This is a genomic window from Ammonicoccus luteus, assembly GCF_050880385.1.
Classification (GTDB): Bacteria; Actinomycetota; Actinomycetes; order Propionibacteriales; family Propionibacteriaceae; genus Enemella.
Map to the genome: position 1 here is coordinate 115344 of NZ_JBNZCI010000004.1, position 55781 is coordinate 171124.

Annotated in this window: 54 protein-coding genes and 1 tRNA gene (2 of these 55 cut by a window edge); 29 read left to right on the top strand and 26 right to left on the bottom strand. The window is 67.6% G+C overall.

Features of this window, described 5'->3' with window-relative positions; genetic code table 11:
• Positions 1-439 carry the 5' portion of a flavin reductase family protein gene (locus ACQ260_RS10570; protein ID WP_432559393.1) on the bottom strand. 173 nt of this gene lie to the left of the window's left edge, so the window shows 439 of its 612 coding nt (coding positions 1-439); the start codon lies at positions 437-439; its stop codon lies off the left edge, out of view.
• A 125-nt stretch (positions 440-564) separates the two neighbouring features.
• On the opposite strand from ACQ260_RS10570, the gene ACQ260_RS10575 reads away from it, so the two are divergent.
• Together ACQ260_RS10575 and ACQ260_RS10580 are read left to right on the top strand one after the other, a co-directional pair.
• Positions 565-1020 carry an OsmC family protein gene (locus tag ACQ260_RS10575; RefSeq protein ID WP_432559394.1) on the top strand — a complete coding sequence of 152 codons (456 nt, stop codon included), beginning with the start codon at positions 565-567 and terminating at the stop codon, positions 1018-1020.
• 29 nt (positions 1021-1049) lie between these two features.
• The gene (locus ACQ260_RS10580; protein WP_432559395.1) at positions 1050-1880 is read left to right on the top strand and encodes an alpha/beta fold hydrolase; all 831 of its coding nucleotides are present in this window, start codon (positions 1050-1052) and stop codon (positions 1878-1880) included.
• Between the two features lie 111 nt (positions 1881-1991).
• Here the strand turns inward: ACQ260_RS10580 and ACQ260_RS10585 are convergent, their stop codons facing one another.
• The 4 genes from ACQ260_RS10585 to trxB all read right to left on the bottom strand — a co-directional run bounded on the left by ACQ260_RS10585 (position 1992) and on the right by trxB (position 5852).
• On the bottom strand, positions 1992-3689 hold the full coding sequence (locus ACQ260_RS10585; RefSeq protein WP_432559396.1) for a hypothetical protein: 1698 nt from the start codon (positions 3687-3689) through the stop codon (positions 1992-1994).
• A 94-nt stretch (positions 3690-3783) separates the two neighbouring features.
• Positions 3784-4428, bottom strand: a complete 645-nt coding sequence (locus tag ACQ260_RS10590) for a hypothetical protein (RefSeq protein ID WP_432559397.1) — start codon at positions 4426-4428, stop codon at positions 3784-3786.
• Between the two features lie 45 nt (positions 4429-4473).
• Complete coding sequence (gene trxA, locus ACQ260_RS10595; protein WP_432559398.1) at positions 4474-4794, bottom strand: thioredoxin; 321 nt, start codon at positions 4792-4794, stop codon at positions 4474-4476.
• Between the two features lie 107 nt (positions 4795-4901).
• A complete protein-coding gene (gene trxB / locus ACQ260_RS10600; RefSeq protein ID WP_432559399.1) occupies positions 4902-5852 on the bottom strand; it encodes a thioredoxin-disulfide reductase in 951 nt (316 codons plus the stop codon).
• A gap of 118 nt (positions 5853-5970) precedes the next feature.
• Between trxB and ACQ260_RS10605 the strand changes: the two genes are divergently transcribed.
• The 7 genes from ACQ260_RS10605 to ACQ260_RS10635 all read left to right on the top strand — a co-directional run bounded on the left by ACQ260_RS10605 (position 5971) and on the right by ACQ260_RS10635 (position 16074).
• Positions 5971-7755: an outer membrane protein assembly factor BamB family protein gene (locus tag ACQ260_RS10605; protein WP_432559400.1), complete on the top strand. Its 1785-nt coding sequence runs from the start codon at positions 5971-5973 to the stop codon at positions 7753-7755.
• Positions 7752-9626 carry an amino acid adenylation domain-containing protein gene (locus tag ACQ260_RS10610; RefSeq protein ID WP_432559401.1) on the top strand — a complete coding sequence of 625 codons (1875 nt, stop codon included), beginning with the start codon at positions 7752-7754 and terminating at the stop codon, positions 9624-9626. Before ACQ260_RS10605 ends, ACQ260_RS10610 begins: the two co-directional genes overlap by 4 nt.
• Before the next feature lie 80 nt (positions 9627-9706).
• Positions 9707-11329: a carboxyl transferase domain-containing protein gene (locus ACQ260_RS10615; RefSeq protein WP_432559402.1), complete on the top strand. Its 1623-nt coding sequence runs from the start codon at positions 9707-9709 to the stop codon at positions 11327-11329.
• Positions 11330-11335: 6 nt separating this feature from the next.
• Positions 11336-13459 (top strand): acetyl/propionyl/methylcrotonyl-CoA carboxylase subunit alpha, encoded by a 2124-nt coding sequence (locus tag ACQ260_RS10620; RefSeq protein WP_432559403.1) that lies wholly within the window; start codon positions 11336-11338, stop codon positions 13457-13459.
• Positions 13452-14606, top strand: coding sequence for an acyl-CoA dehydrogenase family protein (locus tag ACQ260_RS10625; RefSeq protein WP_432559404.1), 1155 nt, complete (start codon positions 13452-13454; stop codon positions 14604-14606). Before ACQ260_RS10620 ends, ACQ260_RS10625 begins: the two co-directional genes overlap by 8 nt.
• Before the next feature lie 10 nt (positions 14607-14616).
• Positions 14617-15195: a MaoC family dehydratase gene (locus tag ACQ260_RS10630; protein ID WP_432559405.1), complete on the top strand. Its 579-nt coding sequence runs from the start codon at positions 14617-14619 to the stop codon at positions 15193-15195.
• A 33-nt stretch (positions 15196-15228) separates the two neighbouring features.
• Positions 15229-16074: an HpcH/HpaI aldolase/citrate lyase family protein gene (locus ACQ260_RS10635; RefSeq protein WP_432559406.1), complete on the top strand. Its 846-nt coding sequence runs from the start codon at positions 15229-15231 to the stop codon at positions 16072-16074.
• Positions 16075-16224: 150 nt separating this feature from the next.
• Here ACQ260_RS10635 and ACQ260_RS10640 read toward each other — a convergent pair whose 3' ends face one another.
• Complete coding sequence (locus ACQ260_RS10640; protein ID WP_432559407.1) at positions 16225-16692, bottom strand: hypothetical protein; 468 nt, start codon at positions 16690-16692, stop codon at positions 16225-16227.
• Between the two features lie 106 nt (positions 16693-16798).
• On the opposite strand from ACQ260_RS10640, the gene ACQ260_RS10645 reads away from it, so the two are divergent.
• Entirely contained in the window at positions 16799-16987 is a 189-nt protein-coding gene (locus tag ACQ260_RS10645; RefSeq protein ID WP_432559408.1) for a hypothetical protein, read from the top strand.
• On the top strand, positions 16984-19890 hold the full coding sequence (locus tag ACQ260_RS10650) for a helix-turn-helix transcriptional regulator (RefSeq protein ID WP_432559409.1): 2907 nt from the start codon (positions 16984-16986) through the stop codon (positions 19888-19890). Before ACQ260_RS10645 ends, ACQ260_RS10650 begins: the two co-directional genes overlap by 4 nt.
• On the opposite strand, the gene ACQ260_RS10655 is transcribed toward ACQ260_RS10650, so the two are convergent.
• A complete protein-coding gene (locus tag ACQ260_RS10655) occupies positions 19887-20213 on the bottom strand; it encodes an ArsR/SmtB family transcription factor (RefSeq protein WP_432559410.1) in 327 nt (108 codons plus the stop codon). The genes ACQ260_RS10650 and ACQ260_RS10655 overlap by 4 nt on opposite strands.
• Positions 20214-20322: 109 nt before the next feature.
• Between ACQ260_RS10655 and arsB the strand changes: the two genes are divergently transcribed.
• From arsB to ACQ260_RS10670, 3 genes are read left to right on the top strand one after another with little or no spacing between them, the layout of a single operon-like run.
• Positions 20323-21408, top strand: a complete 1086-nt coding sequence (arsB, locus tag ACQ260_RS10660) for an ACR3 family arsenite efflux transporter (protein WP_432559411.1) — start codon at positions 20323-20325, stop codon at positions 21406-21408.
• A 38-nt stretch (positions 21409-21446) separates the two neighbouring features.
• Positions 21447-22109 carry an arsenate-mycothiol transferase ArsC gene (locus ACQ260_RS10665; RefSeq protein WP_432559412.1) on the top strand — a complete coding sequence of 221 codons (663 nt, stop codon included), beginning with the start codon at positions 21447-21449 and terminating at the stop codon, positions 22107-22109.
• Complete coding sequence (locus ACQ260_RS10670) at positions 22106-22519, top strand: arsenate reductase ArsC (protein WP_432559413.1); 414 nt, start codon at positions 22106-22108, stop codon at positions 22517-22519. Before ACQ260_RS10665 ends, ACQ260_RS10670 begins: the two co-directional genes overlap by 4 nt.
• A 13-nt stretch (positions 22520-22532) precedes the next feature.
• On the opposite strand, the gene ACQ260_RS10675 is transcribed toward ACQ260_RS10670, so the two are convergent.
• The 3 genes from ACQ260_RS10675 to ACQ260_RS10685 form a co-directional block, all read right to left on the bottom strand.
• Positions 22533-23216, bottom strand: a complete 684-nt coding sequence (locus tag ACQ260_RS10675; protein WP_432559414.1) for a DUF1707 SHOCT-like domain-containing protein — start codon at positions 23214-23216, stop codon at positions 22533-22535.
• 25 nt (positions 23217-23241) lie between these two features.
• Positions 23242-23625: a phage holin family protein gene (locus tag ACQ260_RS10680; RefSeq protein WP_432559415.1), complete on the bottom strand. Its 384-nt coding sequence runs from the start codon at positions 23623-23625 to the stop codon at positions 23242-23244.
• Positions 23626-23697: 72 nt separating this feature from the next.
• Positions 23698-24735, bottom strand: coding sequence for an LLM class flavin-dependent oxidoreductase (locus tag ACQ260_RS10685; protein WP_432559416.1), 1038 nt, complete (start codon positions 24733-24735; stop codon positions 23698-23700).
• Positions 24736-24810: 75 nt separating this feature from the next.
• On the opposite strand from ACQ260_RS10685, the gene ppc reads away from it, so the two are divergent.
• Entirely contained in the window at positions 24811-27576 is a 2766-nt protein-coding gene (gene ppc, locus ACQ260_RS10690) for a phosphoenolpyruvate carboxylase (RefSeq protein ID WP_432559417.1), read from the top strand.
• 10 nt (positions 27577-27586) lie between these two features.
• Here the strand turns inward: ppc and ACQ260_RS10695 are convergent, their stop codons facing one another.
• The gene (locus tag ACQ260_RS10695; RefSeq protein WP_432559418.1) at positions 27587-28144 is read right to left on the bottom strand and encodes an NUDIX hydrolase; all 558 of its coding nucleotides are present in this window, start codon (positions 28142-28144) and stop codon (positions 27587-27589) included.
• 56 nt (positions 28145-28200) lie between these two features.
• On the bottom strand, positions 28201-29178 hold the full coding sequence (locus ACQ260_RS10700; protein WP_432559419.1) for a pirin family protein: 978 nt from the start codon (positions 29176-29178) through the stop codon (positions 28201-28203).
• A 160-nt stretch (positions 29179-29338) separates the two neighbouring features.
• On the opposite strand from ACQ260_RS10700, the gene ACQ260_RS10705 reads away from it, so the two are divergent.
• The 6 genes from ACQ260_RS10705 to ACQ260_RS10730 all read left to right on the top strand — a co-directional run bounded on the left by ACQ260_RS10705 (position 29339) and on the right by ACQ260_RS10730 (position 33862).
• Positions 29339-30250: a pirin family protein gene (locus ACQ260_RS10705; protein WP_432559420.1), complete on the top strand. Its 912-nt coding sequence runs from the start codon at positions 29339-29341 to the stop codon at positions 30248-30250.
• Between the two features lie 103 nt (positions 30251-30353).
• A complete protein-coding gene (locus ACQ260_RS10710) occupies positions 30354-31427 on the top strand; it encodes a sigma-70 family RNA polymerase sigma factor (RefSeq protein ID WP_432559421.1) in 1074 nt (357 codons plus the stop codon).
• A complete protein-coding gene (locus tag ACQ260_RS10715; RefSeq protein WP_432559422.1) occupies positions 31424-32317 on the top strand; it encodes an STAS domain-containing protein in 894 nt (297 codons plus the stop codon). Before ACQ260_RS10710 ends, ACQ260_RS10715 begins: the two co-directional genes overlap by 4 nt.
• The gene (locus ACQ260_RS10720; protein WP_432559423.1) at positions 32314-32742 is read left to right on the top strand and encodes an STAS domain-containing protein; all 429 of its coding nucleotides are present in this window, start codon (positions 32314-32316) and stop codon (positions 32740-32742) included. The genes ACQ260_RS10715 and ACQ260_RS10720 overlap by 4 nt, the downstream gene beginning before the upstream one ends.
• Positions 32739-33074 carry a phosphatase RsbU N-terminal domain-containing protein gene (locus ACQ260_RS10725; RefSeq protein WP_432559424.1) on the top strand — a complete coding sequence of 112 codons (336 nt, stop codon included), beginning with the start codon at positions 32739-32741 and terminating at the stop codon, positions 33072-33074. Before ACQ260_RS10720 ends, ACQ260_RS10725 begins: the two co-directional genes overlap by 4 nt.
• A gap of 188 nt (positions 33075-33262) precedes the next feature.
• A complete protein-coding gene (locus ACQ260_RS10730) occupies positions 33263-33862 on the top strand; it encodes a hypothetical protein (protein ID WP_432559425.1) in 600 nt (199 codons plus the stop codon).
• A 170-nt stretch (positions 33863-34032) separates the two neighbouring features.
• Here the strand turns inward: ACQ260_RS10730 and ACQ260_RS10735 are convergent, their stop codons facing one another.
• Complete coding sequence (locus tag ACQ260_RS10735) at positions 34033-35217, bottom strand: acetyl-CoA C-acyltransferase family protein (protein WP_432559426.1); 1185 nt, start codon at positions 35215-35217, stop codon at positions 34033-34035.
• A 181-nt stretch (positions 35218-35398) separates the two neighbouring features.
• On the opposite strand from ACQ260_RS10735, the gene ACQ260_RS10740 reads away from it, so the two are divergent.
• The 4 genes from ACQ260_RS10740 (at position 35399) to ACQ260_RS10755 (ending at position 40055) form a co-directional block, all read left to right on the top strand.
• On the top strand, positions 35399-37072 hold the full coding sequence (locus ACQ260_RS10740) for a fumarate hydratase (protein WP_432559427.1): 1674 nt from the start codon (positions 35399-35401) through the stop codon (positions 37070-37072).
• A gap of 162 nt (positions 37073-37234) precedes the next feature.
• On the top strand, positions 37235-37885 hold the full coding sequence (locus ACQ260_RS10745) for a LuxR C-terminal-related transcriptional regulator (RefSeq protein WP_432559428.1): 651 nt from the start codon (positions 37235-37237) through the stop codon (positions 37883-37885).
• A complete protein-coding gene (locus ACQ260_RS10750) occupies positions 37882-39015 on the top strand; it encodes a sensor histidine kinase (protein ID WP_432559429.1) in 1134 nt (377 codons plus the stop codon). Before ACQ260_RS10745 ends, ACQ260_RS10750 begins: the two co-directional genes overlap by 4 nt.
• On the top strand, positions 39012-40055 hold the full coding sequence (locus ACQ260_RS10755; protein ID WP_432559430.1) for a hypothetical protein: 1044 nt from the start codon (positions 39012-39014) through the stop codon (positions 40053-40055). The genes ACQ260_RS10750 and ACQ260_RS10755 overlap by 4 nt, the downstream gene beginning before the upstream one ends.
• A 103-nt stretch (positions 40056-40158) precedes the next feature.
• Here the strand turns inward: ACQ260_RS10755 and ACQ260_RS10760 are convergent, their stop codons facing one another.
• Genes ACQ260_RS10760 through ACQ260_RS10790 form a run of 7 tightly spaced genes read right to left on the bottom strand, consistent with a single transcriptional unit; the run spans position 40159 to position 45811 of the window.
• The gene (locus ACQ260_RS10760; protein ID WP_432559431.1) at positions 40159-41178 is read right to left on the bottom strand and encodes an amidohydrolase family protein; all 1020 of its coding nucleotides are present in this window, start codon (positions 41176-41178) and stop codon (positions 40159-40161) included.
• Complete coding sequence (locus ACQ260_RS10765) at positions 41178-42008, bottom strand: DODA-type extradiol aromatic ring-opening family dioxygenase (protein WP_432559432.1); 831 nt, start codon at positions 42006-42008, stop codon at positions 41178-41180. Before ACQ260_RS10765 ends, ACQ260_RS10760 begins: the two co-directional genes overlap by 1 nt.
• Positions 41993-42292, bottom strand: a complete 300-nt coding sequence (locus tag ACQ260_RS10770; protein ID WP_432559433.1) for a hypothetical protein — start codon at positions 42290-42292, stop codon at positions 41993-41995. The genes ACQ260_RS10765 and ACQ260_RS10770 overlap by 16 nt, the downstream gene beginning before the upstream one ends.
• A gap of 26 nt (positions 42293-42318) precedes the next feature.
• A complete protein-coding gene (locus tag ACQ260_RS10775; protein WP_432559434.1) occupies positions 42319-42897 on the bottom strand; it encodes a nucleoside/nucleotide kinase family protein in 579 nt (192 codons plus the stop codon).
• A 41-nt stretch (positions 42898-42938) separates the two neighbouring features.
• Entirely contained in the window at positions 42939-43718 is a 780-nt protein-coding gene (locus ACQ260_RS10780; protein WP_432559435.1) for an energy-coupling factor transporter transmembrane component T family protein, read from the bottom strand.
• Positions 43715-45172 (bottom strand): ABC transporter ATP-binding protein, encoded by a 1458-nt coding sequence (locus tag ACQ260_RS10785; RefSeq protein ID WP_432559436.1) that lies wholly within the window; start codon positions 45170-45172, stop codon positions 43715-43717. Before ACQ260_RS10785 ends, ACQ260_RS10780 begins: the two co-directional genes overlap by 4 nt.
• A 3-nt stretch (positions 45173-45175) precedes the next feature.
• Positions 45176-45811, bottom strand: a complete 636-nt coding sequence (locus ACQ260_RS10790; protein ID WP_432559437.1) for an ECF transporter S component — start codon at positions 45809-45811, stop codon at positions 45176-45178.
• Positions 45812-46097: 286 nt separating this feature from the next.
• Between ACQ260_RS10790 and ACQ260_RS10795 the strand changes: the two genes are divergently transcribed.
• The gene (locus ACQ260_RS10795) at positions 46098-46853 is read left to right on the top strand and encodes a maleylpyruvate isomerase family mycothiol-dependent enzyme (RefSeq protein WP_432559438.1); all 756 of its coding nucleotides are present in this window, start codon (positions 46098-46100) and stop codon (positions 46851-46853) included.
• Positions 46854-46874: 21 nt separating this feature from the next.
• Here the strand turns inward: ACQ260_RS10795 and ACQ260_RS10800 are convergent, their stop codons facing one another.
• Positions 46875-47294 carry a hypothetical protein gene (locus ACQ260_RS10800; protein ID WP_432559439.1) on the bottom strand — a complete coding sequence of 140 codons (420 nt, stop codon included), beginning with the start codon at positions 47292-47294 and terminating at the stop codon, positions 46875-46877.
• Between the two features lie 164 nt (positions 47295-47458).
• Between ACQ260_RS10800 and ACQ260_RS10805 the strand changes: the two genes are divergently transcribed.
• Positions 47459-47971: a GNAT family N-acetyltransferase gene (locus tag ACQ260_RS10805; protein ID WP_432559440.1), complete on the top strand. Its 513-nt coding sequence runs from the start codon at positions 47459-47461 to the stop codon at positions 47969-47971.
• A gap of 34 nt (positions 47972-48005) precedes the next feature.
• Here the strand turns inward: ACQ260_RS10805 and ACQ260_RS10810 are convergent, their stop codons facing one another.
• The 5 genes from ACQ260_RS10810 to ACQ260_RS10830 all read right to left on the bottom strand — a co-directional run bounded on the left by ACQ260_RS10810 (position 48006) and on the right by ACQ260_RS10830 (position 52408).
• Positions 48006-48917, bottom strand: a complete 912-nt coding sequence (locus ACQ260_RS10810; protein ID WP_432559441.1) for an NAD(P)-dependent oxidoreductase — start codon at positions 48915-48917, stop codon at positions 48006-48008.
• 142 nt (positions 48918-49059) lie between these two features.
• Complete coding sequence (locus tag ACQ260_RS10815) at positions 49060-50301, bottom strand: cytochrome P450 (RefSeq protein ID WP_432559442.1); 1242 nt, start codon at positions 50299-50301, stop codon at positions 49060-49062.
• A 241-nt stretch (positions 50302-50542) separates the two neighbouring features.
• Positions 50543-50618, bottom strand: a tRNA-Ala gene (locus ACQ260_RS10820).
• 129 nt (positions 50619-50747) lie between these two features.
• The gene (locus ACQ260_RS10825; protein ID WP_432559443.1) at positions 50748-51638 is read right to left on the bottom strand and encodes a DUF805 domain-containing protein; all 891 of its coding nucleotides are present in this window, start codon (positions 51636-51638) and stop codon (positions 50748-50750) included.
• A 113-nt stretch (positions 51639-51751) separates the two neighbouring features.
• Complete coding sequence (locus ACQ260_RS10830) at positions 51752-52408, bottom strand: DUF805 domain-containing protein (RefSeq protein ID WP_432559444.1); 657 nt, start codon at positions 52406-52408, stop codon at positions 51752-51754.
• Positions 52409-52669: 261 nt separating this feature from the next.
• Between ACQ260_RS10830 and ACQ260_RS10835 the strand changes: the two genes are divergently transcribed.
• On the top strand, positions 52670-54964 hold the full coding sequence (locus ACQ260_RS10835; RefSeq protein WP_432559445.1) for a transglycosylase domain-containing protein: 2295 nt from the start codon (positions 52670-52672) through the stop codon (positions 54962-54964).
• 115 nt (positions 54965-55079) lie between these two features.
• Positions 55080-55781 carry the beginning of a glycosyltransferase family 87 protein gene (locus ACQ260_RS10840; protein ID WP_432559446.1) on the top strand. 735 nt of this gene lie beyond the right edge of the window, so the window shows 702 of its 1437 coding nt (coding positions 1-702); its start codon is at positions 55080-55082; its stop codon lies off the right edge, out of view.

The following is a 55781-nucleotide window of genomic DNA, read 5'->3' on the forward strand; positions in this document are numbered from 1 at the left end:
GAACCAAGAACGAATTGCCGACTTCGACGATCCGTTCGAGCCGGCACTCCAGCGCCACCGGGGACTCCGCGACCCGGGCCGGCCGGACGAAACGCGAGGGCTCGGGGCGGATCCCCGCCTCTGCGAACTCGTCATGGCCGGGAGGGAAATTCGTCGCGGTCACATTTGCCGCACCCGCGAGGTCCTCGGTCACCAGCCCGATCACGAACTCTCCGGTCGCCCGGATATTGCGCAGTGTGTCCTTCTCGGTGACCGAGGTGAACTGCACGATCGGTGGATCGGCCGACGCAATCGTGAAGAAGGAGTGGGGTGCCAGGTTGGCGATGCCCTCGGCGGAGAGGCTGGACACCCAGGCGATCGGCCGGGGCACCACGGTTGCGGTCAGCAAGGAATAGCCCCAGCCGGCCGGCAATTCGGCGATGTCGAAACTTCGCTTCATCCCGTGATCCTAGGCGGATCACCGTCTCGGCACAGTGTTCAAAGTTCTTGACTTTCGTGGTGGGGCTTTCCCCGGAGGGTTACAGTGGCGGATAATCATCGGGAAAGCCGTCGAAGGAGCTGGCCATGACCGTGAACCCCAACTCCGTCGTCCACGTGGTCCGCACAGGACAGGGCCGATATCTCGCCATGAATCGCAATGGCATCGAGATCGAGCTGGGCCAAGGCCACGATGTGTTCTCTCCTGTCGAGTTGCTTCTTGCCGCGCTCGCTGGTTGTGCCGCGGTCGACGTGGACACCGCAACGAGCCGCCGCGCCGAGCCGGAGGTCTTCAAAGTCGGCGTGATGGCCGACAAATCCACCGAGGGTGGAAATCACTTGGAGAACGTCGAGGTCAACTTCTCGATGCGTTTCCCTGACACCGAGGAAGGACGCGAGGCCAAAGAGATGGTCGATCGAGTCCTCAAGCTGTCGCAGGAGAAGCTCTGCACGGTCTCGCGTTCGTTGGAGAATCCAACGCCGGTCGAGATGAACGTGAAGTTCTGCCAACCTTTCCGGGAGATCATCCGCGAAGCTTCGTGATCGACCGGCCGGGCTTCTAGGATCTGGCCATGAGCGAAGAGAACCCTGAAATCGGCCAGTCCGTTGATGTCGGTGGCATTGCGACCAACTATCACCGCATCGGTTCCGGCGAACCTGTCTTCCTGATCCACGGCTCGGGCCCGGGCGTGAGTGCATGGGCGAACTGGCGCTTGATTCTGCCTGAGCTGTCGGAGGAGTTCGACGTGGCGGCGCCCGACATCGTCGGGTTCGGGTTCACGGATCGCCCAGACGGTTTCGAATACAACATGGCCAACTGGCGCAAGCATCTTCTCGGTTTCGCGGACGCGATCGGCCTGGAGAAATTCTCCCTGGTCGGCAACTCGTTCGGCGGTGGTCTAGCCATCTCCATGGCAGTCAATCATCCGGAGCGTGTGGACAAGCTCATCCTCATGGGGTCGGCGGGCATCAGCTTCCCCCTCACTGATGGGCTCGACAAAGTATGGGGCTATGAGCCGTCTCTGGAGAACATGGAGGACCTCATGAAGGTCTTCGCCTGGAACCCCGAGATCGGCGCCAACAAGGACTTGGCCAAGCTCCGTTATGAGGCGTCCATCCGTCCTGGCTTCCATGAGTCGTTCTCACAGATGTTCCCCACGCCGCGGCAGAACGGAATCGAGGACTTGGCCACGCCCGAGGACCAGATCCGTCAGATCACCGCACCCACGCTCATCGTGCACGGCCGCGATGACCAGGTGATCCCGCTCGACAACGCCTACCGGTTCCACCAGCTGATCGACAACTCGCAACTGCACGTCTATGGCCAGTGCGGCCACTGGACGCAGATCGAGAAGGCAGCCGAATTCACCCGCTTGGTTGCCAGCTTCCTGCACAGCAATTGAAGCGCCCAGCGTCTGTGCCCGCCGCGGCATATGCAGAACGGCTCGCCCCGGAAGGGGCGAGCCGTTCTCTGTGCGGACCGAGTCGAGCCAGGTGACCCAACCGGTTGGGGACTACTTGGCTGTGAGGCGCGCTATCCCTCGCTGATAGTCGTTCTCTTCGCCCCAGCTCGACATGCCGAAGGCCTCGAGCGCACGGATGTCCTCGGCAGTGAACTCTGAGCCCGGGTCGAGTTGTTGCTCGAGGATGTCGGCGAAGGTCGCGATGTTGACATACATCGCCGTCTGCGCCTGTTGAGGCTCCGCCACCGCTGCCTTGAACCCAGGCTGGTCCGCCAGTTTCGACGTGGGCGCCTTGAGTTTGTCGGCATAGGCCGGGCTCAGCGAAAGATAGTTCGTGCCGTTCTCATCGAGGTGGCTGATCGGAAGGCCGACCGTGTTGAGCCGGAACTGCAGGCTGCGGAGAGCCTCCGTGTCGGTCTTGATGCGCAGGCCCACCGGCACCTGAGTCGGATCCGTCACCGCGGACGGGTCGAACCGTTCCGCCGCCACGACGAAGTCGTCACCCAGGATCGTCTCCAGATCCTGCGGCATGCGGAGTCCGGTGCCGCTGCTGAGATCGATGCCTTGGCTGTCGAGGGCGTCCTGGATGAGCGGCACATAGCTCTTGCCGCCGCCGAGACCCAACGCAGCTGCGGTGTCACCGGGCAGCTCACCCATCTGCGTGGGCGCACCCTGTGGGAGCGCCTGGTTCGCCTTGCTCACCAGGACGACCTCGGGGTTGCCTCCAGCGAAGCGGAGGGCGCCGGCCATCGATCGCGCCTGCTGCGCCGCGAACGCATCCGAGGCAGTTCCGAGGCTGCCGGCGTTGAGGTCCTGCAGCGCCTGCCCGTCGGCCCACATCATCGCGATGCCGGAGGCATCGAGCTGCGCCATGTCCTCCTTGAACTCCGCTCGATCCACCATGCTCGTGGTGTCGGCCTCGGCCAGCGCAGCCTCTGCGAGCCCCGGACCGCTGCCCACGAGCAGGAAGCCGTCGTTGAAGGCCATGCTCTCGGCGCTCAGCGCCCCGCACTCGTCGAGCTTGGTCACGGCAGCCCGCGCAGGCTCCTCCTTGTCGGCCGCCAGCACGAGCACCGATTCACCCTGCGTGCTGGCCGGCACGAACATGCCGACCTGCTTCCCGAACCAGGGATCGATGTCCTCGGCGAACGTCATGTTGCACTGCTTGTCTTCCACGAGGGCGTCGAACGCTGCCTCGCGGGGGTCGCTGCCCTCGGTGAGGGAGAAGTTGTCGCGGACGCTCGGGAACTTCAGCGCGAACCGCATGAGTTCGAGTTGCTGACCGGCACCGGGGTCGAGGTTGAGTCCAGCGATCATCGTCGCGCTTGCCGGCACCTGCTCCACCCAATCCTCACCGCCGGAGCGCAGCCCCAACGGATCGGCCACGACGACTGCGGTGCCGCCGCCGACAACCGCAAGAGCGACCCCGCCGGCGATCAGAGCCTTCGCTGCCGTGCTCAGCCCCGTCTTCTTGCCCGCGCCGGAGCCTGCAGCCGGGCCGGGTGGGGGCGCCGAGGCAACGCCGAACGGCGGCTGACCCTGTGGGTACGCCTGCGTCGCGTCCGGTCCGGGTCCTCCCTGAGGCTGCCAGTCACCCTGTGGTGGCTGGTTGGGGTTCCCCTGCGGGTGCCAGGCACCCGGTTGACTCGGGTGGCCCGACGACCAATTGCCCTGTGGCGGTCCTCCGGCAGCGGGATCGAACGGGTTGGGTCCCGGCGGGTTGACCGGGCCCTGGGGTGGCTGAGACATGCTGTTCCCTCGATAGACGGCTGGGATCGGCGGTCAGCCTAGATCCGGCCGGGGTCGCTCCGGGTTGCTGAACCGGCAGACAGCACGCCGCCCGTCAGGTCGTCTCAGCCAAGATCGCCTGGGTGACCTGCATGATCTCCTCCGGTGTTTGGTCCCGGAGCCCAATCGTCAGCACTGCGGTGCGGCCGCGGCGCACGACGCACGTGTCCAGATCGTTGCTGTCCTCCCGCCCGCACCAGCCGTTGCCGACCTGGCGCTGAGCGCGCACCCTGATGGTGTCGAACAGGGCCTTCTCGTCCTCGACCGGACGGGCGCCCACAGCGAGCACAGCGGGTTCGCCGTTGCGCAGATAGCGGGCCGAGGTGGTCTGGATGCTGCGGTCCACTCCGAAGTCAAGAGGTGCCGCGACGTCGCCGGGCTCGCGCGCGAGCTCCCCGGCGCGCAGCGGCAGAACGGGTGGCCCGGTCGGCTCCGGCTCGCTCGGGGCCTGGGGCGGAGCCACCACACCAGTCGTTCTTGTGGTGATGAACGCCACAGCACCCACGGTCACCAGGAGTGCGACGAGTGCACCGATCATGATCTTTATCGGCACGGTGGTGCGCTGCACGGGTTCGTTGACCAGACCGGGCTGATCCTCGGAGGGTTCGGTGGTTCCGGGCTCACCACCCGCCGATCCCGTAGACGAAGAACCGCTGCCGTCGCCGGGAGACCAGGGTGTCGAACCGTTCGGAGTGCTCATGACTGCCAGCCTATTGGAAGGCCCGCAGCGCGTGGCGCCTCCGACTTACAGGTGCCTCTCGATTTCCGCTGTCAGCACGGACTTCGACTTCGATCCCTGGAACGACTTGACCAGTTCACCATCCACGAAGATATGGATGGTGGGCAGCCCGTTGACGGCGTACCTCGTGGGCGTCATGTGGTTGCGGTTCGTGTCGAGCTTCACGAAGCGCATCCGATCGCCATAGGAGGCCGCGAGTTCATCGAGGATCGGTGCGAGTTGTTTGCACGGGGAGCACCAGTCCGCCCAATAATCCACCAGCACCGGCCGGCTGGATCTCAGGACCACGTCCCTGAACTCCGCATCGGTCACATCGATGACGGTCATCGCCACTCCTGTTCTCACGTCGTTGGTAGCCAGGATCTACCCCAATGTTGCCCCTACGAACAAAAAAGCACCGGCGAATCAGGAGGTCGCCGGTGCTTTTCGTTGACTCAGACCGTTGCCGAATCCTTCAGGGCGGCCAGGAAATGCTCGGCGTCCAGGGCGGCCGCACAGCCCGATCCGGCGGCCGTGATGGCCTGGCGATAAGTGTGATCGACCAAGTCTCCACAGGCGAACACGCCGGGCAGATTCGTCTTCGTGGTGCGACCCTCGACCAGCACATAGCCGTTCTCGTCGAGGTCGACCTGACCGCGAATCAATTCCGAACGGGGATCGTGGCCGATCGCGATGAACACACCCTGCACGGGCAGTTCGCGGGTCTCACCGGTGACGGTGTCGGTGAGCGTGAGGCTTTCCACCGCGTTCTCGCCCTGGATGCCGGTGACCTGGGAATTCCAGGCGAAGCTGATTTTCGGATCGTTCTCTGCGCGACGGGCCATGATCTTGGAAGCGCGCAGCTCATCCCGGCGATGGATGATGGTCACGGACTTGCCGAAGCGCGACAGGAACGTCGCTTCCTCGACCGCCGAGTCGCCGCCCCCGACAACCGCGATGTCCTTCTCCTTGAAGAAGAACCCGTCACAGGTGGCGCACCACGAGACACCCCGACCCGACAGCCGGTCCTCGTCGGGCAGCCCGAGTCGGCGATAACCGGAACCGGTCGCCAGCACGACGGCGTGGGCGCGGAAGACCTGCCCTTCCGACGTCGTGACGGTCTTGACCGCGCCGGTCAGCTCGAGCTCGACGGCGTCATCGGTGATGATCTCGGCGCCGAACCGCTCCGCCTGCGCGCGCATGTTCATCATCAGATCGGGGCCCATGATCCCGTCGGGGAAGCCGGGGTAGTTCTCCACGTCGGTCGTGTTCATCAGCGCGCCGCCGCCGTCGATGGCGCCCTCGATCACGACGGGCTTGAGCTCGGCTCGCGCGGCGTACACCGCAGCGGTCCATCCCGCCGGTCCGCTGCCGACGATGATGATGTCGCGAATCTGCTCAGTCATGCTTCTCTCTGCTTCGTTCCGGATGGCGATTGCCGTCCTCGGCTTGAACCGTTTGTCCGCGCAGACTATTCCCCCGTGCAACGGTGAACGTCCACCTTCCCGCATTAGGGTCCGGGGCATGAGCGGGCGGAGGAGGTGGGGCTGGGCACGTGGCGGGTTTCTCGCGGCGCTCCTGCTCTGGCTGTTCTTCGTCTTCGCTGTCTCCACCGCTCCGAGCGCCGCCAGGTTCACCGGCGACGAGGCGGCTTTTGTGCCGAGGGCCGGATCCGCCGCGCGTGTTCTGGTCCGGTCGGTCCCCGGTCCGGTTGGGCGTCCGGCGGCGGGTGGCGCTGAGGACGGTGCGGGGAGTACGCGGGTCCCGGCGTCCGTCGAGCACGGCCTCTTCACCGGGTTGAGCGTTGCCGCGGAGGTCCCGACGCCGATGATCGCGGCGATCCGTCCGCCCGAAGGAGTCCCCTTCGCCCAGTTGCGGTGGTGGCGGCAGACCGTCAGCCCGGACAGCGCTGACCCCGCCCAGCACCTCACCCTCAGGGCCATCACACCGGAGGGCATCTTGCTCGCCGGCCACAGCGGCCCGAACAGCATCGCCTTTCGGCCGGCCCTTCTCGAACTCCCCAGGACCGTCGCTCCGGGCATGCGGTGGTCGACGTCCGGGAGCGCGCTCGACGCCGGCGGCGCCACGGACTATCGCCACGAGGCGGAGGCCACGGCCGTCTCCGACCCGGCCCGCGCCGAGCAGGGCTGTGTCCTCGTCCACTCCACCACCACCCTGCGGGTCACTCACCACCACACCGCCACCTGGTGCCCGCGCGAGGGACTGGTGGAGGGCAGCGCGCCGATGGGCACCGAGGTGCACCCGCTCCCGAACAGCGAGTGGCCGTTCGGCCTGCGTACGCCCACCATCCCCCGCTGGCCCACCCACGGAAGCGCCACAACCCCGGAGCTCGTCCAGGGCGATCCGACGTTCGGCCACCAAGCGCCGCCCAATGATCTGCCCTCGCTGAAGACGGTGACCTCCGGCGGGACCTTGGTCGCGGTCGACCCCAACGGTGGCGGGCTGACCGGCTGGGTCGCGCGGGGCGACCAACTCGCCACGGTGTGGTGGGCGCACCCGGGCGGGGTGGTGCTCAGCCTCACCGCCCTCGACGACCGGGTGGTGGTGACGACGAGTGCGGGACTGATGGTGGCGTACGCCGAGAACGGTCGCCGGCTCTGGTCACACCACACGCCCGATCTCGCGACGGCTGGGGTAAGCGCGCTGGGGCGGGACCACCTGGTCGCCTCGACGCTCACCGGCGACCTCGTCGCCCATCGTGTCGACAACGGCGACCGCATCTGGCGATCCGCGTTCGACGGCGGCTCGGACCGGCGACCCGCCGTGCTCGGCGATCTCGTGCTGGTGACGACCAAGGACGAGACCCTCGCGGCGTTCGGGCTCGATGGGACCGAGCGCTGGCGCAGCGAGGAGCTCCTCGACACGGTCGGCGTGGCGCGCTCCGGCGGCAGTTTGCTCGTGGTCTCGGGCAGCGGCGAGGCGCTGAGGCTGGACGCGGGCACCGGGCGGGTGGTCGCCGCGAGCGTGATCGCGTTCGGCGCGGATCACCAGCGCCTGGTCGGCTCGCCGGACGGGTCGGGTGGGGCGTTGGTGGGACGGGATGGGGTACGCGTCATCGATCCCGGCACCGGACGCGAGCTCGGGTTCGTCCCGGGCGCCACGGCGGTCAGGGCCGACAGCGAGTCCTGGCGGGTGCTGACCGAGGACACATTGTTCACCCTGGACCGGCACGGAGTCGAACAGGCCAGGCTCCCCCTCACCCCGGCCGTCCCCCGCGGCCTCGCCCTCCATCCGGTCGACGGCGTTCTCTGGGTGCTCCACGCGGAGGGCGTCACGTGGATCCGGTGAGTTCGGTTCGGGCGGTGGGCCGGGTCCTGCGATTCATCGGGGCCCGGGTCCTCGGCGACCCGATCGCGGCCGGCAGTCTCCGGGAGAACCCGGCCCATCCCTGGCCGACGGGTCTGCGCCCGATCATCTTCGCGACCTGGGTGCTCTTCGTCGTGCTCGCGGGGCTGGCGGTGATGGCTGGGGCGTTGCGGCGCACCCCGATCGTCGCCGACGGCACCACGTCCCTCCCCTGGATCGCAGTGCCGGTGCTGGCCCTCGCCGTGACGACCGCGCTGGCGCTGCTGTTCACCGCGGCGCTCCACGTCTGGTGGGTCGTCCGCGTGCCCCTGCTCCTGCTCATCGCACTGACGCTCGCCGCCGCGCCCGTGGCCGACACCACGCTGCGGTTGGTCCACCAGCTCGGGGTGGTCGCGCTGCTGGTGTTCGCGATCGCCCGGTGGCGTGCCCGATTCGCGTTCTTCGAGTTCGTGGTGGCGCTCACCGTTATCGGTCATTCGCTGCTGTTGCAGTTGGCCGGTCCCTTGGTGATCGCGTACGCGGTCGAGTCCTGGCCCCTCCAGGTCCTCCTCTATTGGCTGAAGCTGCTGACCGTGCTTGCGGTCCCGGCCGCTCTGCTCGCTGCGGCCGCGATGACCGAACTGGTGGTGACGACCGGGTCGTGGACCGCGCGTGGTGTGTGGGAGGGCCTGCGGCGGCGCACCCACACAAGGTGGCCCGGACGTGCCCTGCTCGCGGTCCTCGTGGTCTGGGCGGTGAGTGCAGAGGTGTGGGCCATCGCGACGAATCCCCGACGGTCGATCAGCACCTTCCCGGTCGCCCTCCTGATTCTGGCGGTGACGGCCCTGGTGGCGCTCCTGGTGCTGCGGCAGGCCCCCCGCGGCGCCCGGCCGGCGGTGGATCCCGACGACGTCGCGGCCGCGTACTCCCCCATCTCCTGGCCGCTCGCGCTCATCCTCACCGCCTGGATGTTCCATTCCGTGCCCCTCACGCTGATCGGCAGCCTTCTCGCAATCCCGCTGGTCGACGGCGACCCGGGAAAGGTGGTCATGCTGTTCATCTATGCGGCCGCCGGCCTCGCCGTGGCCGTGCATGCGGCGCGCCGGAACCACGTCGGCCGGGCGCTCATTGCGACCGTGTTCGCGGTCGTGACGCCGGCCGCGCAGCTCCTGCTCCTCGGCGGTTGGGGCACGGCGGGCAATCAGTTGGTGGCGGTCGAGGTCGCGGCCGCGGTGCTGCTCCTCGGCTGGCTGCTGGCGCGGCGGCAGCTCACGGCGGACCGCGCGCTCGCCCTCGGCACGGTCCTGCTGTTGTCCCGGATCCACGATTTCCGCGAGGTGCTCGATGATCCCCTCAGCGCATTGCTCGCGTTGTCGGGCGCGTCCGCGGTCCTGCTGGTTGGTCTGGTGTGGCGGCAGTTGACGGAGTACGCGGCAGCGCGCGGCCATTCCCCCCGCTTCCCCAACTCGGGCCGGGTCATGCTGGCGCTGGCGAACATGACACTCGTGACGTTGTCGGTCGCGACGTTCGCGCTGTCGGCGGGGGACGCCGGCATCGTGAGCCTCGGGATCATCGAGGCCATCGGCGACTCCGAGCTCGGCGGCTCGCTGCTGCACGCGTCGATGATCGCCGGCTTGCTCCTGGCCCTACGCGGCCGTGCGGGTGGTGAGGCCGGCGTCGTCCGCGACCGGGAACTCAGTGGACACGATGTGGTCCGGCTGGGGGCGTTCCGGGCGTACGCATCTGACCCGCCCAACGGGTCAGATCGCGACGGCTCGGACTGGGTGGTCGGAGTGTCCGGAACTGACCCGCCCCATGCATCAGAGGTGGAGCGCGCAGACCCCACTCCGGAAGACCGGCCGCGACAGGGCTAAGGTCGAGGGCACAGCAGACACGACGGGGTGTCACGACTGTCACGACGCGCAGGCACAAAGGTGTGGAGGGCGGTGGTCGCGTGGACGAGGCGACCTCTCATCCTGCCCCGCCGGTGTCGGAGAGCGGTGCCCCGCACGGGTCCGGGAATCGCGCCGCGCATGAGCAATTGCTGACCGAGCTTCGCGGTCGGCTCGAGCGCGCCGCCCTCGGTGGCGGCGAGCAGGCCCGCGCTCGCCACCTCTCCCGGGGCAAGCTCCTCCCCCGGCAACGCATCGACGTCCTTCTCGATCCCGGCTCCCCCTTCCTCGAAGTCGCTCCGCTGGCCGCCGAGGATCTCTATGACGGCAAGGTCCCCGCTGCCGGCGCGATCGCGGGCATCGGGCGGGTGTCGGGCCGGGAATGCCTGATCATCGCGAACGATGCGACGGTGTCGGGCGGGACCTACTATCCGCTCACGGTCAAGAAGCACCTCCGTGGTCAGGAGATCGCAGAGGCGAACCATCTGCCCTGCATCTATCTCGTCGACTCGGGCGGCGCGATGCTGCTACAACAGGACGAGGTCTTCCCCGACCGCGACCACTTCGGTCGCATCTTCTTCAACCAGGCCCGGATGTCAGCTGCGGGGATCCCGCAGCTCGCTGCAGTGCTCGGGTCGTGCACGGCCGGCGGCGCGTACGTCCCCGCCATGTCCGACGAGGCGATCATCGTCCGTGGGCAGGGCACGATCTTCCTGGCGGGCCCACCCCTGGTGAAGGCTGCCACCGGCGAGGACGTGACCGCCGAGGAACTCGGCGGCGGCGAACTCCATGCCCGCACCTCCGGCGTCGTCGACCATCTCGCGGACGACGACTACGACGCGCTGATGAAGCTCCGCGCGATCGTCGCGACGACGCCGCCCAGGCCCGAGCCGGCCTGGGAGATCGTCGATGCCGTCGATCCGGTGCGTCCGCAGACCGATCTCTATGACATCGTCCCGGTGGACTCCCGCACCCCCTATGACATCCGCGAAGTCATCGCGACGATGGTCGACGGCGGCGAGTTCACCGAGTTCAAGGAGCAGTTCGGCACGACCCTGGTCACCGCGTTCGCCCGCCTCCATGGCCATCCGGTCGGGATCATCGCCAACAACGGGGTGCTGTTCTCCGACTCCGCGGTCAAGGGCGCGCACTTCATCGAGGTCTGCGACCGGCGCCGCATCCCCTTGGTGTTCCTGCAGAACATCACGGGGTTCATGGTCGGCCGGGACTATGAGGCCGGTGGGATCGCGAAGCACGGGGCGAAGATGGTGACGGCCGTCGCGTGTGCTCGCGTGCCCAAATTCACCGTCATCATCGGCGGCTCCTTCGGTGCCGGCAACTATTCGATGTGCGGGCGTGCGTACTCCCCCCGCTTCCTCTGGATGTGGCCCAACGCCCGCATCGCCGTGATGGGCGGCGCGCAGGCCGCGGACACGCTCGCGTCGGTTCGGGCGAATCAGGTACGCCGCAGCGGCGGCGACTGGAGCGACGACGACCAAACGGCGTTCACCGCGCCGATCAGGGCGCAGTTCGAAGCGCAGGCATCGCCGTACTATTCCACCGCCCGCCTCTGGGACGACGGCATCATCGACCCCGCCGACACCCGGATGGTCCTCGGCCTCGCCCTCTCGGTGGCGGCCCATGCGCCCCTGGATCCGGTCAACTATGGCGTGTTCCGGATGTGATGCACGATGACCACCGACCAACCGATCACCGCGGCCCCGATCCCGCCCCGCCCGATCCGCACGGTCCTCGTCGCCAACCGCGGCGAGATCGCCGCGCGCATCATCCGGTCGCTGCGCGCAGCGGGCATCAGGTCGGTCGCGGTCTATTCGGACGCCGACGTCGACGCCCGGCACGTGCGCGAGGCCGACGTCGGCGTGCGGCTCGGTGCGGCCCCCGCGGGCGACTCCTATCTCGTGATCGACCGCATTATCGAAGCGTGCCGGGAGACGGGCGCGGAGGCGGTGCACCCGGGCTATGGGTTCCTGTCGGAGAACGCCCGGTTCGCCCGTGCACTGGCCGCTGCGGGGATCGTCTTCATCGGGCCGCCGCCCGCGGCCATCGAGACCATGGGCGACAAGATCGCGGCGAAGACAGCGGTGGCGGCCCGGGGGGTGCCGACGGTGCCCGGTATCGCACGCACCGGCCTGACCGACACCGACCTCGTTGCCGCGGCCGACGAGATCGGATTCCCCGTCCTGATCAAGCCCTCGGCGGGTGGCGGTGGCAAGGGGATGCACCGCGTCGACCGTCGTGCGGACCTGGCCGGAGCGATCGACTCGGCCCGCCGGGAGGCTGCTGGTGCGTTCGGGGACGACACCCTGTTTCTGGAGCGGTTCGTCGCGAACCCCCGGCACATCGAGGTCCAGGTGCTGGCCGACCAGCACGGGACCGTGGTCCATCTCGGTGAGCGAGAGTGCTCGCTCCAGCGCCGCCACCAGAAGGTCATCGAGGAAGCCCCCAGTCCCCTGCTCGACGCCGCGACGCGGGCACTGATCGGCGAGGCGGCGTGCGACGCGGCACACTCGGTCGGATATGTCGGCGCCGGCACCGTCGAGTTCATCGTGTCCGCCGATGCGCCCGCGGACTTCTTCTTCATGGAGATGAACACCCGCCTCCAAGTCGAGCATCCCGTCACCGAACTGGTCACCGGGCTGGACCTCGTCGAACAGCAGGTGCGGATCGCCGCCGGCCATCCGCTCGCGGTCACGCAGGCCGACGTGCGGTTGGGTGGCCATGCGATCGAGGCACGGGTGTACGCAGAGGATCCCGCCCGCGACTTCCTCCCCACCGGCGGACGGGTGTTGGCGCTCGCCGAACCGACCGGTCCCGGTGTGCGGGTCGACTCGGGCCTGCGGGTGGGCATGGTGGTGGGCACCGACTACGACCCGATGCTCGCGAAGGTCATCGCGCACGGCGCCGACCGGGCCGAGGCACTCGCCCGCCTCGACGCGGCCCTTGCGCAGACCCACGTGCTGGGGGTGCGCACGAACATCGAGTTCTGCCGCTTCCTCCTGGCCCGGCCCGAGGTGCAGGCCGGTGACCTCGACACGGGGCTGCTGGACCGCGTGACTCCCGCGTACTCTCCCCGAACACCACCCCGGGGCGCACTCGTCGCCGCCGCGATGCACCGCACCGAGGAACGCTGGGCCCGCGTGCCCGTGAGCCGCCGCAGCCCCTGGGACATCCCGAACGGCTGGCGGCTGGGAGCCTGGGCGGAGGTGTGGACTCGTCTCGATCACGGGCCGGGGACGGAGGCGGTGACGGTGGGCCTGCGGGGTACGCCGCGGGACGCCGAGATCACCCTCACTGACGCGACCATCGGCTCGCTGCACGAGGCCGTGACCATTGCGCGCTTCGGCGCCCGGGTCTCGCGGGACGGTCCAGCGCTGCGCCTGACCGTCGACGGCACGCAGCAGAAGTGGCTTGTGGTGCGCGACGGCGACACCTTCTGGATCGCCGGCGACGGTGGGGCTTGGGACCTGCGGCTGCGCCCGCTGATCGATCCGGCGATCCACGACGCCGGGACCACCGACGGCGAGGTCCGCAGCCCGATGCCGGGGGCGGTGATCGCCTGCTTCGTCGCCGACGGTGCTGTGGTGGCCACCGGTGACCGGTTGCTGGCGGTGGAGGCCATGAAGATGGAGCACGCGCTCGTGGCCCCGATCGGCGGGATTGTCCGGTTGCACGTGAAACATCTCGATCAGGTGGCGGCCGACCAACTGCTCGCCGAGGTGGAGCCGGCGGCCGAGGTGGGCGCAGCGGCCGAGGTGGGCGTGGCCGAAGAGACGAAAGAGGGTGGCGATGGCTGAGTTGGAGGAGCACTACGCGGACCTGAAGAAGACCGTGGCGCAATTTGCGGACACGGTCGTCGCACCGGTCTCGGCGGAGTTGGACCGGGAGCATCGATTCCCCTATGAGATCGTCGCCCGCATGGGCGAGATGGGCCTGTTCGGGCTGCCCTTCGACGAGGAATTCGGTGGCCAGGGCGGGGACTATTTCGCGCTCGCGGTCGCGCTCGAGGAACTCGGTCGGGTCGACCAGTCGGTCGCGATCACCCTGGAGGCCGGGGTCAGCCTCGGGGCCATGCCGATCTATCGGTTCGGCACACCCGGGCAGAAGGAACGGTGGCTGCCGGACCTGGTCGCGGGCCGGAAGATCGCGGCGTTCGGGCTGACCGAGCCGGATGCCGGCTCGCAGGCTTCCCAGACCCGCACGACCGCGCGGCTGGACAACGGCGAGTGGGTCATCAACGGAGCGAAGCAGTTCATCACCAACTCGGGCACCGACATCACGAGCCTGGTGATCGTCACGGCCGTCACCGGAACGCGCGACGACGGCTCGAAGGAGATCTCCGCGATCATCGTGCCCTCGGGGACACCGGGGTTCACCGTAGAGCCCGCGTACGACAAAGTCGGCTGGCGCGCGTCGGACACCCACCCGTTGACGTTCACCGATTGCCGCGTGCCCGAGGAGAATCTGCTCGGGGACCGCGGCCGGGGCTACGCCAACTTCCTCTCCATCCTCGACGAGGGCCGCATCGCCATCTCCGCCCTCGCGACCGGTGCCGCGCAGGGCTGCGTGGACGAGTCGGTGCGCTATGCACGGGAGCGTCGGACGTTCGGCAAACCGATCGGCGCCCACCAGGCGGTCGGGTTCCGGATCGCGCGGATGGCGGCGCGGGCGTACGCGGCGCGGTGTGCCTACTACGCCGTCGCCCGGCTCATGCTCGCCGGCAAGCCGTTCAAGAAGGAGGCGGCGATCGCCAAGCTCCTGTCCTCGGAGGCCGCGATGGACAACGCGCGGGATGCGACGCAGGTGCACGGGGGCTATGGGTTCATGAACGAGTACGCGGTCGCTCGCCACTATCGCGACTCGAAGGTGCTGGAGATCGGCGAAGGGACCTCGGAGGTTCAACTGATGCTGATCGCGCGGGAGTTGGGACTGACCGATGAATAGCAGTGGGTCGATGAACATCAGGATGAATAGCGGCGGATCGACGAACGCCGGTGGAGCGCGCAGCGATCGCAAGGAGATCCTGCAGCGTGGGCTGTGGTTCGAGGAGTTCGAGGTGGGGGTGGCGTACCTTCATCGCCCCGGCCGCACCATGACCGAAGCCGACAACGTCCTGTTCACGACGCTGACGATGAACACGCAGGCGTTGCACCTCGACGCTGCGTGGGCCGCGGACCAACCGGGCTTCGGCGGGCAGCGGCTGATGAACTCGATGCACACGCTGTCAACGCTGGTCGGGCTGTCGGTCACGCAGCTCACTCAGGGCACGATCGTGGCCAACCTCGGGTTCCGGGAGGTGACGTTCCCGGCGCCGCTGTTCCATGGGGACACGTTGTACGCGGAGACTGTTTGCCTCGAGAAGCGGCCGTCGTCCAGTCGGCCGGGTGAAGGCATCGTGACCCTCGAGCACGTGGGGAAGAATCAGCACGGAGCGGTGGTCGCGCGAGCGGTGCGGACGACGTTGGTGAGAATGCGTCCGGAGTCGATCGACGACCCGGACACCAGCGGCCGACATTGGCCGCAGCACCGATGAGGAGGGGGTACCGATGAAGAAGGGTGATGAGTCATGACGTGGTATCCGCCGGGACCCGCGCTGCTGTTCTGTCCGGGTGATCGGCCCGATCGGTTCGGCAAGGCGCTCGACCGCGCTGACGCGGCGATCCTGGACCTGGAGGACGCGGTCGCGTCCGTCGACAAGGACCGGGCGCGGACGGAGGTGGCCAAGGCGGCGCTCGACCCCGATCGAACGGTGGTGCGGGTCAGTCAGACTTCGTCTCCGGGGCACGCCGAGGACCTGGCCGCGGTGCGGGCAGGCGGCTATCGCTGCGTGATGCTGTCGAAGTCCGAGTCCGGGGACCAGATCCGGCAGGTCGCGGAGGCGATCGACGGCGTCGTGCTGGCGCTGGTGGAGACACCGCTCGGCGTGGTCCGTGCCAATGACATCGCCGAGGCGGAGGGCTGCGTCGGCCTCATGTGGGGGTCGGAGGACCTCATCGCTGCGATGGGCGGGACCGCGAGCAGGTTTGCGTACCTCCATGCCGGACCCGGCCAAGTGCCCGGCGCCTATCGGGATGTCGCCCGGCACGCTCGCTCCTTGGTGGCCCTTGCGGCGGCTGCTTTCGGGCGCTGGGCAATCGACGCGGTGCGGCTGGACATCCGGGACGAGGGCGGACTGCTGGCCGAGGCGCGCGATGCGGCGGCACTCGGGTTCGCCGGCACCGCGTGCATCCATCCGACACAGGCGGCGATCATCCGACGTGCGTACGAGCCCACGGAGGAGCAGGTCGACTGGGCCCGCCGGGTCCTGGCCGCTGCCGCGGACGGCGAGCGCGTGGTCCGTGTGGACGGTCACATGATCGACGGGCCGCTGTTCCGTCAGGCCGAGGCGATCCTGCGGAGGAGCCCCGCCTGAGCACGGTCCTCTGCCCCGCGAGCGCGGGGCGGGAACCGGGTCTTCCAAGGAGGGTGGATGGGCGCTCACCTTCTGACCCGCAGGACGGGTCAAAGGGTGAGCACGCGGCGCCACCTGCCAGAAGCTCAGCCGTCTCCGTCTGCCAGAAGCTCAGCCGTGCCGGCGCGCAGTGGCCAGCAATCGGCGCAGCACCAGGCGATAGGCATGACTGGCGATCAGGGTGACGAGCGGGTCCGCCACCCGGGAGAGTCCGCGGATGGCGATGTCCTGCGACCAGCGGACGGTCGCCGCTTGCCGGTCCGCTGGCGGTCCTGCGGCCTCGACCGAAAGCTCGATCGCGCCCAGCACCCAACGGCCGGTCTTGCGGATCCGGCACACTCCGGCCCGGTCGCCGGTCGGGCGCGTGAACTCCTCGACGATCATCGAGTCGTCGATGCCGATCGGGCCGAGTGCGGTCCGGGCCACGAAGCGGGTGCCGGTCGACAGCGGTCCGGGGCCGGGCAGCACGCGCACCGTGGTGAACGGGATCGTCGCTGTGTGTGCGTCGAGATCGAGGACGCGGTCGTACGCGACCGTGGCGGCGAGCGGCGCCGTCAGGCGTACCTCAAAGTGACCCATCCGAAGGAGCCTAGACAGCTGAGGTACCTCAGCCCACCCACTCGCTCAAGCAGATAGGGAAAAAACCCAATGCGCCGACGGGGGCCTTAGCGGCACCGTAGAGGGCATGAACAACGAATATCTGCATCTGACCCTGCACCACCAGCACGTCCACGAAGCGCTGCAGCGCTCCGAACATCGCCACATCGACGAAGTCCCCGAGCCGCGTCGACGGCTGCCCGGGCTGATCCTTGATCTCGTTCGACCCCGGCAACGCCGCGTGGTGGCGGTGCGCCGTGCCACGATGGCCGCATGACGACCTCAGACCCGCGACTGGTCGGGCGTCGGGCCGAACTCGGGAGCCTGCGCCGCGCGTGGACGAGCGTGCGCGAGGAGCGGCCCGGGCTCGTGCTCGTCTCGGGCGAGGCGGGCATCGGCAAGTCGAGCCTCGTCCAGGCATTCCTCCACGGTCTCGGCACCGAAGCCGATGCACTGGTCGGCCAGTGTCTCGCCTTCGGTGCCGAGGCCGTGCCGCACGCCGCGATCAGCCAGATCCTCAAGTCCTTGGTCGCCCGTCATGGATCGGACACCGTGCGTGACTGGGCAGGGGCCGGTCACGACGCGCTCGGTGCCCTCGTGCCCGCGCTCGGCGGCGCCGGTCGGCTTGCTGAGTCCGACAGGATCCAGCTGTTCGAGGCGGTGGCGGACGTCCTGCTGGCCGCGGCTGCCCGGCGGCCACTCGTCGTCGTGGTCGAAGATCTGCACTGGGCCGACATCTCGACCGGGCACCTGTTGCGCTTCCTTGATGCGGCGCTGGGATACGCCCCGGGCGGCGCGGACGCCCACCCCCTCCTGATCATCGGCACGGTGCGTGGCGACGAGGTCAGCGGCCGGCACCCGCTGCGGCCCGTGCTCGCCGAACTGCAGCGGCGTGCCCTCGCCCGGATCGCGCTGGACCCGCTGGCGGACGACGAGGTGGCGGAGCTGGTCCGACCACTCCTCCCCGCGCCGAGCGAGGCCAGCATCACCCGAATCATCGAGCGCAGCGAGGGCATCCCCTATTTCGCGGAGGAACTCGCCCGCACGACCGGCGGCCGGGGCGTGCTCCCGGCGACCCTCCGGGAAGCCCTCCTCGTCAGGTTTCACACGCTCGCAGCGGAGACCCGGATGCTGCTGCAGACCGGGGCGGTCGCGGGCGTGGAGTTTCGTCACGACCTGTTGGCCGCCGTGATCGAGCGGTCGGAACTCGAGGTCGAGCGCGGGCTTCGGGAAGCGGTGGAACTCGGACTGGTGCACGTGGCCGGCGACCATTTTGCGTTTCGGCACGCGCTGCTGCGCGAGGTCGTCCACGATGAGCTCCTCCCCGGCGAGCACCGCAGGTTGCACAGCAAATATGCGGATCTGCTGGCGAGCCTCGGCGATGACGTCGCGGTGCTCGAGCGAATCCACCATCTCCGCGCCGCCGATCGTGAACCGGAGGCGTTCGAGCTGGCACTGCGGCGGGCCGACCACCTCGCCGACGCACACCCCGACTGTGCGGAGCTGTACGAGATCGCGCTCGAGCTCTGGGACCGCGTGCCGGCACCGGAGGAGATCATCGGCCGCAAGGACGTCGTCCTGGCGCGCGCGGCACGCGCCACCTATTGGCTGGGCGACCACGGGGCCGCCCTGAAGCTGATCGACGCGAGCCTGGCGGGGATGCCGGACACCGCGTCGACGACGGAACGGGCCGAGCGGTTGGCCCTGCGTGCGCGGGCCCTCAAGTTCGCCGGGTTCTCGGGCGCGGAGGAGACGCTGGCCGAGGCGTACGCGTTGATTTGTGACGACCCACCCACCCCTGTCTTCGCCACCGTGCTGGACCTGCAGGCCAACATGGCGATGCTGGCCGGTGATTACCACCGGAGCGCGGCGCTGTGCGACACGGCGCTGCCGATCGCCGAAGCCCTCGGGGCGGCCGGCGAGAGCACGGCCGTCCGGCTGCGCAACACGCGCGCGTGCTGTCGCTGTGTTCTGGGTGAGGAGGGCAGCGGGTTGGCCGAGCTGACCGAACTCGTGGAGGTGTGGGGCCCGACCGCTGAGCGCCGCGCTTCCGGCCACAACGGGCAGCTGCGGCACCACACGAACCTGTCGCACCATCTCAACCTCGCCGGGCATTATCGGCGTGCCGCGGATGTGGGGCTGGCCGGCATGGCGGACGCGAAGGCACTCGGCATGGAGCGCTATGTCGGGGCGATGCTCGCCGGCAATACCGCCGATCCGCTGATCCAGCTCGGCGAGTGGGCCGAGGCCGAGCGGTTGATCCTCCGCGCGCTGAGCCTGAGGCCGTCGGCAGGGTTCTCCGAACAACTCCTCAAGGCAGCTGCCGATCTCGCCCTTCATCGAGGGGACCTGGACCGGGCAGCCGATTGCCTGGACCAGGCGCGGGTGCTGGTGAATCCTGGCTGGCACGAACCCCAGGCCGAGGTCGTCGCCGCCTGGATTGCGGGCCGTCTCGGGCTCCTGAGCGGGGATCCCGAAGCGGCGTGGGCGGCGGTCGAACCGCTGCTCGCGGACGGACCGATCAGTCACCCGGCGTCCGGTTGGCAGTTGATCGGGGTGGGGTACGCCGCCCTTGCCGACGGCGCCGCGGCAACTGAAGAACGGATCGCGCTGCTCGAACGCATCGCCGCCGAACTGCCGGAGACCTGGCTCGTTCCCCTGCTCCGCGCGTGGAGTGTGGCGGAGACGTCCGGCAAGCTCGCGGACTGGCAGGCCATGCAGGCCGTCACGCCGGAACTCCGGCCGATCTGGCTGACGCTCTGGTCCGGCGTGCGGACGGCCGCCGCTGCCCTCGCCGAAGGCGACCCGGCCGCGGCGGAGGCACAGATCCAAGCGGGACATCGGTTGGCGGCAGAGCTCGGCGCCGCTGATTTCGTCTCCCGTTTCGAGGCACTGTCCGCGGGCTTGCCATCCGCCTCGCGGAAACGGGCACCGGAGCAAGGGGATCGGTCGGCGGACCGTTCCTCGACCGGACGATCGGTCGGCCTCACCGCGCGTGAGCTGGAGGTGTTGCAGCTCGTCACGCAGGGCCGGACGAATGGGGAGATCGCGAGCGAGTTGGTGGTGACGACCAAGACGATCAGCGTGCACGTGAGCAACATCCTGGCGAAGCTCGGGGTGGGATCACGCACCGAGGCTGCTGCCTGGGCACATCGCCAGGGAATCCTCGAGGGCTTCTAGCAGCGGCAGCTGAAGGGCCACTGGCGCAGTTGGCCGAGCACTTCGGTGTCAACGGCATAGTCGGCCCAGCGCCCGCGCTGGGTGCGGGTGAGGATCCCGGCGTCGACGAGCTTCTTCATGTGGTGCGACAGGGTGGGCTGGGAGATGCCGAGCGCCTCGGGCAGATGGCAGGCACAGACCTGCGCGCAGTCATCGGAGGCGATGTATTCCACGATCCGCACCCGCGTCGGATCACCCAGCGCCTTGAACAGCGTCGCCCAGCGCTGCGCTTCGTCAGCGCTCAGCAGGGCTTCGGCGGTCGTGGCGGCGCAGGTCTCGGTCATGGGCCGACTCTACGCGTCATATTGACATCCTTCAATAAGTCATCCTAGAGTCATATCGAAAAGCATCAATAAGTCAGGTGGCTCTGCCGCCGACCACCGAAGGGCCTTCATGAGCGTCTCAACCCAGGATCACGACTCGGTGATCTCCCAGATGTCGGTCCTGGACCGTTTCCTCGCGGTCTGGATCATCGCGGCGATGGCTGCGGGACTGCTGTTGGGGCGTACGTTCCCCGGCCTGAACGCCGCACTCGACTCGATCAAGGTCGGCAACATCTCCCTGCCGATCGCGATCGGTCTGCTGGTGATGATGTATCCGGTGCTGGCCAAGGTCCGCTACACCGAACTGGACCGCGTCACCGGCGACCGGAAACTGATGATTCTGTCGCTGGTCCTCAACTGGCTCATCGGACCGGCGCTCATGTTCGCACTCGCCTGGCTCTTCCTGCCCGACCAACCCGAATATCGGACCGGCCTGGTCATCGTCGGCCTCGCCCGCTGCATCGCGATGGTTCTCATCTGGAATGACCTCGCCTGCGGCGACCGTGAGGCGACCGCAGTGCTGGTGGCGATCAACTCGGTCTTTCAGGTGCTGATGTTCGGTGTGCTCGGCTGGTTCTATCTCCAGATCCTGCCCGGGTGGCTCGGCCTGCCCACCACCTCCGCCGACTTCTCGATCGTGGCGATCGTGGTGAGTGTGCTGGTGTTCCTCGGCATCCCGCTGGTCGCGGGCTTCCTGACCCGCACGCTGGGTGAGCGCGCCAAGGGCCGGGAATGGTACGAGTCGACATTCCTGCCGAAGATCGGCCCTTGGGCGCTGTACGGACTGCTCTTCACGATCGTGCTGCTGTTCGCACTCCAGGGCGACGCGATCACCTCCCAGCCGTTGGCCGTGGCGCGGATCGCGCTGCCTCTGCTGGCGTACTTCGTGGTGATGTTCGGCGGCGCCATGGTGCTGTCGAAGCTCGCTGGGCTCAACTATGCGAAGTCCACCGCGGCGTCGTTCACCGCCGCCGGCAACAACTTCGAACTGGCGATCGCCGTGGCGATCGGCACGTTCGGCATCACCTCGGGCCAGGCCCTCGCCGGCGTGGTCGGGCCGCTGATCGAGGTCCCCGTCCTCGTTGCGCTCGTCTATGTCGCCAAGTGGGCGGGCCAGCGCTTCTGGGCCGGCGACCCGACCCTCCCCAAGACCTGATCATCCCGTCGACGCCCCCTCGGACCGAAGGAGTTCCCATGTCGAACGATGCCGTGTCCCATTTGATATCCAAGCAACGGCAGGTCACCTATGAGCGCTTGGTCGACGAACTGGCCTATCGCTATGGCGACGCATTCACCCATGCCGAGATCGCCGAAGTCGTCGAGCAGTCCCGCTCGGCGATGGCGGCCACCAGCAAGATCGAGAAATTCCTGCCGCTGCTGACCGCACGCTTCGCCCGTGAGACCCTCGAGGCCAAGGCGGTCGCGGAAGGCCGCGTGGCGAAGCAGAAGCCAGAGCTGCTGTTCGTCTGCGTCCACAACGCAGGCCGGTCCCAGATCGCTGCTGCGCTGGCGCGTCACCTGTCGAATGACCGTGTGAACGTGCGCTCCGCCGGCTCCGATCCGACCGACGAGGTCAACCCGGTTGTAGCCGAGGTGCTGGCCGAGCGGAATGTCCCGCTCATCGAGGCCTATCCCAAACCCCTGACGGACTCCGTGGTCCGGGCGGCAGACGTCATCGTCACCATGGGGTGCGGGGATGAGTGCCCCTATTATCCCGGCAAGCGCTACTTGGACTGGGCCGTCCCGGATCCGGCGGGGGCGGACACTGATCGGGTGCGGGAGATCGTGGCCGATGTGGAGGCGCGCATCACCTCGTTGCTGCACGACATCATCGACAAAGGAGTGGTCAAGTCATGACCGACAAGCCCAGCGTTCTCTATGTCTGCGTCCACAACGCCGGCCGGTCACAGATGGCCGCGGCGTACACCATGGCTCTGTCCGGTGGGGCGGTCGAGGTGCGCTCCGCAGGTTCGGCGCCCGGCGATCGCGTGAACCCGGCCGCCGTCGAGGCGATGCGCGAGGACGGCATCGACATGTCGGCCGCGCAGCCGAAAGTCCTCACCACCGAGGCCGTCAAAGCCTCCGATGTCGTGATCACGATGGGGTGCGGAGACGCGTGCCCGATCTTTCCGGGCAAGCGCTATGAGGACTGGGCGCTCGCCGATCCTGCCGGCAAGGGCGTGGCGGCTGTGCGCCCGATCCGTGACGAGATCAAGCAGCGGGTGCTGGACCTGCTGGCCTCGCTGGACGTCGAGCCGGTCGGCTGAGTCGAGGCTGCGCTCAGCGCAGTTTCTTCTCCAGCCGACGCCGCTCGAACCAGTTCGGCGGGCGAACGGTGAACGACCCCATGCCCATCGACCCATTCACGACCAGGACCGGGCGGCCCATCGTGGGTTCCTTGGGCACTTTGACGCTGATCGAGCCCAGCGACTTGCGCACGCCGTCGGCGTCCGCCGCCCAACCCTCGGGCACCACGATCGTGATCGAGCCGAGGTCGCCGTCGACCCACAGATGAATGACGTTGTGCTGCGTGATCGCCTCGGTGCAGTCGAGGTGAATGCTTCCTGCCCCACCACGCAGCCGCAGGAACTGTGGGATGACCCAGTCACCCTCCCGTTTGTCGGAGGACCATCCTGCGTCGATCACGAGGGGATTCTCCGGTGAGGCACCGATCGGGCCGAGGTCGAGGGGCACGCCCGTCGGCCACGTGGGCACCGGTGGGGAGTCCTGCACCGCTGGGAACCGTGGCTCTGACACCGGCGCAAGCTCGATCGACGGGGGTGGGATGGGCAGATCGCCCACCACTTGGTCCAGATCGCCGAAGGTGCGCGCGGCGCGCGCGGCGTCGATGCGGGCGGCCAACTCGTCCTCGGCAAGCCGGCCGTCATCGGCGGCCCGTTGGAGGGCCTCGACGACGTGGTCGCGGTCGGCATTGCCCGCCCTGAGATCGCGTGGGTCAGTCATGGCATTCACCCTAGGCACCGCGAGGTCACGCCGAGGCCTTGCGCTTGTCCGTGATCCCGGACAGCAGCATGGTCACAAGGCTGATGATGATCGACCCGAACAGGGCACTCCAGAACCCGTTGACGTGGAAGCCGAGGCCCGCGAGGCCGGAGACCCAGGACGCCAACATCAGGATCCAGGCGTTCACGACGAGCAGGAACAGGCCCAGCGTCAGGGCGATCAGACATCCGGTCAATATCTTGAGAACCGGCCGCACAACGGCGTTGAGCACGCCGATGATGACGGCCACGATCAACAGGGTGATGGCTTGGCCGGCAAACGTGTTGCCCTCGACGACGATGCCGGGGATCAACCAGGCGGCGACGGCGACCGCCAGTGCGGTGGCCACGATCTGCAGAAGGGTGCGCATGCTTCCAGCCTTTCTCACCGGCGGGTCCCGGACCATCGGGTGAACCACCCATGTCTCCCCGGCATTGCCGCGTCACCCCAACCGGGCGGCCAGCTCGATCACGCTCTTCTCCCGGTGTTCTGAGCGGTCGAGCGGCTCGTCGGCGTACGATCCCGCGATCGGGTGGAGCATGACCTCATTCACGTCGAACTGCCGAGCCAGCGCTCGGACCTGCTCGGCGACCCGGTCCGGCGTCCCCACCAGCCACGAGCCACTCAACATCGCCACCCCGTCCTCGCTGAGCGGTGGCTCCTGGTCCCGCGCCTGCTCGACCGTCAGGAGTTCGGCCAGCGGCTGGCCGGTCCGCAGTCGGGCCATCTGGTGCTGATAGGGCCGCGCCAGCGCCCACGCCTCCTCATCAGTATCTGCGGTGACGACGTTGACCGTGAGGAAGGTCTGCGGTTCGCCGTCGCCGGCCCAACCGTCGCGATAGAGCTTGAGCGCCTCGGCCGTGCCGTGACCGGAGAAGTGGTGGGCGAACACATAGGGCAGGCCCAGTTGCGCAGCGAGCCGAGCCGAATAGTCCGACGAGCCGAGCAACCAGACCGGTGCGGCGCTGACCGCGTGCGGCGTCGCCGAGATGTCGAACGGCCTGCTGCCGACCTGCACCCGCGCCCCATCGGGATTCATGAAGGCGATGACCTGCTGCACGTATGCAGGGAAGTTCCGCACGATGTCCTCGTCGTTCGCGCCGTTGCGAAGGGCCCACGAGGTGACCGGGTCAGTGCCCGGCGCGCGGCCGATGCCGAGGTCGATGCGATGGGGGTACGCCGCCTCCAGCGCCGCGAACTGCTCCGCCACAGCCAGCGGCGAGTGGTTGGGCAGCATCACGCCCCCCGACCCGAGCCGGATCCGCTCGGTGCCTTCGGCGAGCAAGGCAATCAACACCGGCGGTGACGTCGAGGCCACCGACGAGGTGTTGTGGTGCTCGGCGACCCAATAGCGATGCACCCCTGCCTCCTCCGCAGCCCGCACCAGACGGCGTGCTGCCTGGATCGCCTGGGTGGTCGTCTGGCCGGTGCGCACGGGGATGAGGTCGAGGACGGACACGGTCAACGCGGAACTCGTCATGTCGTTGACAACCTCCGTGCGTGCTTGGTTGTTCCCTATGACCGGACCGAAATCTGCCGGGCTAGTGTCGAGGTCATGGCACTGCCCGACAACACCGTGACCTCTTCCGAGCTGACCGACGATCCGTTCAGCGCGGATCTGCGAGCCGACGTCCGTCGCGTCTCCACCATGCTCGGCCAATCCCTCGTCCGGCACCACGGACAGGAGTTGCTCGACTTGGTGGAGCAGGTCCGGCTGGGCACGAAGGACCACAAGAGCGGTGACGTCGAGGCGGCCGAACGGGTGCGGGCGCTGCTGGCCGACCTGCCGTTGCCGACGGCCACCGATTTGGTGCGGGCCTTCACCGCGTACTTCCATCTCGCCAACGCCGCCGAACAGGTCCACCGGGTCCGCTCGCAGACGGCGCGTGCCGAGGAGGACGACTGGCTGGCGACGGCTATTCGGGAGGTGGTTGCCTCCGGCGGTCCCGAGCTCCTGGCCGAGGGCGTCGCGTCGCTCGACGTGCGCCCCGTCTTCACCGCGCATCCCACCGAGGCCAGCCGTCGCAGCATCCTCACGAAACTGCGCCACCTGTCCGACGAGCTCGCCGCCCCCACCGAGCCCGACACTTTCGCCCGCCGCCGCCAGGACCGCGAGCTCGCCGAGCTGATCGACCTTATCTGGCAGACCGACGAGCTGCGTCTGACCCAGCCGACCCCGACCGACGAGGCGCGCAACGCTCTCTACTATCTGGTCGAGGTGTTCACCGAGACCCTCCCGGGTCTGCTGGGCGACTTCGGTGACCTGCTGTCGGACCATGGCGTACGCCTGGACCCTGCCCATCCGGTCCTGCGCTTCGGTTCCTGGATCGGCGGCGACCGCGACGGCAACCCGAACGTGACACCCGAGGTCACCGCGGAAGTGCTGCGGCTGCAGCACGAGCAGGCGCTGGATCTGGCCCTGGGCATCGTGGACGTGCTCACATCGCAGCTGTCCGCGTCGACCGCGGTCGTGCCGGTGTCCGCTGCGCTCAAGGAGTCCTTGGTTGCTGATCTGGCGAACCTCGACATCGCAGCACGGCTCAAGACGTTCTATGCGCCCGAGCCCTATCGACTCAAGCTCACCTGCATCCGGCAGAAACTGCTGAACACCCGGGCGCGGGTTGAGCACAGCACGCCCCATGAGCCGGGCCGGGACTATTCCTGCGCCGCGGGCGTCGTGGAAGATCTCCGGGTCATTGCCGACTCCCTGCGCACACACGGTGACTCGTTGACCGCCGATGGCCGTGTCGCCGCGGCGGCACAGACGATCGCGACCACCGGCCTGCATCTTGCGACGCTCGATATCCGCGAACATGCCGAGAAGCACCACGCGGCGCTCGCACCCCTGCTGGATGCGGTGGGTGGACTGCCTCGGGCGTACTCCGAGCTTTCCCGCGGCGGCCGCCTCCGCGCGCTCGCCGCCGAACTCGAGTCGCGCCGACCCCTGCTCACCTGGACCGCCGAACGCGGGCGGGTGCTGCAGGTGTTCGACGAGATCCGCCGGGCGCAGCGGGCGTATGGCAAATCAGTGGTGGAGACGTACATCATCTCGATGACCCAGGGCGCCGACGACGTGCTCGCCGCGGCGGTGCTCGCGCGGGAGGCCGGGCTGCTGGATCTCAACCCGGACGCCGAACCGTTCGCCGACGTCGGGTTCGCGCCGCTGCTGGAGACGATCGAGGAACTCCGCAACGCGGCCGACCTGCTCGACGAGTTGCTGACGACCCCCGCCTATCGCGAGCTGGTCCGGCTGCGCGGCGATGTGCAGGAGGTCATGCTCGGCTATTCGGACTCCAACAAGCAGGCGGGCGTGCTCACGAGTCAGTGGGCGATCCACCGCGCCCAGCGGGCGTTGCGGGATGTCGCGATGAAACACGGCGTGCGGCTGCGGCTGTTCCACGGGCGTGGCGGCTCGGTCGGTCGGGGTGGCGGACCGACTTATGACGCGATCCTTGCCCAGCCGTTCGGCGTGCTCGCGGGCGAGATCAAGTTCACGGAGCAGGGCGAGGTGATCTCGGACAAGTACTCACTCCCGGCCCTCGCCAAGGAGAACCTCGCCCTGTCGCTGGCTGCGGTCCTGCGCGCCAGCACCCTGCACCGCGATCCCGTCGTGCCCCCGGAGGACTTGAAGCGGTGGGGTGCGGTCCTGGATGTGGCGAGTGATGCGGCGTACGCGCGGTATCGGGCGCTGGTCACCGATCCCGACCTGCCCGCCTATTTCGTGGCGGCCACGCCGGTGGACCAGCTCGGCGCTCTGAACATCGGTAGCCGACCGGCGAAGCGGCCGGATTCCGACGCGGGACTGGAAGGGCTGCGCGCGATCCCGTGGGTGTTCGGCTGGACGCAGACACGCCAGATCGTGCCGGGTTGGTATGGCGTCGGCTCCGGGCTCAAGGCCGCCCGTGAGGCGGGCCACGAGGAGGACCTGCGGCAGATGCTCCACGGCTGGGCGATGTTCGCGTCGGTGATCTCCAACGTCGAGATGACGGTGGCCAAGACCGACTTGGCGATCGCCGCGCACTATGTGCAGACGTTGGTGCCCGTGAAGCTGGCGCACGTGTTCGACGACATCTGCGCGGAATTCCGCTTGACCGTCGACGAGCTGCGCAGGCTCACCGGCGAGGACCATCTGCTCGACGATCAGCCCGCGCTGAAGCGGACGTTGGCGGTGCGGGATCAGTATCTCGACCCGATTTCCTATCTCCAGGTCGAGCTCCTGCGTCGGCTCCGGAACGGTGAGGTCGAGGACGAGGGCGCCCTGCTCCGGACGCTGCTGATCACGGTCAACGGAGTCGCCGCGGGCCTGCGGAACACCGGTTAGCGGGCCGCGGTCACCACTTGCGTTGGCCCCAGACGATTTCCCCGTAATGCGTCCGGGGCTCGTGACCGTGTGCGAGATAGAGCTCGAGCGTGCGGCGGACGGTGAGGAACGCGAGGTCGTCCCAGGGGATCTCGTCGAACCGATACAGCCGACACTCAATCGTCTCGACGCCGGGATCGAACTCGGTGTCGAGCAGACGGGCCGTCCAATAGAGGTGCACCTGTTGGGCATAGGTGACGTCAAGCACGGAGAACAATCGCCCGAGTTCGATGTGGGCACCGGCCTCTTCGATGGTCTCGCGGATCGCACCGTCCGAACTGCGCTCGCCGGCCTCGAGGAAACCGGCGGGCAGCGTCCAGAAGTTCTTGCGAGGCTCGATGTTGCGCAGGCAGAGGAGCACGTGGTCGCCGTTCCAGACCGGGATGGTGCCGACCACGTTGATCGGGTTCACATAGTCGATGAACCCGCAACTGGGACACACCGCCCGGTCGCGGTCCTCCATCGGGGGAATGCGGCGTTCCATTGCGTGGCCACACATGCGGCAATAATTGGCCTCGCCCCTCGACATGGTCGCGAGTCTAGCGAGCCGACATTCGCCCGAGCGTGGCCCGGGCTCCCTTCGGCTCAGCCCTGCTTCCCGTGATAGGGCCGCAGCGCATCGGCGGGAATCTGGCCGAAGCTGCCGCGCTGGAAGTCCTCGATCGCCTGGACGACCTCGGCGCGCGTGTTCATCACGAAGGGCCCATAGTGGAACACCCGCTCCCGGATCGGCTGTCCTCCGAGCAGCAGCAGTTCGAGCGCCGGCGCGTTGCTGTCCTGGGATTCCGCGGCCTGGAAGGTCAACCGGTCCCCGTCGTCGAGCACCACCAAGTTGCCGGGCATGATGCGGCGCTGTTCGGCGCCGGCCGTGCCGCGCCCGGACAGGACGTACGCCAGCGCGTTGAAGTCCTTGCGCCACGGCAGGGACAGCTGCGCGCCCGGCTGAACGGTCGCGTGGGCCATCACGATCGGCGTGTGGGTCGAACCCGGGCCGGTGTGGCCGTCGATCTCGCCCGCGATGATGCGCACGAGCGCGCCCGCATCGGCCGAGGAGACCAGGCCCACCTTGTCCCCGGTCAGGTTCTGATAGGCGGGCGGCAGGAACTTGTCCTTCTTCGGCAGGTTCACCCACAGCTGGATGCCGTGGAACAGGCCGCCGGAATCGACCAGTTCAGCCGGCGGGGTTTCGATGTGGAGCACGCCGGCGCCGGCTGTCATCCACTGCGTAGCGCCGTTCTCGATCATGCCGCCGCCACCGTGGGAGTCCTGGTGCTGGAAGCGACCGTCGATGATGTAGGTCACCGTTTCGAATCCGCGGTGCGGGTGCCAGTCGGTGCCGCGAGGCTCACCGGGTGCGTAGTCCACGGCACCCATCTGGTCCATGTGGATGAACGGATCGAGCAACTGGGTGGGCACGCCCGCGAAGGCGCGATGGACCGGGAACCCCTCACCCTCGTATCCCTCCGGGGCCATCGTCCAGGACACGATCTTGCGCTCGGTCTCCTCGGGGCGGGCCGGGGCGATCCGCGGCAGGGTCAGCGTGTCGGCGGTCACGGCAGGCATGGCAGGTTCCTTTCGGTGGACGTTCCCAGTCGGGTGAGGTCACCCACCACAACAGTTGATGCATCAACTATATTCCCTCCGCCCATCGACCTCCGGCACCGGCCCGGCGCGGGTCGGGTCACCCGGGCGTGGTCGGCGGTGGAACGGTGGCGATACTGGGATGGTGACCGAACTCATCACTCCGCGCGAGGTGCCGTTGGGTGGCCTGCGCGCCATGACCGTCCGCCGCACGCTTCCGACCCGCGAACGCAGCCTGATCGGGGCTTGGTGCTTCCTCGATCACTACGGGCCCGACCGTGTGGCCGAGACCGGCGGGATGCAGGTGGCCCGCCATCCGCACACCGGTCTGGCCACCGTGAGCTGGCTGTTCACCGGCGCGGTCGACCATCTCGACTCGGCCGGCAACTCGGCCCGCGTGGTTCCGGGAGAACTCAATCTCATGACTGCCGGGCGCGGCATCACGCACTCCGAGTTCTCCACCGAGGACACCGAGACTCTGTACGGTGTCCAGCTCTGGTTCGCCCTGCCTGACAGCCACCGGCACGGCGATCCTGGTTTCGACCACTATCGCCCCGAACCGATCGCGATCGACGGCGGCGAAATCCTGGTCTTCCTCGGCTCGCTGGCCGGATCGACCTCCCCGGTCGAGACGGCAACGGAACTGGTGGGCGCAGAGCTGCGCCTCCAGCCGGGCGCCCAATTGACGCTCGCCGTTGATCCGCGGCACGAGCATGGTGTGCTCGTGGACACGGGATCCGCCGCGTTGGGTGAGGTGCAGTTGGCCGAGGGCGAGCTGGGGTTTGCCGCGGCCGGTTCGGGCACCCTGGAGATCGCCGCCGGTGAACACGGTGCGCGACTCGTCCTCATCGGAGGGGAGCCGTTCGGTGAGCAGATCGTGATGTGGTGGAACTTCATCGGTCGCACGCACGACGAGGTCGCCGAATATCGCGACGCCTATCAGCACGAGATCACCACAGGCGAGCCGGGGCGCTTCGGGCCCTGGCCGGACGGGACGCCCGACCCGATCCCGGCACCCCCGATGCCCAACATGCGGCTCCGTCCGCGCGGCTGATCCGGCAATATTCGCCTCTCTAGCTTTTCCACCAGAGAGATATAGAGGGCGACATTGTCGATATGCAGACTCCCGGGCGGCAGGGGTGTGACAGTGTAACGAGGTGGCCATCGTCGAGCCTGGACGGAACGAGCCGTCCGACGGCTGGGACCCCGTGGTGCTCACGGGCATCGTCCGGCGCGTCGTGTATGCCCGCATGGGCAGCCACGCCGACGCGGACGACGTCGTCCAGGAGGTCCTCGCGCGAGTCTTCGCTGCCCGCGACCGCATCCAGGCGGAGACGGTGGAGGCGTACGCGGTCGCCACAGCCCGCAACCTGACCGCGTCGGTGTGGCGGGACGCCGACCGGTTCCGGCGTCATCGTCACCGGCTCGTCGACCACGACGAGTCGGCGGCGCCCGAGGACGGCCTGAGCCGGGCCGAGGACCGGGACGCCATGGCGCGGGCGATGGCGCGACTGGACGCCGAGGATCGGTCGTTGCTCGTCTCCCACGAGGTCGATCGGGTGGCCCTGCTGGAGCTCGCTGATCGGGCGGGGGTCACCCCGGGAGCGGTTGCGGCTCGGCTGCACCGGCTCCGGTCGAGGTTGCGGGTGGAATATCTGCTGGCGCTGCAACGCGCGGAACCGCCGACCCCGCAGTGTCGCACCGTCCTGAGAGCGCTGTCGTCGCGTGACCGTCGCCGGATGCGCGAATCCGACGCCGAACACCACCTGCTCGAGTGCCAGTTCTGCAGTGCCCTGCGGCCGTCGCTGCAGACCGAGGACCCTGCCATCGCGCGGATCCCCGTCGGTGCGGACTCCGACATCGTCACCGCCCGTCAGGCTGCTCGGCAGATCGCCGCCGCGGCGGAGTTCCCCTCGGTCGCGCGCACCGTCCTCGCCACGCTCGTCTCGGAACTCGCCCGCAACATCGTGCGGTTCGGCGGGCTCGGCGAGGTCGTGGTGGATCTCGTCAGTCAGGACGAGCGCCCCGGCGTACGCGTGGTCGCGCGGGACACCGGTCCCGGCATCCTGGACATCGACCGCGCGATGACCGAGGGGCACAGCACGTACGGCGGACTCGGGATCGGGCTGCCGGGGGTACGCCGCCTCAGTGATGAGTTCGATCTCGTCACCAAGCCCGGTCGCGGCACCACGATCACCTGCATCATCTGGAAACCGGGAGGAAAACCATGAACGATATCGGTCAATCGGCGGCCCAGTGGGCTACCGCCCAACCCGACCGAAGCGGTCTGCTCCCCGAACTGGTCGAGCACCTGCGCCGACACCGATCCAAACTCCATGAGGACTGGATCACGCGCATCCGCGGGAGCAAGCTGCTCGGGGCGATGACCGAGCGGGAGATGGTGGACGAGACCGCAGCGGTATATGACAACTATGTCGAGGTGCTCGAGACCGGCAGCGTGGAGGAACTCCAGCGGTATGCCCGCGATCTGTCCGAACGAGTGATTCCCCGCGGCGTCGAGACGTTCGAGGTCGTCAGCATCGTGCTGCTGCTGCGGGATGTGCTCGCCCGCTCGCTGTTCCAGAAATATCAGCACGATTTCCCCTTGCTCAACCGGATTCTCGATGCCTATGAGCCCGCCGCGAACCGAATCGCGAACACGGTCGCGGTGAGCTTCGTGGAGGAACGGGAACGGGTGATCCGCCAGCAACAGGACGCGTTGCGCGAACTGTCCACCCCGGTGCTGCCCGTGCGGGAGCGTCTGCTGATCATGCCGATCATCGGGATCCTCGACAGTGAGCGGGCAACCCAGCTGACCGAGCAGTTGCTGAACGGGATCCACCGGCACCGGGCGCTCGTGGTGGTCATCGACATCACGGGCGCCCCCGAGGTGGATGTCGCTGTCGCCAATCACTTGGTTCAGACGGTCGACGCGTCACGGTTGATGGGTGCGAGCGTCATCATCACAGGAGTCTCGCCCCGGATCGCCCAGACGCTGGTCACCCTGGGTGTGGATCTGAGCAAGATGAACACCATCGGAGATCTGCAGAGCGGACTCGAGGAGGCGGAGCGCCTGCTCGGGTTCGTGGTGACGAGGAAGGACGGTTCGCATCGGCCATGACACCCGGGCCGCGTCTCGTGTCGATTCTGCGCCAGGGCGACTGCCTGGTCGCATCGATCCACACTGCCCTCGATGACACCCAGATGGTCCGGTTCCAGCGGGATCTCATCGAGCAGATCGGGGTCGATCGGAGCCGGGGAGTGATCATCGACGTTGCGGCGATCGACGTGCTCGATTCGTTCGCGACGAACACCCTGCGCCAACTGGCCGAGATGGCGAGGCTGCGGGGAGCCGTCACCGTCATCGTCGGGATCCAACCCGATGTCGCCTTCACGATGGCCCGACTCGGGCTGAACACGTGGCCGGCGGACACGGCTGTCGATCTCGAACAGGGGCAGGAGGTCTTGGCGCGCCGCTTGGAGGGCGAGCGCTTCCCCGAGAGGGGTTCCCGCAGTCGGCCCGGCATCGGTGAGGATCCGCGATGAATGGCGGGGACGCGACCGGCGACCGGCTCACTGATCTGGCCAGGAACTATCGGGTCGGTTTCCTGCGCTATCTGCCCAGCCACGAGGAAGCGGCATTGGCGGCCATCTATGACCTGGGGCGGCAGGCGATGAGCGACCGGGTGAGTCTTCTCGAGCTGGTGAGGATTCATCACGAGGTCGTGCGGGCAGTCGTGGCCGAGACGCCCGCGGCGGAGATCGATGAAGTCCTGACGTCGGCGGCGGAGTTTCTGAGCGAAGCTCTTGCTGCGTCCAACATGGTGCAGCGGCGGTTCGGGGACCAGGAGGCCCCGCACGCGGACGAAACCCGGTGAATGGCCGGAGCACGCGAACCAGCCCCCGGACCGGCTGGCGGGCCCTGGACGCTCGATCAGGAAATGCATTACGGCGGATCCGGCACCAAATTGCTGGGCCGAGGCACGAATGTCCGCGTCATGGATCCGGCCCGGAGCACTCTTCAGAGTTGCGCCCAACGAGGGGCGTCAGCAACGAAGGAGCAGAAGTGAACGTTCGAAAGAGAATCGTTGGCCTCACTGTCGCGGCCGCCCTGTTCGGCGGCATGACTGCACTGCCCGCAACCACGGCGTTTGCGGCCCCGCCGGCCAGCGCACCGGGTAGCAAGCCGAAGTCCTCCGTCTATTATCCGCTGGCATTCACGGGCACCGATCAGAACGGGAATGCGGTGCAGGGCACCATCACGAAGCTGCGCACCTATGTCCAGAACGGCAAGCTCATGGCGACCGGCTCGGTTGTCACGGCTGATCCCGCGACCGGCCAGCAGGTCACCGCCCCCTTCACCACCGCGGTGAAGGATGTGCGGGTGACCGGCAGTTCCATGGCGGCCGCCCGGGCCGAGATCCCCAGCGGTTGCACCGTGCTCAACCTGGAGCTCGCCCCGCTGCAGTTGGATCTGCTGGGCCTGGTGGTCACCCTCCCGAACCCTCTCGTCGTGGACATCACCGCGGTTCCGGGTGCGGGCAATCTGCTGGGAAATCTGTTGTGTTCAGTCGCCGGCATTCTTGACGGGGGTGGCCTCCTGAGCGGCGCAATCAACGGCATTTCGGCGCTGCTGAACCGGTTGTTGAGCGGGCTGGGCCTCTGATTCGTCCCGTTCGCCCGAGAATTCGCCCCAGCACCCCGGAGGAACCGGCCCGGCTGTGGGGGCGGATTCCGGTGGGGCATGGCCCTGCAGTCCGGTGAGGTGCCCCCCAAAACGGCGCATCGCGGCCCACCCGATGGTGAGCCGCGATGCGCGCGTTCAGATCAGAGCGATCACATGTTCTCGAAGATCACCGCGATGCCCTGGCCGCCGCCGATGCACATGGTGACGAGGGCGTACTTGCCGTTGACACGCTTGAGCTCATAGAGCGCCTTGGTGGCGATGACCGCGCCGGAGGCGCCGATCGGGTGGCCGAGCGCGATGGCGCCGCCGTTGACGTTGGTCTTCTCCGGGTCGAGACCGAGTTCCTTGCTCACGGTGCACGCCTGCGCGGCAAAGGCCTCGTTGGACTCGATGACGTCCATGTCGTCCAGGGACAGGCCGGTCTTCTGCAGGACAGCCTTGGTGGCCGGGACCGGGCCATAGCCCATGATCTCGTGGTTCACGCCGGCGACCGCATAGCCCACGATCTTGGCCATCGGGGTCCGGCCGGCCTTCTGGGCCGTCTCGGCGTCGGCGAGGACGAAGAACGAGGCACCGTCGTTGATGCCGGACGCGTTGCCAGCGGTGACGGAGCCGTCTTTCTTGAAGGCGGGACGCATCTTGGCCAGGCCCTCGATGGTGACGCCCTGGCGCGGGTGCTCATCGGTGTCGAAGACGGTCTCGCCCTTGCGCGACTTCAGGGTGATGGGGACGATCTGCTCCTTGAAACGGCCCTCGGCGATGGCGTTGAGCGCGCGCTCCTGGCTGGCGAGAGCAAGGTTGTCCTGCTCCTCGCGGGAAATGCTGTACTGATCAGCCAGGTTCTCCGCCGTGATGCCCATGTGGCCGGCGCCGAACGGGTCGGTCAGCGCGTTGACCATGGAGTCGTTCAAGGTGGTGTCACCCATCCGGGCGCCGGAACGCATGGCGGGGGACATATAGCTGCCGCGGCTCATCACCTCGACGCCACCACCGATGGCGTAGTCGTAGTCACCCAGCTCGATCTGCTGGGCGGAGGTCACGATGGCCTGCAGCCCGGAGGAGCACAGGCGGTTGATAGTCATGGCGACGCTGGTCTCGGGCAGGCCGGCCTGGACGGAGGCGACGCGGGACACATAGGCGTAGCGGGGCTCGGTCGGGATGCAGTTGCCGACGGTGACGTAGCCGATCTCGTTGGGGTCAACCCCGGAGCGCTCGATGGTTGCCTTCATGACCTCGGCGGCCAGATCGATGGGCTCCATGCCGGACAGCGAACCGCCGAAGGTTCCGATGGCGGAGCGAGCTGCAGAAAGTACGACGACCTCACGCTTGTTCATGTGTTGCCTCCCAGGGAGTTGCTTTGCATCGACAGCAGCGATAGTGACGCATCCGACGCTAACACTCGGATCTGTCCAATGACCGGCGGATCGAACAACAGCCTGCTGGACCCGCCAGCACGGGCCGATGCTGCGTGAAAAGATGGGATGCGACTATGCCGTCCCGTCGAGGAGAAGCGCCATGCCCGAGTTTGCCTATGAGGACCTGCTGCCCATCGGGGAGGACCACACCCCGTGGCGCAAGCTCACCGACGAGGGAGTGCGACAGGTCGAGGGACCCGGTGGTCGCACCTTCCTCGAGGTCGATCCCGAGGCGCTGCGGCTGCTGACCGAGACGGCCATGCATGACATCGCCCACTATCTGCGACCCGCACACCTCGCGCAGCTCCAGAAGATCATGGACGACCCGGAGGCCTCCAACAACGACAAGTTCGTCGCCCTCGACCTGTTGAAGAACGCGAACATCGCCGCGGGCGGCGTCCTCCCGATGTGCCAGGACACCGGCACCGCGATCGTCATGGGCAAGCGCGGCCAGCACGTGCTCACCCAGGGAACGGACGAGGAGCCGATCGCGCGGGGCGTCTACGACGCGTACACCGAGCTCAACCTCCGCTATTCCCAGAACGCGCCCGTCACGTTCTTCGAGGAGAAGAACACGGGCTCGAACCTGCCGGCGCAGATCGAGTTGTACGCGGACACCGCGCCGGGCCACGAGAACCAGTTCAAGTTCCTGTTCATGGCCAAGGGCGGTGGCTCGGCGAACAAGTCGTACCTGTACCAGGAGACCAAGGCGATCCTGAACCCGGACAAGATCCTGCCGTTCCTGGAGGAGAAGATTCGTTCCCTCGGGACCGCAGCCTGCCCGCCCTATCACCTCGCGATCGTGGTCGGCGGCACGTCGGCCGAGTTTGCGTTGAAGACGGCGAAGTACGCCTCCGCCAAGTATCTCGACAGCCTGCCCACGACGGGCAACGCAAAGACCGGCCGCGGCTTCCGCGATCTGGAGATGGAGGAGAAGGTCCTCGAGCTGACCCGTGACCTGGGGATCGGGGCGCAGTTCGGCGGGAAATACTTCTGCCACGACGTCCGCGTCATCCGCCTCCCGCGCCACGGCGCCTCCCTGCCGGTCGCGATCGCGGTCAGCTGCTCCGCCGACCGCCAGTGCCTCGGCAAGATCACCGCCGACGGCGTCTTCATCGAGCAGCTCGAGTTCGAGCCCGCGCACTATCTGCCGGAGACGGTCAGCGATGACCTGGGCGGGGACGTGGTCGAGGTCGATCTCGACCGGCCGATGCCGGAGATCCTCGCCGAGCTGTCGAAGCATCCCGTCAAGACCCGGCTGTCGCTCACCGGTTCCCTGATCGTGGCCCGCGACATAGCGCACGCCAAGATCAAGGAACGACTGGATGCCGGCGAGGAGATGCCGGACTATCTGAGGAACCACCCCGTCTACTACGCCGGTCCGGCCAAGACGCCGGACGGCATGGCTTCGGGATCGTTCGGGCCGACGACCGCGGGCCGGATGGACTCCTATGTCGACCAGTTCCAGGCGGCAGGCGGGTCGATGGTGATGCTGGCGAAGGGGAACCGCTCCCAAGCCGTCACAGACGCCTGCAACGCGCACGGCGGGTTCTATCTCGGCTCGATCGGCGGCCCGGCCGCCCGGCTCGCGCAGGACTGCATCAAGAAGGTCGAGGTCGTCGAATACGAGGAACTCGGCATGGAAGCGGTCTGGAAGATCGAGGTGGAGAACTTCCCGGCGTTCATCGTCGTGGACGACAAGGGGAATGACTTCTTCGCCGCAGTGAACAAGGCGGTGCCGCTGAAGATCGGCGTCCGCCCCGACGCGACCTGAACTCGATCCGGGGAATTGGCGAGGCCCCGGACCATGGCCGGGGCCTCAAGTTGATGACTCATCCCCCAATGCAGCCATCGATGAGTCATCCTAGGATCGTGACGTGAGGCGATGACAGTCCTCAATTCTGAGGGCACCATCGCCGGGTCAGGAGGTTTGGACGTGCAGACATTCGCGATCGGACTGGTGGATGACCATTTCGCTGTGTCGCTGGGCATCACCGCACTGTTGGAGGAGACCGACGATCTGAAGCTCGTGGCCACCGCCCGGACTGTGCCCGAGCTCTTGGAGACCGGCCACCATCTCGATCTGGTGCTGCTCGACCTCAGTCTCGCCGACCGGTCGATGCCGGAGGACAACGTCGCGGCGCTGGCGGAGGCCGGAGTGCCTGCGTTGGCGTACACCTCGGGCGAGAACGCCTTCCTCATCCGTTCGGCCGCGCGCGGGGGCGTGCGGGGCATCGCCCGCAAGTCGCACACCCCGGAGCAGCTGATCGGCGCCATCCGCGGTTGTCTTCGCGACGACGCCGAAGCGCTCACCAACGAGTGGGCCGCGGCTGTCGACTCGGACCCCGGACTGGATGCGGTCGGTCTCTCACAGCGCCAGCGGGAGGTCCTCGAGCTGTTCGCCTGTGGCGAGTCCGCCAAGCGCGTCGCGTCCCAGACCGGTCTCTCGATCACAACCGTGAACGACTATCTGTTGCGGATCCGGGCAAAGTACGCCCAGCAGGGCCGGGCTGCCCACACGAAAGTCGATCTCTACAAGAGGGCCGTGGAGGACGGCGTCCTGCCACCGCCGATCCGGGAGCCGTGACCGCGGCTGCCGGCCTGGCGCCCGGCCAGGTCCGGGCGATCGGGATCACCCTGGGAGCGCTTTACACGTTGTACGCGGTGCGCGGGGTGGCCACCCAGTTGCAGGCACGCCCCGACGTGGTGTGGGGGACGGTGTTGGTCTCTGCGCTGGTGTGGCTGCCGGGCGTGGCGGCGCTCCCCGCGTTCATCGTGGACAAGGTCAGGGTGGGTCGACGGCTTCTCCGCCTCACCGCGTTCCTCTATCCGGTGGCGATCCTGGTGTGGCCGCTGGTGGCGGTCCGGGACGAGGCCGCGCGCCTGGATTTCTGGATCCACGGCATGCCGGGTCTCGCCGCCGTGTCGGCGATCCTCACCCTGCCCCGGGGCGTCGCGTGGCTCGCCCTGATCCTGAACAATCTCCTGGTCGAGGTCGTCATGCGGGAGATAGGTGTTGTGGTCGATTGGCGGACCACGCTCGTCCGGTCCGTGTTCGCGCTGGTCTATTCCGGGTTCTTTTTCGTGCTGGTGCTGTCCATGTTGCGCGACATCAACCGTGGCAACCGAGTGCTGTTGCGCAGCGGCCGGGAGCAGGCGGAGGCGTCGATGCTCCAGGCCCGGGACGAGGAGATCGTCCGCCTCGACAGGCTGACCCATGACTTCGTCCTCTCCCTGTTGTCCGCCGGTGCGGAAGGGGTGCCGACGGACAAACTCCGCGTCCAGGCCGAGACCGTGCAACGGCGGCTCTCGGCGGGCAGGCCCGATGAGGACGAAACGGGCACCGTGGGGGAAGTGGTGGACCGGATCACCCGCCGATGCGAGGGATACGGCGTCCCGGTGATCGTGGGGGCGGTGCAACGCGAGGCGGATCTCCCACGGCAGGCGGCCCTCGAGATCGAAGCCGCGGTGGAGGAAGCCGTGCGCAACACGGTCCGGCACGCGAGCGGCGGCAGCCGAGTGCTTCTGGAGGACGACGGGGTGACGATCAAGGTCTGTGACGACGGGCCCGGGTTCGACCCGACGCTCGTGCGTGAGCGGCTGGGTGTGAGCCAGAGCATTCTGCACCGGATGAACTCACTCCCCGGCGGCAGCGCAACGATCGACTCCGCACCGGGTCGTGGGACGACGGTCACGATCGGATGGACCCCGTCGTGAGGGCGAACGGACGGCTGGCGCCGCTGGCGCCGTTCAACGGCTACGGGTGGTTCGTCGCCCAGGTCAGCTTTGCCAGTTTGATGACCGTGGGTCACTGGCCGGGATACGACCGGCAGTGGCCGGTGGTCCTTGCCGTGCTGCTGTCGGGCGTTGTCGCGGGCGTGCCGCTCTCGGCTCGCTGGGCCCGCACGTTCGTCGGTGGGGTGGCGGCGCTCGGTTGGCTCGCCATCATGGCCTTGGTCGGGAGTCAGGTCAGTCCGCCGGTGGGGGAACTGTCCGTGCTCTGGCCAGCCACCTCGGCATCGCTGGCCATGGGTCTGCTCGCGATGATCGGGATGTGGCGTCTGGCCTGGACCGCGACGCTGCTGCTGATCGTGCAGGGTCTGCTGTGGGGTATGACGAGGGATCTCGCACCGGCCATCGCGCTCGAGCAAGCGGGTCTCCTCACGGCCCCCGTGGCCGGCACCGTCTATCGGATCCTCATGCGCAACGCGCGCTTTCGAGAGGCCGCGGCTCGCCGGGAGGAGGCTGCTGCGCTCGAGCAGATCGGGCGGATGGCGTCCCAGGCGGAAGCTCGACGGGAATATCGCGCCCGGCTTCAACGTCAGGTCGGGCCCATCCTCGAGCGGATCTCTGCCGGGGACGAGTTGACGGCCGACGAGCGCAAGGAATGCCGACTGACCGAGGCGAGTCTCCGCGACGCCATTCGCGGCCGCGGTCTCGCCACGCGCGAGGTCAGCCAAGCCGCCCGGGCGGCGCGGGAGCGGGGCGCCACCGTGTCTCTCATCGACGACCGTCGCGTCGAGTGCGTCGACGAGGTCTGCCGCAACGTTCTGGCCGCCACGCGCGACACGCTGGAAAGCGCGGAGGACGGGGACACGTTCGTCGCCCGGTTGTTGCCGCTCGGGCGACGCAACGTCGCGACGGTGCTGCTGCGGAAGGCCGACGGAGAGGGCGTGCGTCGGGAATTCACCATGCCACCGTCCGGTGACCCGGCAGACGGCGCGTTCGAGCGGCCGCCCGTGGAACTGACGGGCTGAGTGCCTGCAGCCCCGCGCGGGCAGGTCACAAGGGCCGGGCAGGGGCACCCCCACACCCGGGCCTTGTGCCGCTTGATCCGGGCCCAACGATCCGGGACCGGTGTTAGTCCCGAATACCCAGCAGCTTGGCGGCGGTCCGCCCCAGAATCGCCTCCCGGGCGCCACCGCCGAGACTCACCTCGGCAACGCTGCCCGCCGGGTCTCGATCGGCCAGGTCGAACGGATAGTCGGTGCCGACGAGCACATGGTCCGCGCCGACGTCCTCGATCAACCGCTGCAGAGCGGTCGGGTCGAACACGGCGGTGTCGAAATAGAGCTCGTTGAACAGGTCGCGCGGAGGACGCTTCGTCGTCCTGGCGACGTCCTTGCGCTCCCAGCCCATCTGCAGCCGCGGTCGCACCGACGGCACGCAGCCGCCACCGTGGGCGAGACAGAGCGGGAACGGGTGGGCCTCCATCCGGCCGGAGAAGATCATGCGCGCGGTGGCGATGGCCGTCTCCATGGGATAGCCGAGGAGCTGCGGGAACCAGAAATCCTTCATCCGCGCCGGTGCGGGCACGCCGGAGGGATGGAGAAACGTGAACACGGAGCGCTCGGACAGCAGGCGCCACACCGGAGTGTTGGCGTCGTCGTCGAGATCTCGACCGGCCCCCTGGGATCCAATGGCAGCGCCCGGCATGCCGAGCTGGTCGAGACCCCTGCGCACTTCCCGCTCACCTTCGGCGAAACCCAACGGCACCCCGACCAGACCGAGCAGTCGCTCGGAGCCGGCGACGTATTCGGCCAGGGCATCGTTGCCGCGCCGGACCAGTTCAACCACCAAGTCCTCGTCATCACAGGTGGACCCCATAAGGAAAGGTGGCAACGAGATCGCCTGGTGGGTCACGCCTTGGTCGTCCATGTCGGACAGACGGAGGTCCGCGTCATACATAGACCGAGCCAACGGGAGGGGGGCTCCCGCCCCCACCCCGCTCACCCTGGTGTCGAGGATGACCACCTTGTCGGCCTCGACCCTGGACAGGTCCGCCAAGCCCTCGGACGCCAGCCACTCCAGCAGCGGCATGGGCATCGCGTGGGCGTGGACGTCGACCACAGGTCCGCCGTCGCGAACGGAATCCGCCATCAGGCCGCCTTCGGTTCGTGGATGACCACGCCCATCCCGTTGATCCACTCATAGATCGGTTCATAGGCGAGCGCCCTGGTCTGAGAGCCCCTCATGGCGCCCGCGACCGCGACCCAGGCGCGGACCTCGCCCGTGCCGTTGCCGCCCTTCATGAGCTCGTCGTTGCCGATGCCGAGCAGCTCCTCGGGGCTGTCCTCCTCGAGCATGCGGAGGAACCAGCGGTCGAAGTCCTGGTCGATGTCGCCGACCCGCGGCTCGCCGACGAAGTGGGACAGCGCGCCCGCACCGCAGATCGCCACCTTCTCGGCACCGTCGAAGCCGCGGATCGCCTCACCGAGAGAAATGCCGAAGTCATAGCAGTGCTGCAACGTCATCAGCGGCGGAGTCGTGCAGTTCATCACCACGGGCACGAGCGGCAGATCGGCCTTCGGGGCGATTTCGTTGTAGACCGTCATGAAGCCGTGGTCGATCACGAGGCGATGGGACAACGACGGCGTGTGGCCGCGCTCGATCGTCCCGGCGAGGATCGCATTGGCGAGTGCCGGATGGCCGGGCACCTCGACCCGGTCGATCCCGAGCCACTTCTCGACGGGACCGAGGTTGGACTCGCCCACACCGATGCAGATCTGCGGCAGGTTGTCGAGGAAAAAGTTGGTGAAGTGCTCACCCGAGAGCATCACCAGGGCTTCGGCACCGGAGGCGAGGATCTTGTCCTGCACTTCCTTGAGCGCGCCGAAGAAGCGCTCGGCCATGTCGGCCGGAGCCGACTTCGGATCAGCCGACATCATGGGAGCGTGCGAAGCACTGAATCCCATCACGATTTCTGCCATCGGACCCCCTCGGTCGCCTCGGCCGCCGCAATCTGGTCGGCACGAAAGAGTTGCTTGTAGTCCGCGCGCTTCCACCCGTTGGCGCGGCAAAATCCGTTGATGAGGACGGGGTGAACCGCCAGATCGTGGAAGGCAGCCACATCGCTGTTGTTCACTGCGGCGAGTTCGGTCTCATCCAGTGCGTAGCCCTCTGTGACGATGTCATTGGGCGCCCGGTTGTCATCCGGATCCTCGAGCCGACGCAAGTGGTCGAAGATGCACTTGTTCAGTGCGTAGTGGGTCATCATTGCCCCCTTTCCTGAGGGAGAACCTACCCGGGCCCGACGACAACAACCAGACCGGCCAGGTTCCATGGCCGATGGGCGGCCCAATGCCGGTGCTCCTGGCCGGCCCAGTGATCCCAGTGGGGCTCGAAGGCTCCCCGGTCCCGAACAAGGGCGGCCGCCTTGCGGTCGAGGGGGTCGCGGTGGACCCAGATGCCGAGCGTTGCGTCCGCCGCATTCATCGGGGTGAGAGCCCCGCAGCCCTCGATGATCAGCGGGCGGTCGGCATCGAGTTCAACCCATTCCGCGGGCTCCGATTTCTGCCAGTCCCAGCGCCGATAGCCCGGTGTGACGGGGTCCAGCATGGTGTCGGTCACCATCGCGGAAGCGGCCGCCAGGCCACTCCACCCGGGATAACACTGGTCGAGCGAGACCAATTGAGCGGGCACGCGCAGGGTCACCAGACTCGCCTGCAGGGCGACCGCCAAGGTTGTCTTCCCGGACCCCGAGCCGCCATCGATGAGCACGACAAACCGTTCCTTGGTCTGGATCAATGCAGGCACGAGCAGATCCAGCACCCCGTCGAAGTCCGCATCGGGTTGCAGGAAAAGTCTGTCGTCAAACACTGTTACGGGCTCATTCGCTTGGGGGATGGCACAAGCCATTCTCACGAACCGACCCAGTGGAAAGTGCCGAAATACACTGAAAATCCCACGGCAATCGTCACAAGCACCGCAGCGACCGCTACCCCGGCGGTGTCCGGCCGGCCCAGCCGCGACGCTCGGGCCCAAGTTCTGGACGGGGCATCGGTCCCGGTGGCTCCGAATCCCTTCGCCTCCATCGCCGTCGCGAGCCGACTGCCACGCCGGATGGCCAGCACGAGGAGCGCGAAGGCCATCGAGAACCAGCGGCGGATCCGGCCGGTGTCACCGAGGCCTCGTGCCCGCCGGGCGAGGCCGAGGCTGCGCCAATCATCGGTGAACAGCCCGAGCATGCGTACGCCGGCCAGACTCCCCAGCACGAACCGCGCGGGCAGGCGCGCGACCTGGGCCAACCCGTCGGCCAGGTCCGTCGGGTCGACGTCGCCGAAGAGCAGCAGCGCCGAGAGACCCAGCGCGAGCACTCGGAGCACGACCGCCAGCGCGAGCCGCAGCGAGTTGTCGGTGATATGGATCAGCAGCCACTGGAACCAGGTGTCACCGCCCGGCTCTCCATAAAGTGCCATCGAGACCCCGGCGATCAAGGCAACGATCAGCAGCAGTCCGAGCCGCTTCGCCACCTGGGCCACGGAAAACCCGATCACCAACGCGGTAGCCACCACCAGCACCAGGGCGACACCTGCGCTCAGCCAGTCCAGTGTGATGATCAACGGGGTCGACAGCACGATCGCGATGGCGATCCGGGTCACCGGGTTGAGCCGATCCAGTTGGGTTGTCCGCCGATTCATGCGCCCACCCTGATCCGTTGTTGCGCCAGCACCGCGAGGAAGTTGGCGTCGTGGGTCACCGAGACGACCGCTCGGCGTTCGTCGAGCATCCGCGCGATGAGTTGCACGAGATCGATCCAGGTCCGCCGGTCCTGGCCGAATGTCGGCTCGTCCAGGAAGATCAGCCGCGGTCCGGTCGCCAGGACGGTGCCGACGCTGAGCCGGCGCTTCTCGCCGCCCGACAGGCTGAACGGATTGGCCTGGGCGAGCGCGGTCAGGTGGAGCGTCTCCAACAACTCCCCGACACGCTCTTCCGTGCGCTTCTCATCCCAGTCCAGCGCCCGCAGGCCCACGGCGAGTTCGTCGCGGACCGTGGCGGCCACGAACTGGTGCTCTGGGTGTTGGAACACCGTGCCGATGCGGGTGAGGAGATCTCGGGAGCGCCAGGTGGTGGGGTCGTGGGGGGTGGGCGTACGCCCGAACCGCCGCCGCCGCGGGGGCGGCTGGAGGGTCTCGGCCGCCCGGATCGTCCCCCCGAGGCGGGGCATCAGCCCGGCCAGCGTAAGGGCCAGGGTGGTCTTGCCAGCCCCGTTGGGCCCGGTGATGACCGTGGACGTCGCCGCGGGGAGTTGCAGGTCGATCCCGGTCCGGACGGGCGAGGACTCCGCGTACCCGATCGACAATCCCTCCGACGCCAACAACACCTCGTCGGCCTCGGGTGCCGGAATGCCGAGCTCGGGCAGTGTGCTGCCCGGCACCCAGACGCCGGCCGCGAGCAGGGTGTCCCGGTGGCGCGCGAACACCGCCGCAGGTGGCCCATCGGCCAAGAGCCCGGCGTTCCGGTCGAGCACGATCACGCGATCGACGACGTCCACCCACGTGTCGACCCGATGCTCGACGATGATCAGCGTCGTGTCGCGGTCGAGGCCCTCGACCGCATCGTGCACCTCGGCGATGCCGACCGGGTCGAGATTGGCGGTGGGTTCGTCGAGGAGGAGCAGGGAAGTGCGCATCGCCAGCGCCCCTGCGATCGCCAGGCGTTGCTGCTGGCCCCCCGACAGCGCGGAGGTCGAATGATCGAGCGGCAGCGCCCCCAGCCCGACGGCATCGAGCGCCGTGCGGACCCGCGGCCAGATCTCGCCGGGCGGTGTCCCGAGGTTTTCCAGCCCGAACGCGACGTCATCCCCGACGCGGGCGAGGACGACCGAGGCCTGCGGGTCCTGGAGGACGAGGCCCACCTCGCCGCGGCGACGGGTCGGGTGCTGCCCGTCGAGAAGCATGCGGCCGGCCTCGTCGCCCTCGTCCGCACCGCCGAGGACACCGGCGAGCGCATGCAACAGCGTGCTCTTCCCGGCGCCGGACGCGCCGAGCAGCAGGACCCGCTCACCGGGCTCGACGGTGAAGGTCACGTCATGGACGGCCCACGACCGTCGCGCGGCGTGGCGCCAGCCCCAGCCGTCGAGTTCGATTCGCACGCGTCAGGCGGTCTGCCGGGTCTCACGGCCGGCTGCGAAGCGATCCAACGCACCGGCGCGGGCCAGCGCGCGCATGAGAAGCCAGCCGAGGAGTCCGGCCAGGAGCGCGCCGGAAATCATCAGACAGACGCCATAGATCGCGTTGAACGCGACGGACTTCGCCCAGTTGCCGAGGATGAACTCGATGACCGTGGCGCCGATGCCCGCGCCGATGCCCGCGAGGACCGCGACCATGGCGTTGAAGCGCCGATAGGCGAAGATGGCGAAGACGATCTCGGCGCCGAGGCCTTGGGCGAACGCGGAATACATCGTCGTCCAGCCCCACTGGTTGCCGACCGCCATGGACACGAAGCCGGCCAGCAACTCGACCAGCAGAGCCGCGCCTGGCTTGCGGATAATCAGCGCGCCCAGAGGGCCCGCGAGGAACCAGACCCCGGCGACGAGCCCGCCGAGACCAGGGGTGAGGGCGTCCATGGCCTGGAACCCGGCATATCCCACCGAGTTCCACGCCACGAAGATCAACCCGCAGGCGACGCCCAGGACGGCGGCCACCACGATGTCGACGACGCGCCATTGGAGACGGCCGGTGCTGGTCGGTTTGGTCAGGTCATCGCTCGACGGCTGCCGTGTGGTGGTCATCTTGTGCCCCTTTCAGGAGATCCGGGCACGGGTGATCCGATCGCGGTGATCGGAGGAAAGAGTCTCCCTTGCTGGCATGATCCAGCAGGTTCGACGGTCGAAGGTCTGACCTTCCTCTCAGCCCGGTGCCCCGGACTCCCGTGGACCACCCAGTCTAACCCTTCTCGGCAAAAGTCCGGACTGTGACAATATCGATCAATCTAGGGTGGCTGCTAGAAAGCCCTAGCTATCCTCAGCGAGGCGAGCAGGCCAGCGTTCGCGGCTCGAGCGGTCCTAGGGTGGGGCCATGGATTACGCGGACTATGGCGAAGCGCTCGGCCTGGCCGGGACGGTGTTGCGGGCGAATGCGATGAGTGCCGGCCTGGATGCGAAGGTGCCGACCTGCCCGGGCTGGACGGTCCGGGACCTCGTGGTCCACCAAGGCGTCGTGCATCGCTGGGCGACCGATGTCCTCGAGGGCCGGGGCATGGGGGACGGCAAGGCCCACGAACGCGCGGGGCGCAAAACGAAGGACGTGCTCGACTGGTTCGACGAGGGCTGGGCCGAGTTGCTCCACGTTCTCGGCAGCGTTCCGGAAGACCTCGATGTGCCCTTCTTTCTCCGCACCGGGGACAGCCCCCGAGTCGGCTGGGCCCGACGTCAGGCGCACGAGACGTCCGTCCACGCGGTTGATGCGATGGCGGCCCGCCTGGGGCGTACGCCCAAACCAACGGAAACCTGGCTCAAACCGGAGGTCGCGGTCGACGGGCTCGACGAACTGCTGCGCGGGTTCATCCCGCGCAAGCGCATCGGCAAGCTGCGGTCCGCCCAGCCCCTGACCGTCGTGGTGGCCGCCACCGACCGCGACGCTGCCTGGACCCTGAACGTGAGCGGGGAGCCCACCGTCACCGAGATCGGTGCGGCGGACTCCCCGGACGTGCTTCTGCGTGCTCCCGCTGTGGCGCTCTATCTGGCGCTGTGGAACCGCGGTGACGCCTTGGTGGAGGACCCAACCGGGTTCCTCGACCAGTGGCGTCGCGACGTGGCGATCACCTGGGCGTGAGGCCCGGCGAGCGCCGGCCGATCACTCGTCGACGGACTCGGCGGTCTGGCTGACGCGCTCGAAGGCGGCCTGGACCAGATCGAGTTGAGCCTGGGTCATGTCCTTGAGGGCCTTCGGGATCGTGTGGTTGATCTCGGTCTGGGTGTGGTTGAGCAGTTCCTTCTGGAACTCGCCGAACTGGTTGACGAAGTCGCTGGAGGTGAAGTCCAGCTCGGTGAGCTTCTCCACCCAGCCCTGCATGTTTTCCAGGTTCTTGGTGGCCTGCTCCAGATAAGCCTCTTCGGCCGCCTCGTGAGCGCTGAGGAAGCGCTCAAGGGTGCCAACGGCAGCCTTGCGCTGCGCCTCACCGGCGTCGGCGACGTTCTTGAGCATCTTCTCGAGAATGTCGTGCTGAGTCTTCACCAAGCCGAGGACGGCGTCGGCTGCGGGGTTGTCGGACATGAATACCTCCCGATCGGTGCGCTCGCGATCGGCGCGCAACGCCGCGCGAGCCCAGTGGTCTGGTGCCAACTTAGGCGACCGTGCGGTCGCGTGTGAAGGGGGCCCCGAGACTGTGAGACCGCGCGCGGGCTTAGGCTGCTCTGGCGCCCCCCGAAAGGAGACCTGTGCCCATTCGCGAAGCCACCCCCGATGACGTTCCGGCGATCCTCGGGCTGGTGCAGGAACTGGCCACCTATGAGCGAGAACCGGACGCCACCAAGGGGACGGTCGAGGGCTATCGCCGGGCCCTTTTTCCTGCGGACGGTCATCCGATCGCGTTCGCCCATGTCGCTGAGGTTGACGGCGAGGTGGTCGGTCTCGCGCTGTTCTATCTGACGTTCTCCACTTGGGAAGGCGTGCCGGGCATGTGGCTGGAGGACCTCTATGTGCAGCCGGCCCATCGTGGCTCCGGGCTCGGCAAGGAGATGCTGCTCCGGCTCGCCGAACTCTGTGTGCGCAACGGATGGACCCGGCTCGAGTGGTGCGTGCTCAACTGGAACACCCCGGCAATCGACTTCTATCGTTCCCTCGGCGCCGGGCCGATGGACGAATGGTCGACCTATCGCCTCGATGGGAAAGCGTTGGAGTACGCGGGCACGCTGCCCCGCGATCAGGTTTTATCGCCCAGTCTTGAGTGATGACTAGAAAGGGCTAGAAAGCTGCATCGATGTATCAGGCCGACCCGCGCCTGATCTGCGTACCCGCCAGCTTCTCCGCCGCCTTCACGAGCGACGGGACATATTCGGAGCCGAACCCCAACGCGCTGGCCAGCCCGAGCGCTTCGTGCACGGCATCGCCGACGACGGTCGGATGGCCCAGGTCCCCGGCGAGCCGCGTGTAGTAGCGGACATCCTTCCGCGCGTTGTCGAGCTCGAACACCATTGCCTCGTGGTTGCCCTCGAGCGTCTGCTCGATCAGGTGGAGCAACTTGTTGTCGTAGATGCCGATGGACAGGATGTCGACCAGCATCTGGGGATCTGCTCCGGCCTTGGTGGCCACCGCAAAGGCCTCGGCAAGCGCGCTGGCCTGGGTCATGATCACGAAGTTGTTGAGCAGCTTGATGGTGTGTCCGGCGCCGGTGGGGCCGGCGTGGAGGATGTTCTCCGCACAGGCCTCCAGGAGCGGGCGGATCTCCTGCAGGAGGTCCGCGTCGGCGCCGACGAGCATGTTCAGGGTTCCTGCCTCGGCTTCCGCCGGGCCGCGGGTGAGCGGGGCATCGACGAAGCGTACGCCCTTGTCAGCGCACATCTCGGCCAAGCGCGTGCTCACCGTCGGTTCGCTCGTCGAGGAATCGATGATGATGAGCCCCGCCTTGGGATCGGTGAGCACGCCGCGGTCGCCGGTGAGCGCGGCCTCCACGTCGGTGGCGGCTGTGATGCACAGGAAGACCACGTCGCAGCTCCGGCCGAGCTCGGCGTTGTCGGCCGCCCTGGTCGCGCCGAGATCGTCCAGGCCGGCGGGCTCGGTGCGATTCACCGTGTAGGCCAGCGGGAAGCCGTTCAGAAGCAGGTTTTTCGCCATGCCGTGGCCCATCAGGCCCGAGGCGCCGATGAAACCGACCTTCGTGTGCTGTGTTGGGGTCATGGTCCGATGGTGCCTGATGGGTGTCCGGAGTTGGCAGGCGGCCCGCGCGGGGCCTTGCGAGACGCTGCGCGCGAAGGGATGTCGATCAGGTTCTAATGAAGTCTAGCGAAAAGGACAGATGCCAAAAGATTCGTTGATCGACTCACAAACGGACCGGCAGTGTCGCTCGTCCCCGAAGGATGTAGCCGCTGCCTTCGGTCGGCGGACCAGCGGGCTTGAGGTCGGGGAGGCGGGTGACGAGGGTACGCAGCGCGATCCGTGCCTCCAGCATCGCCAGTGGGCGACCGATGCAATGGTGGATGCCATGGCCGAACGAGAGGTGTTCAGCGGCGTTGGGACGGTCGATGTCGAACACATCCGGTCGATCGAAGACCTTGGGATCGCGATTCGCGCCGGCGATGAGCACCGAGACCAATTGGCCAGGGCGAAGGATGCGGCCACCGAGCTCGACGTCCGTCATCGCCGCCCGCACCGTGGCCTGGACGGGCGAATCCCAGCGCAGGGTCTCCTCGACGACGCGATCGACGAGGCCGGGCTTCTCGACCAGCCGACGCCAGAGATGCGGCCGGACCAACAGAGCCGACATCGCATTGCCGATGAGGTTCACCGTCGTCTCGAAACCGGCTACCAGCAACAGGGTGCACAGGGATTCGAACTCTTCCGCTGTTAGTTCCTGGTGATCGAGTGCGGTGACGAGATCGCTGATGACGTCGGAGCCGGGGGCGGCGCGTCGCTGCTCGACGAGACGATGGAACAGGGCGTGCAGTTCGCGCTGGGCAACGCTGAGTTCGCGGTAATGCCGCAGTGATTGAAGGCCATCAAGCACGCCGCCGATGGCGTCACCGTGGCGGCCGAGCGCCGGCACCTCGTGGTCCGGGACCCCCATCAGGGCGGCAATCATCACGATGGGCAGGGGCTTCGCGTACGCCCCCATCAGGTCCACCGGGCCATCCGCAAGCCTGGCGGCGAACTCATCCACCAGTCGGTTCGCGGCGTTCTGGATGCGCTCCTCCTGCTCGCGGATGCGGGCGGGTGCAAACGCGCTGCTGATGAGGCGGCGGAGCCGGGTGTGGTCCGGCGGATCGAGGATCAGCAGGGAGAGATCGACCGCCCGGGACGGCGATTGGATCTGGCTCACCCCGAAGTCACGGCTGCGCAGCACCTGGTGGCAATGGGCGTGATCCACGAGCAGCAGGCTGTTGAAGCTCGACCGGGGAAACGGGCCGAGGGCCCGGACGCGCTCATAGATGGGATAAGGATTCTGACGCCCCCGACGGGTGAACAACTGGGCGAGCGGGTCGCGGCGAATGTGCGCGTGATAGCCGATGAACGCACGGCCGATGCCCAATTCGGCGAGCACGCGAGCGGTTTCGGTGATCTGCATGAGCGCTCCGAGGGTGGGATTCCCAGTGTGCCACCGCCCTGGACCGGCGCTCGGCTGACTTGGGCCGGCGCTCGGGCGGTGGCGGTGCTCGGTCTCCAAATCTTGGAGGTGCGACGACTATGCACCCGGTGGCTGACTTTGCACACGTCCGTTTCGGGTGCAAGGTCATTGACCGTGTGCAAAGTGGCTTGGGCCTGTGATGAGTCGAGTCGTCGTTGATTGATGAGTCGAGTCATCACATTGGTGGAGCTAAGGGGACTCGAACCCCTAACCCCCTGCTTGCAAAGCAGGTGCGCTACCAATTGCGCCATAGCCCCGGGCGATGAACAACCTTAGGTTCCGGGTGGGCCCGTTGACAAGTTGACGGGTCTCGGATCGGCACGGCCTCCCGGCCCTCGGAACGCCACAAGGGGCGCCACCCCGCGGTGACGCCCCTGCAGCAGAGGTCAGGCCTTGGCAACAGGCTGCGAGCCGTCCGGGTTGTCGAACCGGACGCCCTCGGGCTTGCTCTCCATAATGCACATGATGAACGGGACGATGCCGAGTCCGGCGAGTCGGAACAGGCTGAAGAAGCCCGAATAGCCCGCGTCGTGCAGGCGTCGCACCTCGAGGGAGATGCTGGGGATCACCAGGCCGAGGCTGACGATGCCGGCGATCATCATGACGAGGACGTAGCCGATCGGCAGGTCCGTGGACCCGCTGTTGATGGTCGGCAGGAGGGTGAGCATCAACAGGGCCCAGATGACGATAGCCAGGATCACACCCCAGAGCTGAACCCACCAATACTCGGAGCGCGAGGCGCGGCCGTGGAACACCGCATAGTTCTTGAAGAACAGCTTCAGCGACTCGACGAATCCCACCGACGGGCGCGGGGGGTGGGCCTCGTCATAGCCACCGGCGTACGCCCCCGCGTACGGCTGCATGCCGTAGCCCTGGCCACCGTAGGCCTGCTGGTCATAGCCCTGCGGCTGGCCGTAGCCGGGCTGCTGATAGTTCGACTGACCGTACGCATCGGGCGCGGACGACTGGCTGTAGGGATCCTGGGCCGACGACTGCGAATAGGCGTCCGGCGCCGAGGGCTGGCTGTAGCCGCCCTGCTGCTGGCCGTAGTCGGGCTGCTGTCCGTAACCCTGCTGCTGGCCGTAGTCAGTTGGCTGTCCGTAACCACCACCCTGGCCGTAATCGGCCTGTTGACCGTAGCCACCCTGCTGTTGCCCGTAGTCGGCCTGCTGGCCATAGCCGCCGGACTGCCCGTAGTCGCTCTGACCGCTCTGGCCGTAGCCGCCCTGGGAGTTCGGGTCACCGCCCTGGCCGTAGTTGTTGTTGCCGTAGCTCATTTCAATGCTCCTGGTTCGAAAAAGAGACTCACCATGGACGATCTTGGCCGCATGCGGCTCCCGCCGGGGCGGGAACCGAAACGTTCGCCGAGACTGAATACCGCACCGCGGGGTCAGGTTGTCGCCGGTTGGGTGCCGTTCGGGTTGTCGAACTTCACCCCGTTGGGTGTTGAGGGGAAGAACGACATGATCGTCGGGGCCAGCCAGCCGACGTAGGGCACCGCATAACTGATCAGGGTGAAGAATCCGCTGAAGCCGGCGTCGTGGAGGCGGCGTACTTGGAGAGAGATCGTCGGGACCAACGTGCCCAGGCCGACGACCACCCACAGCATCAACATCACGATCGCTATCCCCGGCGGATCGGACCGAGTGGGCTCCAGGACGATCACCAGCATCATCGGCAGGAAGGTGACCAGGCCGAACAGGGCGCCCCACAGAGCCATCCACCAGTACTCGGCGCGCGACGCCCGGCCGTGGAACACGGCGTAGTTCTTGAAGAACAGCTGCAGGGCCTGGACGAATCCCACGTTGGGGCGGGGCGGATGGGCGGCGTCATAGGAGTACACAACCGGGCCGTAATGCTGGTAGGGCGGTTGATAGGCCGGATAGGGGCTGCCATAGGCATCCTGGGGCTGGTTGTAGGCGGGTGTCGCATAGGGATCGTTGGTGACATAGCCGCTTGGTTCGCCGGACCCATAGGTGCGGCCCCACGGGTCGCCGTGCTGACCGCCCGACCCGCTTTGTCCAGGGGTGTAGTTGCCCCAACTCATCGCTCATCCCCTCTTCGTAGGAAGATTCATCTTCATACTGCCCCGGGTCGCATGATCGTTGCCGTTCCACCGGCACACGGGACCATTTCAGTCGAGGGACGGAACGGGATCCCGAAAAGTTCCGCCGGTCGACGTACCCTTGAAGTCATGTGGCCCCGACCGGATGTCCATCCGGCGGCCGGCACCACATGATCCGGTTTCTCCCCTCGGGAAGCGGCCATCCGTGCCCCGAGCCGACCCCAATGACCGTCGAGGACATCTATGGCTGAGCGCTCTGAACACGACGAACCCACGAACAAGATCGAGACCCAGTCCCGGTCGACCCCTGCCCGGCGCAAGCCTGCGCGCAAGCGCAAAGCCGTGGGTCCCGTTCGGCTGTGGAGCGTCCGCGTTCTGAAGGGCGCCACGGTCGCTCTGCTCCTCGCCATGATCGCGGGCGTGGCGGCTGCCGGCGTGATCTATTCGACGACTGAGATCCCGGACCCCAATGCGGACTTCCAGGCGAACACGTCGTTCGTCACCTATCGCGACGGTTCCCCGATGGGCAACTTTGCCATCCAGAATCGCCAGTCGATCCCTTATGCCCAGATGCCGCAGACCATGAAGGACGCGGCCATCGCTGCGGAGAACCGGACCTTCTGGAGCGACCGGGGCATCTCCGTGACCGGCATGATCCGCGCCGCGATCAAAATCGCCGCCGGCGGTGAAATGCAGGGTGGCTCGACGATCACTCAGCAGTACATCAAGATCCTCTATCTGAACTCCGAGCGGACCTTCGAGCGCAAGTTCAAGGAGCTGTTCCTCGCGGTCAAGATGGGCCGCCAGACGCCCAAGGAAGAGATCCTCGAGGGTTACCTCAACACGATCTACTTCGGTCGTGGTGCCTATGGCATCCAGGCGGCGAGCAAGGCGTACTTCAATGTGTCCGCCGACCAACTCACCGTTCCCCAGGCAGCCTTCCTGGCCACGGTCCTCAACAACCCGGCCGCCTATAACCCGTCGGAGCCGGAGAACGAGGAGCGGATCATGATCCGCTATCGCTATGTCCTCGACGGCATGGCGGAGATGGGCACGATCACGCGGGAGCAGGAAGCGGAGTACGCGAAGTCCCTGCCCGAGTTCCCGGACGTGCCCCTCAACCGGCGCTACGCGGGACCCAACGGCTATCTGATGAAGATGGTCGAAAACGAACTCGCAGCGCGGGGGTTCTCCGAAACCCAGATCTCGGGCGGTGGCCTGCGGATCGTGACCACGTTCGATCCGGTTGCCCAGCAGGGCGCGGTGGACACGGCACAGAAATACACGCTGCTGGCCGCGAACAACGCGCCGCGCAGCCAGGATCCGAACAAGCTCCACGTGGCGATCTCGTCGATCGACAACGCGACCGGTGAGGTCATCGCGCTCTACGGCGGCCCGGATTACGTCGCCAACAACCGCAACTGGGCGACCACGCCCCGCCAGTCGGCGTCCGCGTTCAAGACCTTCGCGCTGGCCGCGGGGCTTCGGGACGGGTTCAACCTCTACAACACCTTCTCCGGCAACACCTTCACCCCGCGCGGTGACTCGGTGCCCTCCCGCAACCAGAACGGCGCTCAGTACGGCGCCGCCGTCAACCTCATCGAGGCGACCGCCAAGTCCATCAACACCGCATTCGTCGACATGACCATGCAGATGAAGGACGGTGGCGAGAAGATCGCCCAGGCCGCGGAGGATGCCGGCGTGCCGCGCGGCGCCGGCTGGGACACGAAGACCAGCCGCATCGCGCTCGGCATCGCGGAGGTGTCGCCGCTGCATATGGCCGCCGGCTACAGCACCTTCGCCAACAACGGTCGGGCCATCCCGCCGCACGTGGTCCGTGAGGTCTTCGACGCCGAGGGCCGACTGATCTATCAGGCCGACACCCAGGGTCGCCAGGCCTTCGAGCCGGGGGTTGCCCGGGACGTCACCTATGCGATGCGCAACGTGGTCGAGGGTGGCACCGGCAGCCGGGTCGCCACACTGGGCCGCCCGATCGCCGGCAAGACCGGCACCGCCGGCCTCAAGGACGACATCATCTCCGCGTGGTTCGTGGCCTATACGAAGCAGATCTCGACCTCGGTGATGTTCGTGGCCGGTGACGACGGCATGGGCGGGCTCCACGCCTATCGCCGACCCGGCGACAGCACGTTCTTCGGTGGCACCTATCCCGCGATGGTGTGGACGGAGTTCATGCAGGTCGCGACAAAGGGCCAGCCCATCGAGCAGTTCGACGGCCCCGCGTTCGTGAACCGCAACACCTCCCGGCAGAACGCGCGACCTCGTGTCACCCAGGCACCCACCCAGGCAACCACGCAGCCTCCGACGACCGAGCCGGCCACCCCGGAGCCGACCCCCGAAGCCACGACCGAGGCTCCGCCCACGCCCGAGCCCACCTCGGAGGAGACGGCTCCCGAGCCCGCACCGACGACCACCCGCGCCGAAACCCGTGGGCCGGCCACTCCGCGAGTCAACCAGCCCCCGGCGACACCGCGCAATGCGGCGGCGCGCCCGGCGAACGATTCCGATCAAGGCGATTGATCGATCGTCCCGTGAGGGCACGGGGGATGCGCCCGCCACTCCCCGTGCTCGTGCCGCCAAGTGTCGTCGGGGCCCATTAGGCTGACGCCGGTCTCGACTTCGAGGGAGGCATCAGGTGGCGGATCGTCCGGTTGAGCCATTCGTGCGCGCCGTCGTGCGCGTGGTGGGCGGTCCTTGGGGCCGGCACGCCGGCCGCAAGCCGCGCCTTCTGGGTCCCGCGCCGGTCGCCATCCTGGTGGGCACGGTCATCTGGATGCTCACGGTCATCCGCCAGAACCCCTGCCGCCAGACCGAACCCGGCGTTCTGCCCGATCACTTCCAGAACCAGTGCTATTCGGACATCCCCGTGCTGTTCACGGGCCGGGGCCTGATCGACGGCAACACGCCCTATCTGGACTCCGGCGACTATCCCGTCCTCGAATATCCGGTGTTGACCGGCTGGCTCATCGAACTCAACAGATTGATCACCGGTCTGGTCGGCGCGCCGGTCGGCCCCGGGCTGGACCAGGTCGACCGCATCGCGGCGACGAACACGTTCTATTCGGTGAACATGGTCGTGCTGTTCGTTTTGTGGCTGGTCACGATCTTCGCCCACCTCGGCAGCACTCGTGGGCGGGGCTGGGACAGCCTCATGCTGGTCGCCTCACCAAGCGTGGTCCTCACCGGCCTCATCAACTGGGACATGCTGCCGCTCGCCCTCACGGCCCTCGGGGTGTTCTTCTGGGCCCGGGGTCGGCCGGGTTGGGCGGGGTTGCTCTGGGGACTGGCGATGGCAGCGAAGCTCTATGCGGGGTTCCTGCTCGGTCCGCTGTTGTTC

What these genes read in the sequence shown, in the direction of transcription:
- ACQ260_RS10675 (WP_432559414.1), bottom strand. Translation starts at nt 23,216, where the DNA reads ATGACTGACCCACGCGATCTCAGGGCGGGCAATGCCGACCGCGACCAC.
- ACQ260_RS10830 (WP_432559444.1), bottom strand. Translation starts at nt 52,408, where the DNA reads ATGAGTTGGGGCAACTACACCCCTGGACAAAGCGGGTCGGGCGGTCAG.
- ACQ260_RS10825 (WP_432559443.1), bottom strand. Translation starts at nt 51,638, where the DNA reads ATGAGCTACGGCAACAACAACTACGGCCAGGGCGGTGACCCGAACTCC.
- trxA (WP_432559398.1), bottom strand. Translation starts at nt 4,794, where the DNA reads ATGACCGTCATCGATGTGACCGATGCGGAGTTCAGGGACGTGGTCCTG.
- ACQ260_RS10715 (WP_432559422.1), top strand. Translation starts at nt 31,424, where the DNA reads ATGAACGATATCGGTCAATCGGCGGCCCAGTGGGCTACCGCCCAACCC.
- ACQ260_RS10685 (WP_432559416.1), bottom strand. Translation starts at nt 24,735, where the DNA reads ATGACGAGTTCCGCGTTGACCGTGTCCGTCCTCGACCTCATCCCCGTG.
- trxB (WP_432559399.1), bottom strand. Translation starts at nt 5,852, where the DNA reads ATGACTGAGCAGATTCGCGACATCATCATCGTCGGCAGCGGACCGGCG.
- ACQ260_RS10680 (WP_432559415.1), bottom strand. Translation starts at nt 23,625, where the DNA reads ATGCGCACCCTTCTGCAGATCGTGGCCACCGCACTGGCGGTCGCCGTC.
- ACQ260_RS10585 (WP_432559396.1), bottom strand. Translation starts at nt 3,689, where the DNA reads ATGTCTCAGCCACCCCAGGGCCCGGTCAACCCGCCGGGACCCAACCCG.
- ACQ260_RS10795 (WP_432559438.1), top strand. Translation starts at nt 46,098, where the DNA reads ATGGATTACGCGGACTATGGCGAAGCGCTCGGCCTGGCCGGGACGGTG.
- ACQ260_RS10735 (WP_432559426.1), bottom strand. Translation starts at nt 35,217, where the DNA reads ATGAACAAGCGTGAGGTCGTCGTACTTTCTGCAGCTCGCTCCGCCATC.
- ACQ260_RS10650 (WP_432559409.1), top strand. Translation starts at nt 16,984, where the DNA reads ATGACGACCTCAGACCCGCGACTGGTCGGGCGTCGGGCCGAACTCGGG.
- ACQ260_RS10670 (WP_432559413.1), top strand. Translation starts at nt 22,106, where the DNA reads ATGACCGACAAGCCCAGCGTTCTCTATGTCTGCGTCCACAACGCCGGC.
- ACQ260_RS10765 (WP_432559432.1), bottom strand. Translation starts at nt 42,008, where the DNA reads ATGGCAGAAATCGTGATGGGATTCAGTGCTTCGCACGCTCCCATGATG.
- ACQ260_RS10725 (WP_432559424.1), top strand. Translation starts at nt 32,739, where the DNA reads ATGAATGGCGGGGACGCGACCGGCGACCGGCTCACTGATCTGGCCAGG.
- ACQ260_RS10770 (WP_432559433.1), bottom strand. Translation starts at nt 42,292, where the DNA reads ATGACCCACTACGCACTGAACAAGTGCATCTTCGACCACTTGCGTCGG.
- ACQ260_RS10705 (WP_432559420.1), top strand. Translation starts at nt 29,339, where the DNA reads ATGGTGACCGAACTCATCACTCCGCGCGAGGTGCCGTTGGGTGGCCTG.
- ACQ260_RS10630 (WP_432559405.1), top strand. Translation starts at nt 14,617, where the DNA reads ATGAACATCAGGATGAATAGCGGCGGATCGACGAACGCCGGTGGAGCG.
- ACQ260_RS10790 (WP_432559437.1), bottom strand. Translation starts at nt 45,811, where the DNA reads ATGACCACCACACGGCAGCCGTCGAGCGATGACCTGACCAAACCGACC.
- ACQ260_RS10580 (WP_432559395.1), top strand. Translation starts at nt 1,050, where the DNA reads ATGAGCGAAGAGAACCCTGAAATCGGCCAGTCCGTTGATGTCGGTGGC.
- ACQ260_RS10835 (WP_432559445.1), top strand. Translation starts at nt 52,670, where the DNA reads ATGGCTGAGCGCTCTGAACACGACGAACCCACGAACAAGATCGAGACC.
- ACQ260_RS10665 (WP_432559412.1), top strand. Translation starts at nt 21,447, where the DNA reads ATGTCGAACGATGCCGTGTCCCATTTGATATCCAAGCAACGGCAGGTC.
- ACQ260_RS10620 (WP_432559403.1), top strand. Translation starts at nt 11,336, where the DNA reads ATGACCACCGACCAACCGATCACCGCGGCCCCGATCCCGCCCCGCCCG.
- ACQ260_RS10640 (WP_432559407.1), bottom strand. Translation starts at nt 16,692, where the DNA reads ATGGGTCACTTTGAGGTACGCCTGACGGCGCCGCTCGCCGCCACGGTC.
- ACQ260_RS10760 (WP_432559431.1), bottom strand. Translation starts at nt 41,178, where the DNA reads ATGGCGGATTCCGTTCGCGACGGCGGACCTGTGGTCGACGTCCACGCC.
- ACQ260_RS10605 (WP_432559400.1), top strand. Translation starts at nt 5,971, where the DNA reads ATGAGCGGGCGGAGGAGGTGGGGCTGGGCACGTGGCGGGTTTCTCGCG.
- ACQ260_RS10625 (WP_432559404.1), top strand. Translation starts at nt 13,452, where the DNA reads ATGGCTGAGTTGGAGGAGCACTACGCGGACCTGAAGAAGACCGTGGCG.
- ACQ260_RS10635 (WP_432559406.1), top strand. Translation starts at nt 15,229, where the DNA reads ATGACGTGGTATCCGCCGGGACCCGCGCTGCTGTTCTGTCCGGGTGAT.
- ACQ260_RS10590 (WP_432559397.1), bottom strand. Translation starts at nt 4,428, where the DNA reads ATGAGCACTCCGAACGGTTCGACACCCTGGTCTCCCGGCGACGGCAGC.
- ACQ260_RS10740 (WP_432559427.1), top strand. Translation starts at nt 35,399, where the DNA reads ATGCCCGAGTTTGCCTATGAGGACCTGCTGCCCATCGGGGAGGACCAC.
- arsB (WP_432559411.1), top strand. Translation starts at nt 20,323, where the DNA reads ATGAGCGTCTCAACCCAGGATCACGACTCGGTGATCTCCCAGATGTCG.
- ACQ260_RS10645 (WP_432559408.1), top strand. Translation starts at nt 16,799, where the DNA reads ATGAACAACGAATATCTGCATCTGACCCTGCACCACCAGCACGTCCAC.
- ACQ260_RS10700 (WP_432559419.1), bottom strand. Translation starts at nt 29,178, where the DNA reads ATGCCTGCCGTGACCGCCGACACGCTGACCCTGCCGCGGATCGCCCCG.
- ACQ260_RS10575 (WP_432559394.1), top strand. Translation starts at nt 565, where the DNA reads ATGACCGTGAACCCCAACTCCGTCGTCCACGTGGTCCGCACAGGACAG.
- ACQ260_RS10810 (WP_432559441.1), bottom strand. Translation starts at nt 48,917, where the DNA reads ATGACCCCAACACAGCACACGAAGGTCGGTTTCATCGGCGCCTCGGGC.
- ACQ260_RS10655 (WP_432559410.1), bottom strand. Translation starts at nt 20,213, where the DNA reads ATGACCGAGACCTGCGCCGCCACGACCGCCGAAGCCCTGCTGAGCGCT.
- ACQ260_RS10800 (WP_432559439.1), bottom strand. Translation starts at nt 47,294, where the DNA reads ATGTCCGACAACCCCGCAGCCGACGCCGTCCTCGGCTTGGTGAAGACT.
- ppc (WP_432559417.1), top strand. Translation starts at nt 24,811, where the DNA reads ATGGCACTGCCCGACAACACCGTGACCTCTTCCGAGCTGACCGACGAT.
- ACQ260_RS10695 (WP_432559418.1), bottom strand. Translation starts at nt 28,144, where the DNA reads ATGTCGAGGGGCGAGGCCAATTATTGCCGCATGTGTGGCCACGCAATG.
- ACQ260_RS10780 (WP_432559435.1), bottom strand. Translation starts at nt 43,718, where the DNA reads ATGAATCGGCGGACAACCCAACTGGATCGGCTCAACCCGGTGACCCGG.
- ACQ260_RS10815 (WP_432559442.1), bottom strand. Translation starts at nt 50,301, where the DNA reads ATGCAGATCACCGAAACCGCTCGCGTGCTCGCCGAATTGGGCATCGGC.
- ACQ260_RS10720 (WP_432559423.1), top strand. Translation starts at nt 32,314, where the DNA reads ATGACACCCGGGCCGCGTCTCGTGTCGATTCTGCGCCAGGGCGACTGC.